Here is a 56,489-nt window from a genome sequence, read left to right as displayed (position 1 = left end):
GAGTGGTCGCCGCCGTCGTGCACCGCCCAGTTGCGGCACTCCAGGGTCGCCAGCGCCTGGTCGAACAGGGTGACGCCGGTGTCGCCGTGGTGGTGCGGCCAGCGGTCGTGACGCGACGCCACCGGCCGTCCCGGCTCGGAGAAGTAGCGCGAGGCGTCCTCCATCGAGGCGGGCAGCACCGACACGCCCCAGATCCCCGACTCCAGGACCAGATCGTGGAACCGGGCGCCGCGGTCGGCGCAGAACAGCACCAGCAGGGGGTCGAGGGACACCGACGTGAACGAGTTGACCGTCATCGCGTGGTCGACGTCGCCCAGCCGTGTGGTCACGACGACCACGCCGGTGGCGAATCGGCCGACGACACGGCGGTAGGCCCGGGAGTCGACGATCGAACGCACGCGGGTTACTGTATGCCGCTTCCTCGCAAAAGCCATGATCCGCCCGTTGAAGGCGAACACAGGAAAGCGACTACTACTGCCCCCATACCTCCGTAGAGGTAGATGAGACCGGCCGTACCGGAAAAAACGAAGTCTCCGGCCGAGGGCTGAAGTGACAACGCCATCGACACGATCAGCCAGCCCAGGCCCACCGAGGCCGCGCCCATCTTGCCGCGCATCATGCGCCCGGCCGCGAAGGTGACCGCGAACACCACGATCACCCACAGGCACGCCGCCACCGGCACCTCGCTCAGGGGGCCGAGCTGGATCGTCCAGGCCTGGTTGAACGCACCGACCAGGCCCACGACGGCGCCCAGCACGAACAGCATGCCGTACGCCATCCCGGCCATCGCGGACTCCATCTGCCCGAGGTTAGTGGATGCCCGCGAAAAGATCGTTCTCGCGGGTGTACGGCTCGCCGATCCCGCCCGCCTCGATCGGCGCCCCGGGGCCCGCCGGACCGGGCACGCCTCGCCTGAGGACGAAGTGCTCGACCCCGAACGCCTCCTGCCCGATGTTGTTCGACAACGCGAACCACGGCGCGTCGACGCTGATCTGCGTCGCGTGCGCGCGCATCGCGTCGAGCTTGTGCTTCACGTACGGCCTGGCGTCGATCTCGGTGGTGACCACGTCGTCAGGGCAGCCGAACGGCATGTCGTCGACGTCCTCGACGGCGAACTCGGTCTCCGCCTCCTTCAGCGCCTCCGACTGTCGGCGCATCACCGACTTGGGCAGGGCCGTGAAGTAGAACTTGGCGATCTGCCAGGGCTCGCCCGACCCGAACGCCGGATCGGCGGCCAGCTCCGAAGCTCGCCAGGCCACCCGGTGCGCCTGGATGTGGTCGGGGTGGCCGTAGAAGCCGTTCTCGTCGTAGGTGACCAGGACCTGGGGGCGGACCTCGCGGATGATCGCCACCAGCTCGGCGGCGGCCTCGTCGAGGTCGGCCTGCCAGAAGGCCTCCGTGCGGTCGTTGGAGGCCACGCCCATCATGCCGGAGTCGCGCCAGCGCCCCGGACCCCCCAGGAAGCGGTGGTCGCTGACCCCGAGGGCCTCGCAGGCCCGCTCCAGCTCCCCGATGCGGTGCCGGCCGAGCGTGTCGTCGCGGTCGGCGGCCAGGTGGGCCAGCTCGGCCGGGATCACCTCGCCCTCCTCCCCGAGCGTGCAGGTGACGAGCGTGACGTGGGCGCCCTCGTTGGCGTACTTGGCCATCGTGGCGCCGGTGCCGATCGACTCGTCGTCGGGATGCGCGTGCACGAGCAACAAGCGTCGATCACTCATGGGGTCAATCCTGCCAGCAAGGCGAATGCTGGCAGGATTGACCCCATGAGCTTTCCGCGTCTGCATGCCAGGACCCGCCGCTTCACCCTCGGGGTGCCGCGCGGCTTCACCATCGCCCCCGACGGCAGCCGGGTGCTGTTCCTGCGCACCCAGTCCGGCACCGACGCGGTGACCTGCCTGTGGGAGCTCGACACCACCAACCACGTGGAGCGCCTGGTCGTCGACCCGCGCAAGCTCGGCGCCGACGAGGAGAACCTCCCGCCGGAGGAGCGCGCGCGGCGCGAGCGCAGCCGCGAGCAGGCCGGAGGCGTGGTCGGCTACGCGGTCGACCGGCAGGCGGTCAAGGCCGTGTTCGCGCTGTCGGGCGAGCTGTACCTCACCACGCTGGCCTCCGGCGAGACCGTCCAGCTCGAGACCCCGGGCGGCGTCATCGACCCGCGCCTGTCCCCCGACGGCCGCTACGTCTCCTACGTCTCCGGCGGCGCCCTGCGGCTGCACGACACCACCACTTTCGAGGACCGCGCGCTGGCCGAGCCGGAGAGCGAGACCGTCGCCTACGGCGTGGCCGAGTTCATCGCCGCCGAGGAGATGGACCGCATGCGCGGCTACTGGTGGTCGCCCGGCTCCGACCGGCTGCTGGTCGCCCGCGTCGACGAGGCGCCGGTGCGGCTCTGGCACATCGCCGACCCGGCCAACCCCGACCGTCCCGCCGTCGAGCAGCGCTATCCCGCCGCCGGCACCCCCAACGCGATCGTCGAGCTGTTCGTCTACGCCCTCGACGGCTCCCGCGTCGCCGTACCCTTCGAGCAGGAGTACCTGGCCAACGCCTCCTGGGACTCCCACGCCCTCTCGATCGTCACCCTCGCGCGCGACCAGAAGTCGCTGCGCCTGTTCACCGTCGACCCGGCGAGCGGATCGTCGGAGCAACTGGTCGAGGAGACCTCACCCGCCTGGGTCGAGATCGGCCAGGGCGTGCCCGCCCACCTCGACGACGGCAGCCTGGTATGGCTGTCCGGCACCCAGCTGATCGTCGGCGGCAAGCCGGTGACGCCGCCGACGATGATCGTGCGCTCGGTGCTCGACGTCGACCGCGACAGCGTGCTCTTCCGCGCCTCCGGCACCGACTCCACCGAGATCCAGCTGTGGACCTGGGACGGCCACTCCCTGCTGCCCGTCTCCACCAGCTCGGGCGTCTTCTCCGGCCGCCTGGCGGGCGGCGTCGGGGTCCTCACCGAGCAGACCCTGGAGAACGAAGGCGTCTCCGTCACGGTCGTCCTGCCCAGCGGCATGACCATCCCCATCCCGTCGCTCGCCGAACGGCCCGGCCTCGACCTGCGGGTCTCGATCGGCCGCTCGGGCTCGCGCGAGCTGGCCACCGCCGTCATCCTGCCGTCGTGGTACGAGTCGGGCTCCGGGCCGCTCCCGGTCCTCCTCGACCCGTACGGCGGGCCGCACGCCCAGCGGGTGCTCGCCGCGCACTCCATGTTCCTGACCAGCCAGTGGTTCGCCGAGCAGGGCTTCGCCGTCGTCGTCACCGACGGCCGCGGCACCCCCGGGCGCGGACGCGCCTTCGAGCACGAGGTGCTCGACGACCTCGCGGGGCCGGTGCTGGAGGACCAGATCGACGCGCTCCACGGCGTGGCCGAGCAGTACCCCCAGGACCTCGACCTGACCCGCGTCGGCATCCGCGGCTGGTCGTTCGGCGGCTACCTCGCCGCGCTGGCCGTGATGCGCCGCCCCGACGTCTTCCACGCCGGCATCGCGGGCGCCCCCGTCACGGACTGGCGCCTGTACGACACGTGCTACACCGAGCGCTACCTGGGCGACCCCAACACCCAGCCCGAGGTGTACGACCAGTCGTCGCTGTTCGCCGACGCCGCCAAGCTGGAACGGCCGCTGCTGCTGGTGCACGGGCTGGCGGACGACAACGTCGTCGCGGCCCACACCCTCCGCCTGTCGTCCGCCCTCCTCGCCGCGGGGCGCCAGCACTCGGTGCTGCCGCTGTCGGGCGTCACCCACATGACGCCGCAGGAGGTCGTGGCGGAGAACCTGCTGCTGCTGCAGGTGGACTTCCTCAAGCAGTCGCTGGGGGTCGCTCAGAGCGGCTGATGACTCAAGTCGTCCCGTTACTCGACCCGAGCCTCGTCGAGGGCGGCGCCGAGGCGGCGCATGCCCTCGGCGATCTGCTCCGGCAGGTAGGTGCTGAACGACAGCCGCAGCGTCGACGGGTCCGGCTCCCCCGGGTAGAACGGCGCCCCGGGGACGAACGCCACGTCGTGGGTGAGCGCCACCTTGAGCAGGTGCGCCGTGTCGATCCCCCCGGGAAGGCGTGCCCAGATGAACATGCCACCGTCAGGGTCGCTCCACGTGCTGCCCTCGGGGGCCACGGAGGCGAGGGCGTCGATCATGGCGTCGCGGCGCGGGCGGTAGGCCTCGGCCAGGGTGCGCACCCGGGCGTCGAGGTCGACGGTGGCCAGGTAGCGGGCGGCCGCCGCCTGGTCGAGGGTGGAGGTGTGCAGGTCGGTCGACTGTTTGGCGATCGTCAGTGCACGCAGCAGGGTGGCCGGGGCGCGCAGCCAGCCGATGCGCAGCCCCGGCGCGCCGATCTTCGACAGGCTCCCCAGGTACACGGACGACTGCTCGGCGCCCGGGTAGGAACTGAGCGGAGCCAGCGGGGTGCCGCGGTAGCGCAGCTCGCCGTACGGGTCGTCCTCGAGGATCCAGAAGCCGTGCGAGGCCGAGAGCGCGGCGACGGCGCGGCGGCGTTCGTCGGTGAGGGTGCGCCCGGTCGGGTTGGCGAAGGTGGGCACGAGGTAGAGCAGGACGGGCCGCTCGCGCTCGACGGCTTCGCGCAGGGCTTCGGGGTCGAGGCCGGACTCGTCGCTGCGCACCGGGACGATGCGGGCGCCGGTCAGGCGGAAGCACTGCAGTGCGGCCAGGTAGGTGGGCTCCTCGACGAGGACGACGTCGCCTGGTTCGAGCAGGGCGGTGGCCACGAGTGAGACTCCCTGCTGGGAGCCGGTCGTCACGAGCAGGGAGTCGCCGGTGGTGGGCAGGCCGCGGCCGGTGAGCCGGGCGGCGATGAGCTCCCGCAGGTCGGGGTCGCCTTCCGTGGAGGAGTACTGCAGGGCGCGGCGGATCCGGCCGGAGGAGAACACGTCGTCGAAGGCCTGGCGCAGGCCGTCGACGTCGAAGAGGGTCGGGCAGGGCAGCCCGCCGGCGAAGGAGATGATCTCGGGTCTGTCGATGAGCGCCAGCAGGTCGCGAACCGGTGAGCTGTCGACCCGGCCCATCCGGCCGTCGGAGGGGTTCTTGAGTGGCATGGTGGTAACTTCCGGGACTCGGCGTCGGTGGGGCGGCGGGTGGGGTCGCGCTTGTGGCCGCGGGTCACTCGCGTGGGACGGTTCGCCGGTCGGGCGTTCGAGGCATCCTATCGCCGCTCCGGGGAAGTGCTTCATGATCCCGACACGAATGTACATAGGGTGTGAACATGGACGTCCTGCGCAGGAACCACGTCACGGTCACCGGAAACCCGGCCGGCCGTACGGTGGTGCTCGCCCACGGGTTCGGCTGCGACCAGAACATGTGGCGCCTGACGCTGCCTGCGTTGACCGCTTCCTACCGCGTGGTCCTGTTCGACTACGTCGGCTGCGGCCGGTCGGAGTTGTCGGCCTTCGACGAGGAGCGCTACAGCACCCTCGACGGCTACGCGCGCGACGTGACGGAGGTGTGCGAGGCGCTCGACCTGCGTGACGCGGTGTTCGTCGGACACTCGGTGAGCGCCATGGTCGGGGTGCTGGCCGCACGGCTGGCTCCCGAGCGGATCGGCGCGCTGATCATGGTCGCCCCCTCCCCCCGCTACATCGACGACGAGGGTTACCGGGGCGGCTTCAGCGCCGACGACATCGACGAGCTGCTCGTCTCCCTGGAGTCCAACTACCTGGGCTGGTCGGCCACGATGGCCCCGGCGATCATGGGCAATCCCGATCGCCCCGAGCTCGGCAAGGAGCTCACCAACAGCTTCTGCGCCACCGATCCCGCGATGGCCAGGGTCTTCGCCCGCACCACGTTCCTGTCCGACTCCCGCGACGACCTCAAGTCGGTCTCGGTGCCCACGCTGGTGCTGGAGTGCACCAACGACGTGATCGCCCCGCGCGAGGTGGGCGCCTTCGTGCACGCCTGCATCCCCGGCTCGACGCTGGTCACCCTGGACGCCACCGGGCACTGCCCGCACCTGTCGGCGCCCGAGGCCACCAATGAGGCGATCGTCGCGTTCCTGGAGCAGCCGCGGTGACGGGCCCGGTGACGGATCCGGCCTTCGTCGCGCTGCTCGAGGACAGCGCGGAGGAGCTCTACGAGAACGCTCCGTGCGGCTACCTGTCGACGATGATGGACGGCACGATCGCCAAGATCAACGCGACGCTGCTCGGCTGGCTCGGGCTGGAGCGCGAGGCGGTGGTGGGCCGCATGCGCTTCTCCGACCTGCTCACCGTCGGCGGCCGGCTCTACCACGAGACGCATTTCGCGCCGCTGCTGCGCATGCAGGGCACGATCAACGGCATCGCGCTGGAGCTGAGGGCCGCGGGAGGCGAGCGCATGCCCGTGCTGGCCTCCTCGGCCCTCAGGTACGGCGAGGCGGGCGAGCCGCTGCTCGTCCGCACGACGGTCTTCGACGCCCGCGAGCGCCGCGCCTACGAGGAGGAGCTGCTGCGCGCCCGCAGGGACGCCGAGGAGTCGGCCAGGCACGCCATCGCCGACCGGGCCAGGCTCCAGGACGCCCTCGCGGTGCTGCAGCGCAGCCTTCTGCCCGACTCGCTGCCCGGGGTGCCGGGCATGGAGTCGGCCGCTTACTACCACGCCGCCTCTCCCGACCAGCTGGGCGGTGACTTCTACGACGTGTTCGGCATCGACGGCAAACGCTGGGCGTTCTTCCTCGGCGACGTGTGCGGCAAGGGCCCGCAGGCGGCCGCGTTGACGTCGCTGACCCGCTACACCCTGCGCGCCGCGGCGCTGCACGACCCGGACCCCCTGTCCGCCCTGGCCACGCTGAACACCGCGCTTCTCGAGCGCTACACCCACGACGACCCGCGCTACTGCACGGCCGTCTTCGGCGTGCTCGAACCGGATCCCGACGCCGGGGTCGTGACCGTTCACCTGGCGGCGGGCGGTCATCCGCCGGCGCTCGTGGCACGCGCCGACGGCACGTGCGACTGCCTGCCGACCCCGGGCGGGATGCTGGTCGGCCTGCTGCCCGAGCCCCGGTTCACGGCGGCCACCACGGTTCTCGGCCCCGGCGACAGCCTGGTGCTCTACACCGACGGCATCACCGAGGCCCGTACCGGCTCCGACCGCACCACGCTCTACGGCGACGAGGCGCTGCGCACGTTCGTGGCCAGGCGGGCGGGCGCGTCGCCGCGAAGTCTGGTCGAGGCGATGACCGGGTTGCTGAGGAGCTTCGGCGCCGGTCTCGACGACGACACCGCCCTGCTCGTCCTGGGGGCTACCGCCAAATAGCACGAAATCGTATAATGCGATATCGTGACAACTGCCCGCTGGTCAGCCCTGCTCGCCCTGCAGCAGGCCACCCATGCCACCCTCCTGGCCATCACCGCCGACCTGGCCGGGCTCGGCCTCACCGCGGCCGAGATCAACGTGCTCGCCAACCTCGCCGACGGCCGCAGCCGTACGGTCTCGCAACTCGGCGCGGACGTGGGCACCAAGCCCAGCACGCTCACCAGCGTGCTGGACCGGCTGGAAAGGCGCGGCCACATCGCCAGGGTCCGCCAGGAGGGCGACCGCAGGGCGGTGGCCATCACGCTCACCGGCGACGGTGAGCGGGCGGCGGCCAGGATCGCGCGCGCCTTCGCCGACCTGGAGGAACGGGCCCTGGCCGGGCTCGACGGCGAGCAGATCGAGGGCCTGAGAGCGGGCCTGAACGCACTGACGGAGGTGTCGAGGTGAGATTCGAGGACCTGCTGGCCGAGGCCATGTCCGGCACGGACCGGTTCGGCCATCGTGAGCACGTGCACGTGACCTGGCTGGCCGTACGGCACAGCGGCGTCGACCAGGCGGTCACCCTGATCAGCGACGGCATCAGGCGCACCGCGAGATACGCGGGCAGGCCGCAGAAGTACCACGCGACGATGAGCAGGGCCTGGGTGGAGCTGGTGGGCCACCACACGATCCCCGACGACGACTTCCCGGCGTTCATCGCCAGGAACCCCGCCCTGCTCGACAAGCGCCTCCTGTCGAGGTTCTACACCAGCGGCACCCTGGCCGGGGCCTCGGCGAGGCAGGGCTGGGTGGAGCCGGACCTGCGCCCGTTCCCGTGGACGGTTCAGGCGGCCGAGTAGACGACGAAGGAGATCGCCACGTACTGCACGACGTAGGCGGCCACGGTGAACGCGTGGAACACCTCGTGGAAGCCGAACCACTTGGGCGACGGGTCGGGCCTGCGCACCCCGTAGACGATGCCGCCCGCCGTGTAGAGCACCCCGCCCACGATGACGAGCACCAGTGCCGCCACCCCCGCGCCGTCCATGAGCTGCGGCAGCACGAAGACCGCCACCCAGCCGAGCGCGATGTAGAGCACGGTCGACAACCATCGCGGCGCGCCCGTCCAGCAGACCTTGAACAGCACGCCCGCCAGCGCGCCGGTCCAGATCACCGCGAGCACCAGCACCCGCGGCAGCCCGTCGAGGGCGAGCAGCGCGAACGGGGTGTAGGTGCCCGCGATGATGAGGTAGATGTTGGCGTGGTCGAACCGCCGCAGGATCTCGGCCACGCGGGGCGACAGCCGGCCGCGATGGTAGGTGGCCGAGACGCCGAAGAGCAGGCCGGAGGTGATCGCGTAGACGGTGGCCGCGAGCCGCGCTTCCACGGTGGGCCCCAGGGCGACCAGCACGAATCCCGCCACCAGCGCCGCGGGCAGGGCTCCGGCGTGCAACCAGCCGCGCAGCCGCGGCTTCTCCAGGACCGTCATGCAACCTACGCTACCGTAACTTACGTTCGCGTAGGTTGTTGGACTCGTCACACCGCGACGAGGATCTTCCCGCGCGTGAGCCCCGCCTCGCTGCGACGGTGCAGATCGGCCAGCCCTTCCAGCGGCACGGTCTCCGTCACGTCGACCAGCAATGTGCCCGCGGCCGCCAGAGCGTCCATTTCCGCCACCTGACCGGGATCGTTGCGCGCGGTGAAGGAGAAGAACCCCCGGATGGGCGCGGCGACGGACACCCCGGCACCACCCGGCCTCACCAGCGTGGCCAGGACGGAGGCCTGCTCGGGGCCGACGGGAGCGAGGTTGATCACCACGTCCATTCCTTCCGGAAGCGGCGAACGGGTGTAATCGATCACCTCGTCCGCGCCCAGGCCGGCGACGGTGGCCGCGCTGCGTGGCGACGCCGTGGCGATCACCGTGGCCCCGGCGAGCTTGGCGAGCTGCACCGCGAACCCGCCGACCCCGCCGCCCGCGCCGTTGATGAGCACACGCTGCCCCGCCGCCACCTTCCCGTGCTCGAAGACCGCCTGCCAGGCTGTGAGCCCGGCCACCGGGACGGCAGCCGCGGCAGCCAGCTCGGCGAAACCCGTCACCCCGACCAGTACGGACGCCGGCACGGCGGCGAACTCGGCCGCCGCGCCACCCGCGTCGGTGCGCCCCATCACCCGATCGCCGGCCTTCCAGCGCCCGGCAGCGGTCACGACCGTGCCCGCGACGTCCCAGCCCGGGACGTAGGGCAGGGCCAGGGGAAGCACCTCACGCAGCCGCCCGGCCCGCAGAGCGGTGTCGGAAGGGTTGAACGAGGTGGCCGCGATCCGGACCAGGACCTCACCGGCGCCGGGCTCGGGCACCGGGACCCGCTCGACCCTGATCACGTCGGCCCCGCCGTACTCATGGAAACGCGCTGCTTTCATCATGTGACCCAACCTACGAGCCGGGATCAAGACGATGAATGCGTGAGAGTATGGCATTCATACGCCATAGTCTTGGGTCATGGACATCCTCAGCGACGTGCTCGCCAGCGTGCGCTCCGGCCGGCCGAGCTCGGCCACGGTGACCTGGTACGCCCCCTGGGGCCAGCGTTTCCCCGAGGTCAGGGGGAGCGCCGGATTCCAGATCATCCTCCAGGGCTCCTGCTGGCTGATCAGGCCGGACCACGAGCCGGTGGCGCTGAACGTCGGTGACGTGCTGTTCTTGCCGCACGGCCACTCCTACGCGCTGGCCGACTCCCCCGACCGCGACCTGGACGAGCCGCGCTGCGATCCGCTCCAGGACAGCAGGCTGCTCGTGCGCGACTCCGTCGGCGCCACCGGCCAGGCGACCGTCACCCTGTGCGGCGGCTACGGGCTGGATCCCGGCCGCGCCCACCCGCTGCTGCGCGACCTGCCGAACCACATCCACCTGCCCGCCAGGCTCGGCCACCATCCCCGGCTCAGGGCCGCGATCGAGCTGCTCGCCGCGGAGGCCGACAGCCCGGGGCCGGGAGCCGACACCGTCGTCCTCGCCCTGCTCGACACGATGCTGGTGTATCTGCTGCGGGCCTGGCTCACCGAGCCGGCCGGCTCCACCTGGGCCAGGGCGCTCGGCGACCCGGCGGTGGGCGCCGCCCTGCAGGCCGTCCACGACGCGCCCGAGCACCCGTGGACGGTGCGGACGCTCGCCGATCGCGCCAGGCTGTCCAGGGCGGCCTTCGCCCAGCGTTTCACCGCCCTGGTCGGCCGCCCGCCCCTCGGCTACCTGACCTGGTGGCGGATGACCACCGCGGCGCGGCTGCTGCGCGAGTCGGACGCGCCGCTGAGCGAGATCTCCGCCCGCGTCGGCTACGGCTCGGAGTTCGCCTTCGCCAACGCCTTCAAGCGGGAGTACGGCCAGGCGCCCGGCCGCTATCGCCGCTCAGCAATTCCTCGTCCTCGGCCGGAAGCCACGAGCCAGGAGGGCGCCGCAGGTCCGGCGTAGCGACGGCGAGCAGGGCGTCGAGGCCGGGGTGCCGCAGTTCCTTCAGGTGGACGAGACTGATCAGGGCCAGCGGCACCGGGTCGACCAGCGGGCGCGTGACCGCGCCTGGCACGCCGTCGAGATCGACGCCCGCCAGGACGGCCTCGCGATGGCGGCGGAGGTAGAGGCCCATCTCGTCGGGCCCGATGGCGGGCACGTGCGGCCGCGACAACCGCAGCCCGAACGCGGCCGCGAGCCGCCGCCCGAGCTCGGTCCACTCCGAGGTGGCGGGGTTGCCCTCCAGCACGTCGAGCTCGTGGGAGGCGAGCACCGACAGCGGAATCTCGGGCAGCGCGGCCAGCGGGTGGTCGTCGGCGATCAGCACGGCGAGCGGGTGGAATCGCACGGGGCGGTGGGAGACCCTGGCGCGCAGCTCGTGGGTCAGGCCGGCGAAGCGCCCGAAGGAGACGTCGAGCCGTCCCGCCACCATCGCGGTGACGGCCGAGGCCAGGCCGTTGTGGTAGCGCGCCAGGAACTCGGTTCGCGGGGCCAGCTCCCTGGCCCTGGCCAGGATCGGGTGCTCGCCCGGCCCGTTGACGTCGACCAGGAGCGGCGGCGGGGCGGTGAGCGAGGAGACCAGCTCGTCGTGGGCGGCCAGCAGCCCGCGGGCGCCGTCGAGCAGCCGCGCACCGGCAGGGGTCAGCGAGACCCTGCGCGTCGAGCGTACGAGCAGCGCGACGCCGAGTTGCTCCTCCAGGCGCCTGATGTCGCGGCTGAGCGCCTGCTGCGCGATGAACAACCGCGCGGCCGCCCGGCCGAAGTGGAGTTCGTCCGCGACCGCGACGAACGCACGGAGCAACCGTGGATGGAGATCGAGCACATTGACAACATATCTGAGTTAATTCCGAAAAATCAGGTGTTGGACCTGGTCAGGCGACTGACGAGACCCTGGAGAAATGATCCTCCGAGTGAAACCGTCAGTCGCCCGACTCTTCCTTGGCATCCCCAAACGGGGAGACTGCCCCTGCCTGCTCAGGATTCCGCACGACCGGCGGGCACACCCGCGTTAGCGGTGCCGTGCCAGCTGTCCCACAACGCGGCGTAGGAGCCGCCCGCGGCGACCAGCTCGTCGTGCGAGCCGAGCTCGCTGATGCGCCCGCCCTCGACCACGGCCACCCGGTCGGCGTCGTGCGCGGTGTACAGCCGGTGCGCGATGGCGATCACGGTCCGGCCCTCCAGCACGGCCGCCAGGGAACGCTCCAGGTTGCGCGCCGCCCGCGGGTCGATGAGCGAGGTCGCCTCGTCGAGGACCAGGGTGTGCGGGTCGGCCAGGACCAGCCTGGCCAGGGCGAGCTGCTGGGCGTGGGCGGGCGAGATGGTCGTGCCGCCCGAGCCCACCTCGGTCTCCAGCCCGTCGGGCAGGGCCATCACCCAGTCGAGCGCGTCGACGGCGCGAAGGGCGTCGAGCACCTCGTCGGCGTCGGCGCCCGGCCGGGCGATGACCAGGTTGTCGCGCAGCGTGCCCTTGAACACGTGGTGCTCCTGGGTGACCAGCGCGACGTGGCCGCGCAGGTCGTCGAGGGGCAGCTCGACCAGCGGCACCCCGCCCACGGTGACCTCGCCGGAGCGCGGGCCGTGGATACCGGCCAGCAACCGGCCGAGCGTGGACTTGCCCGCGCCCGAGGGCCCGACCATGGCCAGGCGCTCGCCCGGCGCGACCGTGAGCGACACGTCGTGCAGGACGTCGCGGCCCTCGCGGTAGGCGTAGCGCACGTTCGAGGCGGCCAGCATCTCGTCGGACGGCTGGGCCGTACCGGGAGCGCGGTCGTCGGGCACCGAGGAGACGCCGAGCAGGCGCGCCATCGCGGCGGCTCCCACCTGGAGCTCGTCGATCCACATCAGGAACCGGTCGAGGGGGTCGACGAGCTGCTGGGCCAGCAGCGTCGCGACGGTGACCTGCTCGATCGTGGCCATGCCGTTGACGTAGAGCAGGCCGCCGACGAACAACGTCGAGACCACCGGGATCACGTAGCCCAGGTCGACGCAGGGGAACCAGACCGTGCGCAGGCCGAGCGTGTAGCGCTCGGCCGCCCACGAGCGGCTGATGTCGTCGTCGGTGCGGCGGTGCCTGCGCTCCTGGAGCCTCAGCGCCTCGACGGCGCGGGCGCCCTCGACCGTCTCGGCCAGGCCGGCGGTCATCTGCGCGTAGGCGGCTCCCTCGCGCAGGTAGCCGTCGCGTGCCCGCTTCAGGTACCAGCGGGTGGAGAACCACAACAGCGGCGCGGCCAGCAGCATGGGAGCCGCCAGCAGCGGCCCGACCAGGACCACGCCGCCCAGGCTGATGGCGAACGTGACGACGGCGATCAGCGTTTCCGGCACCGCGTGACGCACGGTGCGCGACAGCGAGTCGACGTCACGCGAGGTGCGCGTGATGAGGTCGCCGGAGCCCGCCCGCTCCACCGTCGACAGCGGCAGGGACAGCACCCGGTCGACGAACTCCTCGCGGAGTTCGGCCAGCACCTTCTCACCGAGCTTGGCCGAGGCCAGCGTGGCGAAGCGCACCAGGACGGCCTGGAGCGCCAGGAAGGCGCCGATGGCCACCGCGACGACGGCGACGTTGATGTCGGCGCCGTCCTGGACGGCCCCGACCAGCCGGCCGAGCTGCCACGGCACGGCCAGGCCCGCGACGGCGGCCAGGCCGTGCAGGAGGAGGGCGCCGCTGAGCTCGCGCGGGTACTTCAGCGTCAGCCGCCGCGCGTACGCGCGTACCTGGGCCCGGTCGGCGACCGGAAGGATGGTGGTGCTCATCTCAGTCCTCCCCTCTCGTGACGGTCATGGCGTATTCCCTGGAGCCGGCCAGCAGCGACCGGTGGGTGCCCTCGGCCAGCACGCTGCCGTCCTCGACGTAGATGACGTGGTCGGTGCGGTCGAGCACCAGCGGGCTGGTGGTGCAGATCAGCGTGGTCTTGCCCGCCCGAGCCTTGACCAGCCGCTCGGCGATGCGGGCCTCGCTGTGGGCGTCGACCGCGCTGGTCGGCTCGACCAGGATCAGCACCTCCGGGTCGGCGATCAGCGCACGCGCCAGCCGCAGGCGCTGCTGCTGGCCGCCGGAGAACTCGCGGCCCGACTCCGCCACGTGCGCCTCCAGGCCCTCGGGCAGCGCCTCCACGATGTCGTCGGCGCAGGCGGCGTGCAGCGCCTGACTGATCAGGGAGTCGTCGACGTCGCGTACGCCCAGCTCGTCGCGCAGCCGCCCGGTGAACAGGCGGGCGCCGTTGTCGGCGACCAGGATGCGCGAGCGCACCTCGTCGATCGGCAGCGTGGCCAGGTCGGTGTCGCCGAACAACACGCGGCCGTCGCTGTAGCGCCCCAGCCGGTCGGCGATCTCGATCGCCTGCTCGGTGGTCGAGGCGGCCAGCGCGGTCAGCTCGCCCTCGCGCACGCGCACGCCGCTGGCCAGGTCGCGCAGCTCGCCGCCGAGCGAACCGGCGGTGCCGCCGCTGACCTCGGGCTCGATCGACAGGATGCGGATCACCCGCTTGGCCGCGACGGCTCCCTTGGTGAGCTTGTCGGCGGCCTCGATGAGGGTGCGCATCGGAGCGATCAGGAAGACCGAGTAGGCGTAGTAGGCGACCAGCTGGCCGACGGTGATCTGGCCGCCGACGGCGAAGGTGGCGCCGACCATGGTGACCGTGGCGATCAGCAGGCCGGGCAGCAGGATCTGGGCGCCTTCGAGCAGTGACTCGACGCGGACCACGCGCACGCCCGCGTGCCGTACGGACTGGGACTCCTCGCGGTAGCGGTCGGCGAAGACCTTCTCGCCGCCAACGCCGCGCAGCACCCGCAGGCCCGCCACGATGTCGGCGGCCCTGGTCGACAGCTCACCCTGCAGGTCGCGCTGGTGCTTCTGGCGCTTGTGCAGCGGTTTGAGCAGAGGTCCGACGGCCGCGGCCATGAGTGGCACGCCGATCAGCACCATCAGGCCGAGCTCCACCGAGGTGGAGAGCATGATGATGGTGATCGTGGCGATAGCGACGACCGCGCCGGTGCCGCGCAGGAGGATGTCCATCGCGTTGCCGATGTGGGCGATGTCGGAGTTGCCGACGCTGACGACCTCGCCGGTCGACAGCCGCTTGGGCAGCGTCGCACCGAGGCGGGTGGCCTGCCGCGTGGTCACCTGGACGGTGCGGTAGGCGGCGGCCAGCCAGTTGTAGACGGCGTAGCGGTGGCGCATGACGCCCGCGAAGGCCTGCAGCAGGCCCAGCCCGAGCAGCACCGCCGACCAGGTCATGAGCGCCCCGGTGTCCTTGCCCGTCACCGCGTCGACGCCCTTGCCCAGGATGTACGGAACGAACGCCTGCGCCAGCCACCACAACACGGCGAAGGCGATGCCCGTCAGGAGCGGGGTCGCCTGGCGGCGTGCGTTCCACCACAGGTATCGGAGCGCGCCGCGGATGTCAGGGGTGCCGGGATCGGCTTCTGGGAGGGTTCGCATAGCCCGTCAAGGTTGCCAAATGGCCCCTTGACCAGGCAAATCATTTTCTCAGCATCCGGGTGTAGACGAGCGCGGCCAGCGCGGTGGCGGCCAGGAGCAGGTAGCCGATCGTGTAGGAGCCGGTCGTCTCGTAGACCGCTCCCATGACCAGCGGCGGGAAGTAGCCGCCGAGCCCGCCCGCCGCGCCGACGAGTCCGGTGACGGTGCCCACGCGCTGCGGCTCGACCAGTTTGGCCACCAGGGCGAAGACGCCGCCGGTGCCCAGGCCCAGGAAGAAGGCCATCAGGACGAAGCTGGCGCCCGCGGCGAACTCCAGCGGCGGGTTGAAGCAGAGCACCACGGCCATGACCGCGGCCCCGGCGAAGGAGGCCATGAGGATCTTGACCGGGCCGACCCGGTCGCTCAGCACGCCGCCCAGCGGGCGGGCGATGACGGCCGCGATGGAGAAGCCCGCGGTCCGCAGCCCGGCCTCGGTCTGGGCGAACTCGTAGACGTTCTGGAGCAGGGTGGGCAGGTAGGTGGAGAAGGCCACGAAGCCACCGAAGGCGACGGCGTACAGGAACGCGCACTGCCAGGTCGCCTTGAGCTTGGCCGCCTCCTTCATCCTGGGCATGGCAGGCTGGGTCGACGGCTGCCATGACGGCGCGTTGCGGCTGGCCAGCAGCATGATGACGCCCATCGCGGCGAGCGCGATCGCGATCACGACGTGCGTGGTGCCCCGGCCCAGCGACTCGACCAGCCGCGGGGTGAAGAACGCCGACAGGGCCGTGCCGCCCATGCCGGCGCCGAACACGCCGGTCGCGAAGCCCCGCCTCGCCGGCTCGTACCAGGCGTTGACGAACGGGATGCCGACCGCGAACGAGGTGCCGCCGACGCCGAGCACGAAGCCCCAGAACAGCAGCGACCCGTAGGAGTCGGACCAGCCGACGAAGAGCACCGGGATGATCGTGACGAAGCAGATGACGGCGAACATCAGCCGCCCGCCGAACTTGTCGGCCAGGACGCCGACCGGGATGCGGCCGAGCGAGCCGACCAGCACGGGGATGGCCACGAGCATCGAGGTCTGCGTCGCCGAGAGCCCGAGCGCCTTGCTGTAGCTGCCCGACAGGGGCCCGATGAGGTTCCAGGCCCAGAAGGTGATCGCGAAGGCCAGCGTGGCCAGCGTCAAGTTACGCCCCTGCATACCACTCTGTGTAACAGATCACTACTTTAGGTGACTAGGCGGGGTCATGCTTTCTCGGCCCGATCTGTGTCGTGTTCGGCCCCGTCCCTCGTCTAGCGGAGCCCGACTGCGAGAGGATGTCTCCTCATGGGACACCTGCGGCACGGCTACACCAACAGCACTACGGGTGACGGCGTGTACGTGGTGAAGTGCTATCAGGGCCCCGACGCCGAGGAGCGGCTCAACACCGAGCGCACGATGCTCAGACGCTATCGGGGACGCCTGCCGGTGCCCGCGGTGGTCAAGGTCAGCGACACCAGCCTGACCACGCGGTGGGTGGCGGGCGAGCACGGACAGGACCTGCTCGACGACGGCCACGCGAAAGAGGTGCTGACGGCCTGCGGCACGCTGCTCCACCTGGTGCAGTCGATGCCGATCAGGAGCGGCAAGGTGCTGGTCCACGGCGATTTCGGGCCCAACAACATGCTCTTGGAGGATCTGGGGAGCGCCACGCTCGTCGACTGGGAGTGGGCCCACGCGGGCGAGCCGATCGAGGATCTGGCCTGGTGCGAGTGGATCGTACGGATGCATCACCCGGAGCACGTGGGCGCTCTGCCGTACTTCTTCGAGGCGTACGGCGGGCCGGTGCCCTCCTGGGCGGAACGCCAGGCGGCGATGCTCGCCCGGTGCCACCAGTTGCTGGAGTTCTGCAGCCGGTGGGAGCCGGGCGGCGAGGGCGAGAAGACGTGGCTGGAGCGCATCGAGGCCGTCACCGGATGGAGTGACCGACACTGAACAGGCCCCGCGGGTCCCACGCGCGCTTGGCCTCGGCCAGGCGCTCGTAGCCGGTGAAGGCGTCGGGCGTGCGGCCGGTGTCGGCCAGGAAGTTCAGGAACGACCCTCCGGTGGCGTGCGGGCCGAACGCCTCGGCCAGGCCGGGAAGCGCCTGGCTGACGATCACGGAGTAGGAGGCGTTCGCCGCGGCCACGGGCCCGCGGTGGCCGGCCATGGCGCCGCCCCAGTGGCGGATCTCCACGGTCGCCTCCTTGCCCGCCTCGACCGCCATCTCCATGACGTCGTCGTGCAGGTCGGTGAAGAAGTCGAGGTGCCTGGCGGGGGTGCCGCCCATGACCGCCTCGCGGAAGGGGATCGCCTCGAAGCCCTCGACGGGCACGGTCGACATGACCTTCAGCTTGGTGCCCTCGGGGCTGATGATCAGGGCCGTGCTCAGGGTGTCGGGCGCCTTCTCGGTGAGCGCGCGGTAGTCGCCCTGGAAGGGGATGATGCCCGCCCAGACCTGCTTGACCGGGTAGAGCCGGAACTCCAGCTCGGTGACCAGGCCGAAGCTGCCGCCGCCGCCCTTGAGCGCCCACAGCAGGTCGGGGTGCTCGTCGGTGCTGACCAGGCGGCCGTCGGCGGTGACGACCTGGGCGCGGATCACGCTGTCGGCCGCGAAGCCGTACCTCCTGGACAGCCAGCCCACGCCGCCGCCCAGGGTGAAGCCGGTGACGCCGACGTCGCGCGACGATCCGGCCAGCGGGACCAGCCCGTACGGCGCGGCGGCGTCGATGACCGCTCCCCAGCGGGCGCCTGGGCCCACCTTGGCGACGCGGCGGATGGGGTCGATCTCCACCTCGTCCATGGCGGTGGTGCGCAGCAGCAGCGCCCCGTTGGCCTCGGTGTGGGTGCCGTGGCCGGTGGCCTGCACCGCGAGCGGCAGGTTCCGCTCGGTGGCCATCAGCACCGCGGCCCTGACGTCGGCCACGCCGTAGGCCTCGACGACCATCGCGGGCCGCGGGTCCAGAGCGGCGTTCAGCGGCTTGCGCAGAGCCTCGTAGGCCTCGGAACCGGGCAGGTGGACGGTCTGGCGCTGGGTGGTGAGCATCTCTTCTGTCTCCTTGGTGGGTCTGTCTGGTAGACCGTCGCCGGGTGGCGAACTCATCGCTCATAGCGTCTCTTTCTGGGTGGGTGCCGGACATCCGTGGTCACCACGGAACGACCACGGAAGTACGGTGGTCCGTGTGATTTCCGAACGTGAGGCAGAGGTGCTGTCCGCCCTCGGGCAGCGGTTGACGAACGCCGAGATCGCCCGGAAGTTCCACATCTCCGTGCGTACCGTCGAGAGCCACGTCTCCTCGCTGCTGCGCAAGTACGGCGTGGCCGACCGCCGCGCGCTGGCGGCGCTGGCCGGGGAGGCCGGCACGGTGGCGCCCGGCAACGAGCAGGTGGTGGGACTGCCCGCGGCGCGCAGCACCTTCATCGGCCGCCTGCACGAGCAGGCCGCCGTCGCCGAGGCCTGCAAGGAGTCGCGGCTGGTCACCCTTCTGGGCCCCGGCGGGGTGGGCAAGACCAGGCTGGCCACTGTCGTCGCCGGCTCCCTGGGGTACGGCGGGGCGTTCGTCGACCTGGTGCCGGTGCGCCCCGAGTTCGTGGTGCAGGCCGTCGCCGCCGCCCTGGGCGTCATCGAGCGCTCCGAGCAGCCACTCGCCGACGCCGTGGCCGAGCGGCTCGGCTCGCGCGGCTCCGTGCTGGTGCTCGACAACTGCGAGCACGTGCTCGACTCGGTGGCCGGCTTCGCCGACCGGATCCTGTCGTCGTGCCCCGGCACCCGCGTGCTGGCCACCAGCCGGGAGCGGCTCGGCGTACCGGGCGAGCGGGTCGTCCCCGTCGCCCCGCTCCCCCTGGGCGGAGAGGCGTCCGACGCGGAGCTGCTCTTCCTCGACCGGGCCCGCGCCGCCGACCCCGCCTTCGACGCCGGCCCGACCGTGATCGCCGAGATCTGCGCCCGCCTCGACGGCGTGCCGCTGGCCATCGAGCTGGCCGCCGCCCGCAGCGCCGCGCTCGGCCCCGACGGGCTGCTGGCCGCGCTCGACGACTCCCTGCGCCTGCTGTCCGGCGGGCGCGGCGGCGACGAGCGGCACCGGTCGCTGCGCGCCGTGCTCGCCTGGAGCCACGAGTTGCTCGACGACGAGGAGCGCGCGCTGTTCCACCGGCTGTCGGTCTTCGCCGGCGCCTTCGACCTCGATGCCGTCACCGCGCTGACCGGCGACCGGCTGGGAGCCGTCGACGGGCTGGCCAGGCTGGCCGACAAGAGCCTGGTGGCGCGCGACGGCCAGCGCTGGCGGCTGCTGGAGACCGTGCGGGCCTTCGCCTGGGAGCAGCTCGGCGACGAACGCTCCGCCGTACGCGAACGGCATCTCGAGTGGGCGGCCGGCCGGGCTTCCGCGCTGGAGTCGTGGCCCGAGGGGTGGCGGGCGGGCTTCGACGACGTCGCCGCCGACCTGCGGGCGGCGCTGGAGGTCGAGGGACACGAGCCGGCCAGGCACCGGCTGGCCCGCTCGCTCGGCCACCTCGCCTACGCGCGGCGTTTCCTGCGCGAAGCGCGCGACCGCTACCGTCAGGCGTCCGAGCTGGCGCCCTCACCAGAGGAGGCCGCCCGCGACCTGGCGAGCGCGGCCGACATCGCGCTCGCCACGGCCGCCGCGGGGGACGCCTTCACGCTCTACCTGGCCGCCGCCGACCTGACCGGCGGCCGGGATCGCACGATCGCCCGGAGCCGCGCCGTGACCACCGCTCTGCGGCACGGAGGCTTCGGCTTCGCCCCCGGCACGACGAGCGACGACCTGCCCGCCATCGACCCGGCGCCGCAGGACGACCCGGCCGTCGAGGCCCACGTGGCCGCCGCTCTGGCCTGGAGGTCGGGCCCCGAGAACGCCACCGCCAAGCTGGAGCACGCCGAGCGCGCGATCACCGCCGCCCTCGTCGCCGACGACCCGGTGCTGCTGAGCGGCGCGCTCGACGCCCTCCTCTCGGCCCGCGCCAGGCTCGGCGAGGTACGGCAGGCGTACACGATCTCCGAGGAGCGCGTCGACCTGATCGAACGGCTGGACCGCCACGACCCCCGCGCGGGCATCGAGATCGTCGACGCCTACCACTCGGCCTCCTCCTACGCCCTGGCCACCGGCGACCTGCCGGGAGCGCTCTCGATCGCCCACCGCAGCAGCGACGACGACCTCGTCGGCAGCCACCAGGCGATCCTGCTGACCAAGCTGGTGCCGCCGCTGGTGCTGATGGGCGAGTTCGAGCAGGCGCTCAGGCACGGCACGGTCATGTGGGACAGCAGGGCCGCGGCGGGCAGCACACCCGGACACTGGCTGTCGATGGCCGTCTACGCCGTCGCCCTCGGGTGCAGCCTCAACGACGACCACGAGCTGGCGCGCACGTGGTTCGACCGCGCCAGGTCGCTCACTCCCTCGCGCGACCTGGTGGCCTTCTCGGCCTTCGCCGACGCCCGCATCGCCGTGCACACCCGGCGGTTCGACCAGGCGCAGGAGCTGGTGGAGCGCGGCCTGGCCGAGATGGTGCCGGGGCGCTTCGAACGGTACGCCAGGGCCGCGGCGGCCGAGCTGGCGGTGGCCGCGGGCCTCCCGGGCGCGGGCGGGATGCTCGACCAGGCGACCGGCGCGGGCGAGGGCAACGACTGGGCCGCGGCCTGCCTGCTGCGAGCCCGTGGCCGGCTCACCGGCGACCGCGACGTGCTGGAGGCCTCCGCGGCCGCCTGGGAGCGCATCGCGGCCCACTTCGAGCGCGAGCGCACGCTGGAGCTGCTCAGGACATGAAGATGACGCGGTCGATGGCGCCCTCGGCGACGTGGTAGGCGACCAGCAGCTTGACCTCACCGCGTGCCGTGCCGAAGGCGTGCTCGTGGTCGACCACCCACTCACCCTGCTCGACACGGTTCAGCAGGTCGGCGCGGCAGGACCTGGCGGTGAACTGCGGCGTGTAGCGCTCGCGCAGGTAGTCGTGCCCCTTGCCCTGGACCTGGTCGCCCGCGAGCACGACGACGTCCTCGGCGTAGCAGGCGACGAACGCCTCGAGGTCGTGGGCGTTGTAGGCGTCGAGCTGGCGCTGGGCGAGATCACTGGCTGTCATGGCGCCATGGTGGCAGAACCGCTCACGACGAGCTGATGTTGACCATCCACTGGACACCGAAGCGGTCGGTGCAGGAGCCGTACTCGTCGCCCCACATCTGCTTCTCCAGCTCCGTCTCGACGTGGCCGCCCTCCTTGAGCTTGGCGAAGTACTCGCGCAGCACGTCGTCGTCGCCGCTGAGGCAGATCACGATCGAGTGGCCGGGGGTGTGCTCCATGCCCTGGGGCAGGTCGGCTCCCATGATCGTGTAGCCGGAGGGGGTCTCGAGCTGACCGTGCATGATCTTGTCGGACTCCGGGCCGTCGGGCATGCCGGTCTGGCCGAAGGTGTTCATGGTCAGCTCGCCGCCGAAGACGTCCCGGTAGAACTCCATGGCCTGGCGGGCGTCACCGTTGGTGAAGGTGATGTACGGGTTGAGGCGAGAAGTCATGCCTTCACCATTCACCTGGACATCTCGGCCTACCACCCGTTTGGCGTCAAAGGTCGTTAGATCTCCTCAGCAGGGCCTCGCGTTCGGCCTCCGACGAGCTCAGCGCGGCGGCCCGGCGGAACAGCGCCGCGGCCCGCACCCGGTCGCCGGACCTGGCGACCATGTCCGCCTCGGCTGCCACGGCCAGCGAGTAGTCGCCGAGATCCACCTTCTCCAGCAGCGCGAGCCCCTCCTGCGGGCCGAACGCGTAGCTGTGCGCCACCGCGCGGTTGAGCTCCACCACGGGCGAGGGCTGCAGCTCCGCCAGCCGGTCGTAGCAGGCGGCGACGAACGGCCAGTCCGTCGCGGTGGCGTGCGAAGCGGCGATGCGGGCCTGCAACGTGTAGGGGCCGTCGCCGTCTATCGCGCCTAGCAGGTCGAGGCCCTCGGCGATCATCTCCTGGTCCCAGCGACCGCGGTCCTGCCGGTCGAACGTGAGCAGGTTGCCCTCGTCGTCGACGCGGGCCTCGCGGCGCGAGTGCTGGAACAGGAAGAGAGCCAGCAGGCCGCCCGCCTCCGGCTGTCCAGGCATCAGCTCGCGCAGCAGGCGCGCCAGCCGGATCGCCTCCTCCGCGAAGGCCGGGTAGCCGTTGTAGCCGTGGGTGAACAGCAGGTAGAGCACCGCCAGCACCCCGGGCAGCCGCTCGGTCAGCGACCTGCCCGTCGGCACCCTGTACGGGATGCGGGCATCGGCGATCTTCGCCTTGGCCCTGGTCAGACGCCTGGTCATGGTCGAATCGGTGACCAGGAACGCGCGGGCGATGTCCGGGGTCGGCACCGCGCAGATCGTACGCAGCGTCAGCGCCACCCTGGCCTCCAGCGACAACGCCGGATGGCAGCAGGTGAAGATCAGCCTCAGCCGGTCGTCGACCACCGGTTCCTCCACGGGCGCGGGCTCCTGCGGGATCAGCTCGGCCAGCTTCCTGCGCTCCACCGCCGCCCGCCTGAGCTGGTCGATCGCCCGGTTCCTGGCCACCGTCATCAGCCAGCCGCCCGGGTTGGCGGGCACGCCGTCGGACGGCCAGCGCTGCAACGCCAGCGCCAGCGCCTCCTGGGCGCAGTCCTCGGCCAGGCTCCACTCGCCCGTGACGCGGATCAGGGTGGCCACGATCCTGGGATAGGCGTCACGGGCGGCGGCCTCGACCGTGTCATGCACGGTCATGCGATTACAGGTCGACCAGGGGGCGCAGCTCGAGCCTGCCGCCTCGGGCCATCGGGTGCGCCCTGGCGACCTCGATCGCCTCGTCCAGGTCGGCGCACTCCAGCAGGTCGTAGCCGACGATGAACTCCTTGGTCTCGGCGAAGGGCCCGTCGGAGACGAGCAGTTGCCCGTTGCGGACGCGGACCGTCGTCGCCGACGACCTCGACCCCAGCACGCTGCCGTCGAGGCGGCGTCCCCTGGTGTCGTTCTCCTCGACCCAGACCTCGATGTCGGCCTCGGGCGACGGGTCGGTGTCGGGCTCGGTGTCGGTGCAGACGAACATCATGTATTTCATGGTCACTCCTTTCACCTGGATGACGTACGGGGCGCTGCCTTCCGGACAAAGGTGGCGAGAAAAAGTTCGGCCATGTGCGTGCCGTACTTCTCGGCGGGCCAGCCCTTGTCCACGGTGAGCCGTTCGAGCAGGTCCCACGACATCAGCCCCCACAGCATGTCGGCCGCCGACCCGGCCGTCCACGGGGGCGCCAGGGCGCCCTCGTCGGCCAGCCAGGTCATCAGCCGGGTGGAGCCCAGGTGCCAGCCGCGCATCGCGGCCTCGTGCATGGCCGCGGCGTCGGGGTCGGTACGGCAGGCGGCCTGCACCGCCCGGGAGACGGCCATGATGCGCGGATGCACCCTGGCCAGGTGGTGTGCCCACTCCTCGACGGCGCTCACCGCGTCGGGGCTGTTCCACACCCTGTCGAGCGAGGCCTGGATGTCCTCGGTCGCGCCCAGGTGCCGGTAGAGGGTGGTCAGCAGGTCGCCGCGCGAGGAGAAGTGCAGGTAGAGCGCGCGCGTGGAGACCCCGGCCCGCTCGGCCACCGCGGCCATGGTGGTCGCCTCGAAGCCCTCCTCCTCGATCAGCCTGCGCGCGGCGTTCAGCAGCGCCTCGCGGGTGCGGCGGCTGCGCGCGTTCTGCGGCTCCCTGATCGTCGTCATCCGTCCTCTCCTCCTGGCGAGAACTTCATGCTATATGTAGTTTAAGAACTACACGCGATGTGAAGTTCTCTGAGATCTTGAGGAGCCCCCATGACCACCGCCGCATCGTCCCCGACCCCACCGCTCGCCACCCGCCGCCGCGATCGCGCGCTCGCCGTCGCCGCCGCGACCGTCGCCGCGTCGATCGTCTCGCTGCTCGCCCCCGCCCCCGTCGTCGTCATGGGCGGGCAGCCGCCCATGACGATCGGCCTGCCGATGGTGGCCGGCTTCACCCTCGTCCTGTCGCTCCTCGGCTGGGCCGCGCTGGCCCTGCTGGAGCGCTTCACCGCCCGCGCCCGCACCGCCTGGACGTCGCTCTCGGTCGTCGTCCTGGCCCTGTCGCTCGTCCCGCCCCTGTCGGCCACGGCGACCACGGGAGCCAAGCTCGTCCTGTGCGCCATGCATGTGGTGGCGGGCGCGGCGCTGATCCCCCTGCTCCGCCGTACGGCACGCCGCTGAGGTTCCCGGAGCCCTCGTCGGCGTGGTTCACCGGTTCAGGGCCGCGCGGGAGGCTGCGGGCGCAGGTCAGCCGTCGGACCAGGTGAGCCAGCCGCTCGTGGGGATGCTCACGCCGAACTGGGTGGGGAGCACGATCGTCTGGCCGAACTCCCACTCCTCCTGGTGCAGATAGGCCCCGGTCTTGGCGTCGGGGACGGAGTAGAGGGTCGCCTTGGCGATCTTCGGGTCACGGTCGACCAGCAGGTAGTAGGGGATCTCGACCTTGGCGTAGCTCGCCCACTTGCCCTTGGGCTGCCCGCCTCGATCGATGGCGGCGTTGCCGGGGGAGGTCACCTCGACGCACATCTCGATCTCGTCGGAGGACGGCCGCCGGACCCGTGCCGCCACCATGGACCGGTGGATCTCACGGTCGAAGACGAGGAGATCGGGGATGAACCCGCAGCCGAGCTCCGCCAGGACGAGGCCGTTGCCTGCCCGGCACGTCCACCCTTGCTCTCCCTCGGTGAGGGCGGCCGCGAAGAACGCTTCGTGAATGTGTTCCTTGATGTCGTTTTGCCAGAAGTGGGGGACGGTGCTCGCGACAACCTGCCCGTCGAGGATCTCGACCCGGATATCCGCCGACAGGTGCAGGAAATCATGCAGATCACCCCGGTCCCACATCACCAGGGGTGAGTCGGGGAGGTTCACCGTCACCGGCGGCAAGACGACGCGGTGCATCGCGGCCAAGCCTCCTTTTCGCTGGTCATCCCCATCCTAGAAAAACGGCGAAAGCCGCACCCCCCGAAAGGGGAGATGCGGCTTTCGCGGAAAAGACGGCTAGTTGGCCTTGAGGAAGTCCGCGTTCATCTTGGCGATCGTGTCCAGCGGGATGCCCTTCGGGCAGACCGCTGTGCACTCCCCGGTGTTCGTGCATCCGCCGAAGCCCTCGGCGTCCATCTGCTCCACCATCGCCTTGGCGCGCGACAGGCGCTCCGGCTGACCCTGGGGCAGCAGCGACAGGTGGGTGATCTTGGCGGCGGTGAACAGCGAGGCCGAGCCGTTCGGGCACGCCGCGACGCAGGCGCCGCAGCCGATGCAGGTGGCCGCGTCGAACGCCGCGTCGGCGTCGTCCTTGCGCACCGGCACCGAGTGGGCGTCGGGGGCCGAGCCCGCGGGCACGGAGATGAAGCCGCCCGCCTGGATGATGCGGTCGAAGGCCGAGCGGTCCACGACCAGGTCCTTGACGACCGGGAAGGGGGCCGCGCGCCACGGCTCGATGGTGATCGTGGCGCCGTCCTCGAAGTGGCGCATGTGCAACTGGCAGGTGGTGGTGGCCACCTGCTCGCCGTGGGCGACGCCGTTGATGACCATGCCGCACATGCCGCAGATGCCCTCGCGGCAGTCGTGGTCGAAGGCGATCGGGTCGTCGCCGTCGAGGATGAGGCGCTCGTTGAGGACGTCGAGCATCTCCAGGAAGGACATGTCAGGGGAGACGTCCTTGACCTTGTACTTCACCATCCGGCCGGCGTCCTCGGGGCCCTTCTGGCGCCAGACGTTGAGTGTCAGGTTCACTTGTAGCTCCGCTGGCTCATCTTGACGTAGTCGTACTCGAGCGCTTCCTTGTGCAGCACCGGCCCGTCGGGGGTGCGCTCCCAGGCGGCGACGTAGGCGAAGTTCTCGTCGTCGCGCAGCGCCTCACCGTCGGCGTCCTGCGACTCGGCACGGAAGTGGCCGCCGCACGACTCGGTGCGCACCAGGGCATCCAGGCACATCAGCTCGGCCAGGTCGAAGAAGTCGGCGACGCGGCCGGCCTTCTCCAGCACCTGGTTGAGCTCCTCGGCGGTGCCGGACACCTTGACGTTGCGCCAGAACTCCTCGCGCAGCGAGGGGATGAGCTCCAGTGCCTTGCGCAGCGACTCGTCGGTGCGCTCCATGCCGCAGTAGTCCCACATGATCTTGCCCAGCTCCCGGTGGAAGGAGTCGGGCGTGCGCTCGCCGTTGACCGACAGGAGCCGGTCGATCTTCTTGCGGACGGCGATCTCGGCCTCGGCCACGACCTGGTCGTCGACCTCGCCGAAGGGACCGTCCGCCAGGTAGTCGCCCAGCGTGGTCGGCAGGACGAAGTAGCCGTCGGCCAGGCCCTGCATCAGCGCCGAGGCGCCGAGGCGGTTGGCGCCGTGGTCGGAGAAGTTGGCCTCGCCGATCACGAACAGGCCGGGGATCGACGACTGCAGGTCGTAGTCGACCCACAGCCCGCCCATCGTGTAGTGCACGGCCGGGTAGATGCGCATCGGCACGTCGTAGGGGTTCTCGCCGGTGATGCGCTCGTACATCTCGAAGAGGTTGCCGTACTTCTTCTCGACGGCGTCGCGCCCGAGGCGCTTGATCGCGTCGGCGAAGTCCAGGTAGACGCCGAGCCCGCCGGGGCCGACGCCGCGGCCCTCGTCGCAGACGTTCTTTGCGGCGCGGGAGGCGATGTCACGCGGGACCAGGTTGCCGAAGGAGGGGTAGATGCGCTCCAGGTAGTAGTCGCGCTCCTCCTCCGGGATGTCGCCGGGGGCCCGGGTGTCGCCCTTGGCGAGGGGCACCCACACCCGTCCGTCGTTGCGCAGCGACTCCGACATCAGGGTCAGCTTCGACTGGTACTCGCCGGAGACCGGGATGCAGGTGGGGTGAATCTGCGTGTAGCAGGGGTTGGCGAAGTAGGCGCCCTTCTCGTGCGCCCGCCAGATCGCCGTGGTGTTGCAGCCCTTGGCGTTGGTCGACAGGAAGAAGACGTTGCCGTAGCCGCCGGTCGCCAGCACGACCGCGTCGGCCAGGTGACGCTCGATCTCCCCGGTGACCATGTCGCGCACGATGATGCCGCGTGCCCGGCCGTCGAACATGATCAGCTCCAGCATCTCGTGCCGGGTGAACATCTCCACGGTCCCGGCCGCGATCTGCCGCTCCAGCGCCTGGTAGGCGCCCAGCAGCAACTGCTGGCCCGTCTGGCCGCGCGCGTAGAAGGTCCGCGAGACCTGGGCGCCGCCGAAGGAGCGGGTGTCGAGCAGGCCGCCGTACTCACGTGCGAACGGCACGCCCTGCGCCACGGCCTGGTCGATGATGTTCACCGAGACCTGGGCCAGGCGGTAGACGTTCGACTCGCGGGCGCGGAAGTCGCCGCCCTTGACCGTGTCGTAGAACAGCCGGTAGATCGAGTCGCCGTCGCCGCGGTAGTTCTTGGCCGCGTTGATGCCGCCCTGCGCGGCGATGGAGTGCGCGCGCCTGGGCGAGTCCTGGTAGCAGAAGGACTTGACGTTGTAGCCCAGCTCGCCCAGGGTCGCGGCGGCCGAGCCTCCGGCCAGGCCGGTGCCGACCACGATGACGTTGAGCTTGCGCTTGTTGGCCGGGTTGACCAGGCGGGCCTTGAACTTGCGCGTGTCCCACCGCTCCTCGATCGGCCCCTCGGGAGCCTTCGTGTCGCGGATCGCGGAGCCTTCGGTGTAGTCGATCACTTGACGATTCCGATCATGATGGCGAGCGGCGGCGCGAGGAAGCCCACGACGAGCACCGCGGACAGCAGCGCGGCGGCGGGCTTCAGCACCTGGTAGCGCTTGGCCGCCCAGCCGAGGGTCTGGAACATGCTCCAGAGGCCGTGTCGCAGGTGGAGGCCGACCATGACGACCGCCACGACATAGAAGAGGGTTACCCACCAGCGTGTGGGGTCGAACCCGGCGATCATGCGGTCGGCGGGGAGTGAGTCGAAGCCCTTCGGGTTGACCACACCGAAGGTCAGGTCGAGCAGGTGCCAGACCAGGAAGATCACGATGGTGACGCCGCCCCAGCGCATGATGTGCGTCGCGTAGCCGGTGGCCTGCGACTTCTTGGCGACGTACTTGACCGGGCGGGCCTTGTGAGCGCGGCGGGCCAGCGAGATCGCGGCCCACATGTGCAGCACGACCGCGGCGACCAGGCCGATCTCCAGCAGCGTCAGCACCGTGCGGTACGGCACGAACGGCTCAAGGAGCGTGCGCAGCCAGTGCGCGTACTCGTTGAAGGACTCGCGGCCGGCGAAGATCTTCAGGTTCCCGAGCATGTGCAGCACCAGGAAGCTGACCATGATCGCGCCCGTGACGGCCATGACGACCTTCTTGCCGTTCGAGGACCCCAGGAACGACGTGGGCTTCTTGCCCGGCTTGCGCACGGGAGTGGGCGGCGGGGTGGCGGGGGTCACCGGGGCGGTGGCGGAACCGCGCTCTATCGTGGCTGTCACGTTTTCGAAGGCTAGATATCCAGCAATGATCCGTCCAAGTCATCACATCTCTCGTTTCGATAGCCATAGGCTATGATGCGTTGTTTGTACGGCAGGCATAAGGAAGCCGCCCCGGTGAATGCGACTAATCTCACATGCAGCTACAGCAGCTCGCTTACTTCGTAGCAGTGGCAGAAACCCGACATTTCACCCAAGCCGCGGAACGTATGCGCGTCGCCCAGCCATCGCTCAGCAAGCAGATCAAGGCACTCGAAGACGACCTCGGCGCCCCCCTGTTCTCCCGCGCCCGCGGCAATGTCACCCTCACCCCCGCGGGCGAGGCCCTGCTCCCCCTGGCCAGGCGCATGCTCGCCGACGCCGACACCGCCAGGCGCGAGGTGGCCGAACTGGCCGGGCTGCGCAGAGGCAGGGTACGGCTCGGCGCCACACCCAGCCTGTGCGCCGGGCTCCTGGCCGACGCGCTGGCGCGCTTCCACCTGACCTACCCCGGCATCGAGCTCCTCGTCGAGGAGGGCGGCTCCCGCGACCTGGTCCGCACACTCGCCCGGGGCCAGCTCGACCTGGCGTTGATCATCATGCCCCTGCAGAGCGACGACCCCGCCCTCGTCACCGAGGAGATCCTGCGCGAGAACCTGGTCGTCGCCACGCCCTCCTCCCAGGCTCCGCGCAAGCCGTACCTGAGGATCGAGGACCTGCGCGGCACCCCGCTCGTCATGTTCCGGCGCGGGTACGACCTGCGCGAGGCGACGCTCAGCGCCTGCCGCCAGGCCGGGTTCGAACCCCGGTACGCTGTTGAGGGCGGCGAGATGGACGCCGTGCTGCGTTTCGTCGAATCGGGATTGGGGGTCGCCGTGGTTCCGTCCATGGTGCTCGACGGCCGCCCAGGGCTGGCCGGCACCCCGCTGGCACCACCCGGGCTCCGCCGTACGATCGCCCTGGCCCACCGCAAGGACGTCGAGCCCACCAGGGCCGCGCGGGCCTTCCGTGACACCCTCCTGTTCTTCCTCGCGGAAGCCTCACACGAGAGCACTCTTCCGCAGGGGCTCGAGCTCATCGCAAAATGAGTGTCGATGACACAGACCCTGGATGTGCCGCTCACTCTCCTGCTCATCGAAGACGATGCCGGAGACGCCTTCCTCGTGGAAGAGCTGCTGCAGCAGGCCGAGGTGCCGCCCAAGCTGATCTGGGTGCGCAGCCTCGAGGAGAGCCGCGCGCGGCTGACCTCCGACATCCACTGCGTGCTCGTCGACCTGTCGCTGCCTGACGCCCACGGCCTGGAGGCCCTCGAAGAGGTGCTGAGAATGGCGCCGCACGCGGCCGTGCTGGTGCTGACCGGCACCCGCGACGTGCACATGGGGGTGGCCGCCGTGCAGGCGGGCGCCCAGGACTACCTGGTCAAACAGGACGTCGACGCCCGGCTGCTGGCCCGCGCCGTGCGCTACTCCATGGAACGCAAGCGCGCCGACATCGCCCAGATCAACCTGGTCCAGGCGCAGCTGACCGCCAAGGAGAACGCGCGCCTCGAACGCGGCCTGCTGCCCAACCCGATCCTGCGCACCACGACGCTCGAACACACCTCGCGCTACCGCCCCGGCCGCGAGCGCGCGCTGCTCGCGGGCGACTTCTTCGACACGGTCGAGACCGCCGACGGCGCGGTCCACATGGTCGTGGGCGACGTGTGCGGGCACGGACCCGACGAGGCCGCGCTCGGCGTCGCCCTGCGCATCGCCTGGCGCACCCTCGTGCTCGCGGGCCAGAGCGACAACACCCTGCTCACGGTCATGGACACGCTCTTGAAAACGGAGCGCAAGTCTCCTGAGATCTTCACGACGCTCTGCACCGTGACGATCTCCCCCGACCAGTGCCAGGCACGCATGTACGTCGTCGGCCACCCCCCTCCCCTGCTGCTGTGCGGCGACGGCGACCCGATCTCGGTCTCCGCCGCCCCCTCGGGGCCGCCGCTGGGCATCTTCTCCGGCATCGAGTGGACCCCCATCGACGTCCGGCTCGGCGAGGACTGGTCGCTGCTCGTCTACACCGACGGGCTCATCGAGGCCACCGTCGGCGACGGCAGCGACCTGCTGGGCACCGAAGGACTCATCAAGATCATCAAAGAGCACGGCCAGATCGACCTCGACCGGATCATCCAGGGGGTCACCGAGATCAACGACGACGTGGCCGCCGTCCTGGTCTCCCGGAAGGGATGATCATGACCGACCGGCTGCGCACCCTGCCCGTGGGTCGCTGGTTCCTCTACGCGAGCATCGTCGGCGCCCTCGTCCTCGTCGCCGGCACCGCGGCGACACTGAACAGCCTGCACCAGCTCGACGACGCACGCAGCGACATCATCGACGTCATCGACCCGGCCACCATGCGCACCCTCGACCTCACCCTCGCCCTGTCGACACAGGAAGGCTCGGCCCGCAGCTTCGGCCTCACCAAAGACCCGCAGTTCGCCGCCAACTACCAGCGCGCCGTGATCGCCGAGGAACTGGCCCTGCGCGAACTGAACCGGCTGGTGCCAGGAGACCGCGCAGAACTACAGGAGATCGCCCGCACGGCGCAGGCCTGGCGCACCGCGTACGCCGAGAAGATGCTCGCCGGCACCCCGCCCAACACCGACCTGGCCCGCGTCGGCTCCGGACTCATGACCACCGCCCGCGACGCCATGAGCCGCGAACGCAACACCCTCGAACAGCGGCACGCCGCCGCCAAGATCACCATCGAGGAACGTGCCCGCGAGGTCTACCTCGCCATCGGCGTGGTCCTCGCCGTCATCATCGCCCTGCTCGTCGTCCTCGGCCTCATCGTGCGCAACTTCGTCGTCCGCCCCATCTCCGAGCTGGCCCGCCAGGTCGACGGCGTGGCCAAAGGCGACTTCGACCGCACGATCCACGTCGACCGGCCCGCCGAGCTCGAAACCCTCTCCGGCCACATCGACGGCATGCGCCGCGAGATCGTCCAGCAACTGCAGCTGTCGGAGGACCAGGCCACCGAACTACGCCGCTCCAACAGCGACCTGGAGCAGTTCGCCTACGTGGCCAGCCACGACCTCCAGGAACCACTACGAAAGGTCGCCAGCTTCACCCAGCTGCTCGAACAGAGGTACGGCGAGCAACTCGACGAACGAGCCAAGCAGTACATCACCTTCACCGTCGACGGCGCCAAGCGCATGCAACTGCTCATCAACGACCTGCTCGACTTCTCCCGCGTCGGCCGCATGGGCGGCGAGATCGCCACCCTCGACAGCGCCGTCCCCCTCCGCGCCGCCTTGCACAACCTCGAAGCCCAGATCGACCACACCGACGCCGTCATCAGCCACGACCCGATGCCCAAGGTGCGCGGCAACCGTACCCACCTCACGCAGCTCTTCCAGAACCTCATCGGCAACGCGCTCAAGTTCCGCACCGACGCCACCCCCGCCGTCCACATCGGCGCCCGCCACAACGACGACGGCACCTGGGAGTTCTCCTGCGCCGACAACGGCATCGGCATCGACGCCAAGTACGCCGAGCGCATCTTCATCATCTTCCAGCGGCTGCACCCGCGAGAGGCCTACCCGGGCACGGGCATCGGCCTCGCGCTCTGCCGTAAGATCGTCGAAAATCACGGCGGCACCATCTGGGTGGACACCTCGGCCTCCCCCGGCACCACCGTACGCTGGACGCTGCGAGGAGCGGACGATGCCTGACATGCATGCCATCGAGGTGCTCCTCGTCGAGGACGACGCCGGAGACGTGCTGCTCACCCAGGAGGCGTTCGAGCTCAACAAGGTGCAGAACCGGCTGCACGTGGTGGGCGACGGCGAGCAGGCCATGTCGTTCCTGCGCCAGGACGAACCCTACGCCGGAGTACCGCGGCCGGACCTGATCCTGCTCGACCTCAACCTTCCGCGCAAGGACGGGCACGAGGTGCTCAGGGAGATCAAGGCCGACGCCTCGCTGCGAACCATCCCGGTGGTCGTGCTGACGACGTCGGAGGCGGAGGAGGACATTCTGCGCAGCTATCAGCTGCACGCGAATGCGTACGTGACGAAGCCGGTGGATTTCTCGCAGTTCATTCGGGTGGTGCGGCAGATCGACGACTTCTTCGTCACCGTGGTCAAGCTCCCGAGCAACCCGTAACTCCCAGCATTCCCCTCCCCATACCGCATTGCCCTCCCTCACGGCAATGGCCTCGCCGGTCGTGCGCCTTCGGCGCTGGTCGAGCTCGGGCTCCCCTCATTGGGGGGCCCAGCCCCCCAAGACCCCCTGCCGGTGGCCTTCCGGCCCCCGGGCCCCCGGTCGTTGCCGTGGTAGGGCCGCGAGATTCCTGGATCGTTCACCCCGCGTGGATTCGTGTGCCCTGGTTGAGCGGGCTGCACCTCAAGAACATCTTGCGGCTGCCTATCGCGCGACGACGTGCGCTGGGCATAAGAAAACCCGGCCCACAAGGAGCCGGGTGGTATGTGCGTTCAGACTAGCAGATTCGGTCCCCGCCGCAGGCTTCCGATTCCACATCACCAGCCCGGAGGCCGTGTGTACGCGCCGACAGTCACCGGAAGCTGACATTTCGCCAAGTCAGCCGCCGACAATTGATACCACCAGTGCCGGCCCACGCCATCAGAGGGCTGTCCGCGTAGTGCGCCCGCCAAATAGTTGCGACTCGGATTAACCAGTCCGACCGGGACCCGTTGCCGCGTTTGCTCGATGGGGAAGCGAAGGTCGCTGTCGTTGGAGACGACCACTGCGGCGTCGATCGCACCGGCAAAGACGTCGAGCAGGAGATGCGACGCCACATTGACGTCAGAGCCCTTCTCCTCACGATAGGCATAGGAGACCATGAAACTCGCGTCCGCCACGGAGGCCCCGGACGAAGTACAGACTTGCACGGGCCAGGCGGAACGCGCGATCACCGGCCGCCCCGCACGGTCTCTGACAGCCAGAGGCGCATGCTTCACACGCGAGACGTAGTAGCCGAACTCGATGTGGTCAACGCTTCCACCGGCCAGCAGGGCGTTGAGATAGATGCTTTGGTCACGTTGCCCGCCGGGGTTGTCAGCCCCATCGATGCGAGCAGTGCAGTAGACGACCCGGTGCACCTGCGCGCCTGGCCAACCGACCATTCGACCGATGAGATCGGCTGCCAGCGCTCGCAGGTCCAGCCAGCGCCAGCCAGGCGTGCCGCGACCGCACAGGCCGCGAGCGCCGTAGTAGAGGTTGTATCCGTCTACGTAGATCCCGACACGCATGTCGGCGACCGTACCGACAAAGGGCGCCCTCCGTGAGCGAATGCTCACAATGAGCCCCCGGCACACTCTTCGGGCCTGGGGGCCTGAGTTGAGCGCTCAGAATAGGCCTGGACCGGGCTTTGGCGAGCAAGGGCGAGGTGAAGGCCCGAACGCCCGTGTCGGGGGATGGGCGCCCTAGGTCATCGCCGGGGCCTCTAGCTGGTTGTGGCTAATCCGGGTCACCACCGGAACATTAGCCCCGGCAATGCTCCGCCACTCGCCCAAGCAACCCCACCAGCACGCGGCGCTCCTCCTCCGGCAGCAGTGTCAGCACCTCCCCCTGCAGCCGCTCCAGAATCCCCTCCAACCGCTCCAGCCACCGCCGCCCGGTGCCTGTCACCGTGACCACGTTGCGCCGCCGGTCGGCCGAGTCCGGCGCGCGTTCCACGAGGTCGCTGCGGTGGATCCCCGTCCGATCGCTGAGCGCGGCTTGGCTGGCGGGGCCGCCGTCGGTCAGGGCGACGAGGACGGCGTCGTGCCACTTCCGCGCGCCCTCTGCCCCCAGGCCCGCTGTGACGAGGCGGTCGGCGTGGGCTGCGGCGATGTCGAGCAGCCGGCTGGGCAGCTGGCGCAGGCGGGCGGGTGTGGCGGGGCTGTCGCCGAGGTGGTTCACGGGTAGCGAGTCTAGCGGTTGCGTTAGTGGGACTAACGATGTACGGTCGTTAGTGCTGTAAACGTTAGTGTAACTAACCACTAAGGAAAGGGCCGTGACATGCCTTCGATCAGGGTGCTCGATTCGACGATCTACTACGAGGACCACGGCGCGGGTGGCACGCCGGTGGTGTTCCTGCACGGCAACCCGTCCTCCTCGCACACCTGGCGCAAGGTGCTCCCCCGCATCCCGGGCCGGAGGTTGCTGGCTCCCGATCTGATCGGGATGGGACGCTCGGGCAAGCCGGAGATCGCCTACACCTTCGATGACCACAGCCGCTACCTCGACGCCTGGTTCGACGCGCTGGGGCTGGACGAGGTGATCCTGGTGGGTCATGACTGGGGCGGGGCGCTGGCGTTCGACTGGGCGGCGCGGCATCCGGGGAGGGTGCGCGGGGTGGCGTTCTTCGAGGCCATCGTGCGAGGGATGTCGTGGAGCCAGCTGGGCGAGGCGCCTCGCAAGCGCGGGGAGTTGATCCGCTCCGAGCAGGGCGAGGAGCTGGTGCTCGGGGGGAACTTCCTGGTTGATACCGCTTACACCGGCGGGGTGCTGACGCCGGTCAGCGAGGAGGAGAAGGCGGCCTACCTGGCGCCGTACCCGACGCCGGAGAGCCGGCGGCCGTTGTTGCGGTGGGCTCGGTCGATTCCGCTCGACGGGGAGCCGGCGGATGTGGCGGCCCGGGTGGACGCGTATGGGGAGTGGCTGGCGGGGTCGGAGACGGTTCCGAAGTTGTTGCTGACCTTCGAGGCGTCGCCGACGTTGATGATCACGCCGGAGCTGGCGGAGTGGTGTGGGGCGAACATCGCGGCGCTGGAGACGGTGCATGTGGGGGCCGCTGGGCACCATGCCACCGAGGATCGGCCCGCGGAGATCGCCTCGGAGGTTGGGAAGTGGATCGAGGGGCTCTGAGGGCGACCGGCCCCTGAGAGCGGGCGATCCCTGACGACAGGCGATCCCTGGCGGCGAGCACGGTCGCCTGGAGTGCGGACCGCAGCTCCGGGGTGAGCCTGGCCAGTGCCGTGCCGAGGTCGCCGTGCTCGATGCCGAGCAGGACGGCGTCCTCGGCCGATGCGGTGATCGGTTCCTCGTAGGTCAGCGCGGGCAGGCGGCGGCGCCGCAGGGCGGAGACGAGCCGGCGGATCGCGATGGTCCAGATCCAGGCCTGGGCGGCGCCGCGTTCCGCGCGGAAGCGGCGGGCGTCGCGCCACACCGCCAGGAAGGTGTCCTGGATGGCGTCGTCGACCAGGTCCTCGTCCGCGCACCTGCGGGACAGGCGGGCTCGCAGCCAGGGCGCGTAGCGTTCGTGGAGGAGTCTCAGCGCCTCCACGCGCTCCGCCGCCACCGCTTCGATCAGTTCCGCGTCGGTGCTGCGGGCGTCGATGGGCGGGGCGTCACGGTGTTTTCGGAAGAATGGCCGCACATCTGGATATTCGCGGAATCTCCCGCCGGGAGTTCTATCCCTTCACCGATCCCCGTAGCAGCCCGGAAACGATGTACCTCTGCAGGAACCTGAACAGCAGCACGCTGGGAAGCGCCCCCAGCAGCGCCCCTGCCGAGAAGGCCCCCCAGTTGGCCGAGAGCTGCTCAGACACCAGCCCGTACAACCCGACCGCGAGCGTCTTACGCTCCGGATCCTGCAACATGATGCTGGCGATCATGAACTCGTTGACCGTCGCGATGAACGACAACAACGCGATGACCGCCAGCACCGGCGCCCCGAGCCGCAGGATGATCGTGAAGAACACCCGAGCGTGGGAGGCCCCGTCGACCTTGGCCGCGTCGTCCAGCTCGCGCGGGATCGAGTCGAAGAAGCCCTTGATGAGGAAGATGTTCACCCCCATCGCCCCGCCCAGGTAGACCATGACGAGGCCCCACTGCGTGCCCAGCCCGATGCCGGGCAGCGCCCCCTTGATCTGCGCCATCAGCAGGAAGATCGCCACGGCGGCCAGGATCTGCGGGAACATCTGCACCAGCAGCAGCCCGAGCATGCCCAGCCTGCGCCCGCGGAAGCGGAACCGCGAGAACGCGTAGGCGCCGCTCGCCGCCAGCAGCACGGTGGCGACGGCGGTGGCGCCCGCGATCCACAGGGTGTTGACGAACCAGAACGTGTAGGGGATGTCGCCCAGCGCCCGGTAGTTGTCGAGCGAGGCGTCGGCGAACAGCCGGACGGAGGCGGTCAGGGTGCCGCGCGGGTTGAGCGAGGCGCTGATCACGAAGACGAGCGGGAAGAGGGCGAACACCAGCGCCGCGAACCCGACCACGTGCCGCCATCCGAAGTCCCTGAACCACCTGGTCATGCGTAGGTCTCCTCCAGCGCTCTGGTCCGCCGGAACGACGCCGCCGAGATCGCGGCGACGATGAGGAAGATGATCGTCGACATGGCGCACGCGAAGCCCCATTCGCGCCCCGCGCCGCCGAAGGCGACCTTGTAGACCATCGAGATCAGCAGGTCGGTGCTGCCCAGCGTGATCGGCGCCTCCGGCACGTTCGGCCCGCCGCCGGTGACGAAGTAGATGACCGTGAAGTTGTTGAAGTTGAACGCGAACGACGCCACCAGCAGCGGACCTGTCGAGACCAGCAGCAGCGGCAGCGTCACCCGGCGGAACAGCTGCCAGGCGCCCGCCCCGTCGATGCGGGCCGCCTCGACCACCTCGCCGGGGATGGCCTGCAACGCCCCGGTGCAGATCAGGAACATGTACGGGAAGCCGAGCCACAGGTTGACCAGCAGCACGCTGACCTTGGCGAGTGTGGGGTCGTTGAGCCATGGGACGTCGGCGCCGCCGAGCAGCCCCTGGTTGATGAAGCCGAAGCTCTGGTTGAGCATGCCCGTCCAGACCAGCGCCGACAGGAACGACGGCACGGCGTAGGGAAGCACCAGCAGCGACCGGTAGACCCCTCGCCCTCTCAGCCCCTCCTTGTTCAGCGCCAGCGCCAGCACCAGCCCCAGGAGGAAGGTGGTCAGCACCGACAGCAGGGCGAAGGCGAAGGTCCAGGCGAAGACCGACAGCAGCGGAGCCCGCAGCCGCTCGTCGCTGAAGGCCCTGACGTAGTTGTCGAACCCGACGAACTCCCGCCAGCCGGGCGTCAGCGCCCTGCCGTCGTCCGATTCGAAGAACCCGCGCTCCGTGGCCCGGTAGACGGTCCCGGTGGTGGCGTCGGTCAGCTGCCCGCCGGCGTAGCGCAGGGTCGGCCGGGCGATGTAGCCGGTCGAGCCGTCCTCGGTGCGGATGGACCCGCCCTCCACGGGCACGCGCAGGGCCAGCACCTCCTGCTGCCGGCTGACCAGGTCGCGCAGCTGCAGCACCCGGTGATCGGCGGGCGCCCCGGCGACCGGCTCGCCGTCGAGGGTCGTCGTTCCTCGCGGGTCGGTGGCCAGCAGGTGCAGCCGGCCGTCCGGCCCGGCCAGGACCTGGACCCTGTACGGCGGGCTGCCTGGCACCCGTTTCTCCGACACCGCGAGGATGTGGCTCAGCGCCTGCTCGCGGGTCAGGTTGTGTCCGTCTCCCACGTTGGTGAACCCGGCGTAGGCCGTGTAGACCACGACGTAGATCTGGAAGACCACCAGGAAGAGCATCCCGGGCAGCAGGTAGCGCGTGGCCAGGGTGCGGCGGCCGAAGTAGACGTAGTCGACCGCCGCGGTGGCGACCAGGAGGACCACGAAGATCCCCCAGTCGCGCACCGCGTAGGTGGCCACGAGGCCGTAGACGGCCAGCGCGTTGACCACGCCCACCAGGAGCAGCTTCGCCCCCAGCGATCGCAGATCATTCACTGATCTTGGCGCGGATCTTGGCGGCCGCCTGCTGCATCAGCTTGGCCGGGTCGCCCTTGCCCAGCAGGATGTCGCGCTCGGCGTGGCCGTACTCCGTCCACACCGCGTCCATCGCCGGGATGCTGGGCAGCGGCTGGCCGATGTCGCCCACGGCGGCGAAGCCGGCGATGATCGGGTCGCCCTTGACCTGGCCGTAGACCGCGGTCATGGCCGGGGGCCGCTTGCCGGTGTCGTAGAGCTCCTTGCTGACCTCGGGCGTGCCCAGGTAGTTCAGGACGAAGTCGTTGGCGACCAGCTTGTTCTTGGCGTTGGCCGAGATCATGAAGCCCTGCACGCCGACGAACGGCGCAGCGGCCTGGCCGCCCGCCGGCGGGATCGGGTCGACGGCCAGTTTGATGCCCGCCTTGACCGCGTCGTCGGTGTTCCACGGCCCGGTGATCTGGAAGGGCGCCTTGCCGGTGTTGAACGCCTCCTTGGCGATGTCGTAGGTGATGTCGGCCGACAGCGCCTTGGCCTTGCGCCAGCGGTCGAGCGCCTTGGCGAAGGCGAGCCCGCCGTCGTTGTCGATGAGCAGCTGGGCCGGGTCGTAGCCGCCGTCGGGCTTGACGCCGAAGATGCCGCTGCCGAAGGAGGTGGCCAGCGGATAGAAGTGGTACGGGTCGCCTTCCGGGCCGACCTGCAGCGCGATCGGGAGCTCCGCCTTCTTGGCCTTCACGAGGTCCTGGCCGACCCTGAGCAGCTCGTCGAAGGTCTTGGGCGCCTCGGGCGCGAGGTCGGTGTTGCGGAAGAGCGCGATGTTCTCGATGGCGTACGGCAGGCCGTACACCTGCCCGTCGTAGCTGAAGGCCTTGACGGCCACGTCCTTGAACTGCCCGAGCTTGTCGCCGAGTTCCAGGGGAGCCACCGCGCCGTTGGTGACGAGCTTGCCGAGCCAGTCGTGGGCTCCGATGATCACGTCGGGGCCCTCACCTGCCGGGCCCTGGGTGACGAGGTTGTCACGGATGTCGCCGAACTCCAGCTGCTGGACGGCGACCTTGACACCCTTTTCCGCGGCGAACCGCTCGGCGATCTTCAGGACGATCGGGCTTCTGGTGTCGTCGGCCCAGATGACGAGGTCGGCGGCGGCTCGTTTGATCGGGCCCTCCGTGGGCTCGACGATCGTGGTGGCCTGGCCTGAGGCGGAGGGAGCGGCCGCGGAGGAGCTGGGAGCGGGATCCGCCTGCTGGGCGGGCTGGCCGCCACAGGCGGCTAAGAGCAACGTGAGACCGAGGACCAGTGCGTGACGGCGCATGGTGACTCCATTGGGATGAGTCGCACTTTCAGCAAGAAAACCACGGATTTCGGCAAGTTTCTAGATCGTTACAAACTTGTGCCGCGAGGCTCTCCAGAGTGACGACAATCACACAGGGTCTTGGGAATTGTGGCGTGACTGTTCTCACACTGACCGGGGTAGTCAGGCGTAACGTATCCCCACCGATAGACGCGCCAACACTTGGTGGAGAGGTCTGTGATGACCCAAACGACGCCAGAGAGTCCGGTCCGTAGACAGCGTGCCCAGGTCACGGTGCGCACTCTCCGCACGGATCGCTGGTGGCTTCAGCCGCTGTTGACCTTCCTGGGGCTTGCCTCATTCCTGGTTTACAGCTTCTGGGCGATTTTCAACAACGACTACTTCGTCGATCCCTACATCGCGCCCTTCAGCTCGCCCTGCCTTGCGGAGTCGTGCCCTGAGGGAGCGAGGTTCCTGGGGTTCGCCCCGTTCGGCGATTGGTACGCCCTGCCGCCCGCCCTGTTGATCCTGGCCTTCCCCGCCGGGTTCCGCTTCACCTGCTACTACTACCGCAAGAGCTACTACCGCTCCTTCTGGCTGTCCCCGGCGGCCTGCGCGGTGCAGGAGCCGCACGGGAAGTACACGGGCGAGACCCGCTTCCCGCTGATCCTGCAGAACCTCCACCGCTACTTCTTCTACGCGGCCATCGCGGTCGGCGCGATCCTCACCTACGACGCGATCCTGGCGCTGATCCACAAGCCCGCGGGCCTGGGCACCTACATCCTGCTCGCCAACGCGGTGCTGATCTGGTGCTACACGCTGGGCTGCCACTCCTGCCGCAGCATCACCGGCGGCCGACTCAACCACTTCTCCCGGCACCCGGTGCGCTACAAGATGTGGCAGCTGGTCTCCAAGCTCAACGCCAAGCACCAGCCGTTCGCCTGGGCCTCCATGTTCTCCGTGATGATCGCCGACTTCTACGTCCGGCTGGTCGCCATGGGGGTCATCTCCTTCTCGTTCGCCTAAGGACTGTCTGCAGTGGAAATCGAACGTCACGACTACGACGTCGTCGTCATCGGCGCCGGCGGAGCAGGACTCCGGGCCGCCATCGAGGCCCGGCAGCAGGGCAAGCGCACCGCGATCGTCTGCAAGTCGCTCTTCGGCAAGGCGCACACGGTCATGGCCGAGGGCGGCGCCGCCGCGGCCATGGGCAACGTCAACTCCGACGACAACTGGATGGTGCACTTCCGCGACACCATGCGCGGAGGCAAGTTCCTCAACAACTGGCGCATGGCCGAGCTGCACGCCAAGGAGGCGCCCGACCGGGTCTGGGAGCTGGAGGCCTGGGGCGCGCTGTTCGACCGCACCAAGGACGGCAAGATCTCGCAGCGCAACTTCGGCGGCCATGAGTACCCCCGCCTGGCGCACGTCGGCGACCGCACCGGCCTGGAGCTGATCCGCACGCTGCAGCAGCGTGTCGTCGCGCTCCAGCAGGAAGACTACGAGACGCACGGCGACTACGAGGCCTACATCAAGGTCTTCGCCGAGTGCACGGTCACCCGGCTGCTGAAGGACGGCGACGCCATCTCCGGCGCGTTCGGCTACTGGCGCGAGACCGGCAACCTGATCGTCTTCGACGCCCCCACGGTCGTGCTGGCCACCGGCGGCATCGGCAAGTCCTACGTCGTCACCTCCAACTCCTGGGAGTACACCGGTGACGGCCACGCCCTGGCCCTGCTGGCCGGCGCGAAGCTGATCAACATGGAGTTCATCCAGTTCCATCCCACGGGCATGGTCTGGCCCCCGTCGGTGCGCGGCATCCTGGTCACCGAGTCCGTCCGAGGCGACGGCGGCGTGCTGCGCAACTCCGAAGGCAAGCGCTTCATGTTCGACTACATCCCCGAGGTCTTCAAGGACAAGTACGCCACCTCCGAGGAGGAGGCCGACCGCTGGTACACCGACCAGGCCAACAACCGCCGCCCTCCGGAGCTGCTGCCGCGTGACGAGGTCGCCCGCGCCATCAACTCCGAGGTGAAGGCGGGACGCGGATCACCCCAGGGCGGCGTCTTCCTCGACGTGTCCACCCGGCTGCCCGCCGAGGAGATCAAGCGGCGCCTGCCGTCGATGCACCACCAGTTCAAGGAGCTGGCCGACGTCGACATCACGACCGAGCCCATGCAGGTCGGCCCGACGTGCCACTACATCATGGGCGGCGTGGAGGTCGACGCCGACACCGGCGCGGCGGCCGTCCCCGGCCTGTTCGCCGCCGGCGAGGTGTCGGGCGGCATGCACGGCTCCAACAGGCTCGGCGGCAACTCCCTCTCCGACCTGCTGGTCTTCGGCCGCAGGGCGGGCCTGGGCGCCTCCGACTACATCAACGGGCTCAAGGTGCGCCCGAAGGTGAGCGAGGCGTCGGTCGAGAGCGCCCGCAAGGAGGCGCTGGCTCCCCTGGAGCGCACCGGCGAGAACCCCTACGAGGTGCACCAGGAGCTCCAGCGTTCGATGAACGACCTGGTGGGCATCATCCGCAAGGCCGGCGAGATCTCGGAGGCCCTCGAGGTCATCGAGAAGCTCAAGGAGCGGGTGCAGCTGGTCGGAGCGGCAGGAAACCGGATCTACAACCCCGGCTGGCACCTGGCCCTCGACCTGCGCAACATGCTGCTGGTCTCCGAGTGCGTGGCCAAGGCGGCCCTGCTGCGCGAGGAGTCGCGCGGCGGCCACACCCGCGACGACTTCCCGGTCATGGCCGCCGACTGGCGGCGCAAGCTGCTGGTCTGCTCCACGACCGACGGCTCCGGCGTCACCGTCGTGGAGCAGGCGCAGCCCGAGATGCGCCAGGACCTGTTCGACCTGTTCGACCGGGGAGAGCTGAAGAAGTACCTCACCGAGGAAGAGATGGATCGATGAGCTACAAGGCGAAGTTCCGCGTCTGGCGCGGTGAGGGCGGCGAAGGCAAGCTCGAAGACTTCACCGTCGAGGTCAACGAGGGCGAGGTCGTCCTCGACATCATCCACCGACTCCAGGCGACGCAGGCGCCCGACCTGGCCGTGCGCTGGAACTGCAAGGCTGGCAAGTGCGGCTCCTGCTCGATGGAGATCAACGGCAAGCCGCGGCTGGGCTGCATGACCCGCATGTCCACCTTCACCGAGGAAGAGGTCATCACGGTCACGCCGATGCGGACCTTCCCGGTGATCAAGGACCTGGTCTGCGACGTCTCGTTCAACTACCAGAAGGCCCGCGAGGTGCCGTCCTTCACCCCGCCGAAGGACGTGCGGCCGGGCGAGTACCGCATGAAGCAGGTCGACGTCGAGCGCTCGCAGGAGTTCCGCAAGTGCATCGAGTGCTTCATGTGCAACAACGTCTGCCACGTCATCCGTGACCACGAGGAGAACAAGGCCGCCTTCTCAGGGCCGCGTTTCCTCATGCGGATCGCCGAGCTCGACATGCACCCCTACGACGTGGCCGACCGCCAGGTCTCGGCCCAGGAGGACCACGGCCTGGGCTACTGCAACATCACCAAGTGCTGCACCGAGGTGTGCCCCGAGCACATCAAGATCACCGACAACGCGCTCATCCCGATGAAGGAGCGCGTGGTCGACCGCAAGTACGACCCGCTGGTCTGGCTGGGCAACAAGATCTTCAAGCGGAGCAGCAGCTAGAAAACCCCTTGCGCCTGCCGTACCCAGGGATCGATCATGGGTCGGCAGGCGCACGCATGTCGAGAGGAGACGCCAGTGAGGGCAACACCCGCCGCCGTTCACTCCTCTGGCGTCGTGGTGTCCATGTCCTAAAAGGCGCCGGAGGGTCCCTTCCCGACCCCTGGAGCCTTTCCTTGCATGCTCGTCCGCTCTACCTCCTCATCTGCGGCGCCACCGCTTTCGCGGGAAGCACCGCCTTCACCCTCAACCTCGTCTACCAGGCGACCGTGGCCGGGCTCAGCCCGCTGCAGATGATCCTGGTCGGCACCGTCCTCGAGACGGTGTGCTTCCTCGCCCAGATCCCCACCGGAGTCCTCGCCGACCTGCGTTCGCGGCGGCTGTCGGTGATCGTCGGGTATCTGCTCTTCGGCGCCGGCATCATGATCGAGGGCCTGGTGCCCGCCTTCGCCGCCATCATCGTCGCCAACATCGTCTGGGGCATCGGCTTCACCTTCGTCGACGGCGCCCAGGAAGCCTGGCTCGCCGACGAGGTCGGCCCGGAGGCCGCCGGCGAGGTGATGCTCAGGGGCGGCCAGGTCGCCCAGGCGGCCTCCGTCGCCGGCATCGGCGCCGCCGTGGGCCTGGCCGCGTTCGGCCTGAACGTGCCGATCGTGGCCGCCGCCTGCGTCTGGATCGCGCTCGGGCTCCTGCTGATCGCCGTCATGAAGGAGGACGGCTTCACTCCCCCAGTACGGCAGGCGGGAGCGGCCATGCGCGACGCGTGGCGCTCCATGGCCGGCCACACCCGCACCGCCGCCTCGTCCGTGCGCCGCGACCGCGCCCTGCTGCTGGTGCTCGGCGCCACGCTCTGCACCGCCTTCGCCAGTGAGGGCCTCGACCGGCTCACGCAGCCCTTCCTCATCGAACTGGGCCTGCCGGGCCCTGTGTGGTTCGGCGCGATCGCCGTGTGCGGTTCGCTGGGAGCCATCGCCGTCACCGAGGTGATCAGGCGGCGGATGCGCGATGCCTCACCCGACCGGGTGCTGCGCGCGGTCGCGCTGCTGCGGGCCGGGTACGCGGTCGCGACCGTGGTTCTGGCGATGACGGGGGCGTTCTGGCAGGCGGCGGGTGTCGCGGTGGTCATCACGCTGCTGCGGGCCGCCACCGGGCCGCTGATGGGCGGCTGGCTGGCCGTCCAGACCGAGTCGGCCACCAGGGCCACGGTCTACTCGCTGTTCAGCCAGGTCGACTCGGGCGGCCAGGTCGTCGGCGGCCCGCCGCTGGGGCTGATCGCCGAGCGGTTCGGCATCCGTGCCGTGCTGGTCACCGCGGCCGGGGTCGTGGTGCCCGCGATCGCGCTGCTGGCCGCCGCTAGCGGTCGTGTCCGGGGCGGGGTTCCTCGATAGTGCGATCGGGGACCTGGTAGGTGATGGTGCTGTCGTCGGAGTCGTCCCACGGCAGCCCATCACCGTGCTCGGCCGCGGAGGCCGCCGCGTGCCGGTCGTCGTAGGGGGCGTCGCCGCCCGGCGGGATGTCGTGCGCCGGCACCGCGGGCTCGAACGGGTCGCGGTACTCGGCCACCGGCTCGGGCTCGTAGTACGGCTCCGGCTCGTAGTGCGGCTCGGGCACGGGCTCGTAGTACGCGGGAGCCGGCTGCGGCTGGTGCAGGCCCGGGTCCTGGTACCCCTGGTGGCCGTAGGCGGCCGGGTCGGGGTAGCCGCCCTGGGGACCGTACGGGCCGTACGGCATGTGCACCGTCGGGTAGGTCTGCACCGGCACGAGGCTGATGATCGGCGCGTAGGCCATGCCCGGATTGCCCTGGTAGGGACCGGTGAAGCCGGGCCCAGCCGGATAACCGTCGCCCGGCTGCGGCTGCGGTCCCGCCTTCCGTACGGCCGCGGCGTGCGCCATCTTGCGCAGCCGTCCCTCGAAGATGAGCACCGCGAACAGGGCCAGCAGCACCAGCACGAGCGCCGGGATGGCCAGCTTCTGCGTCAGCCCGGTCTGGTCGAACTCCGGCTGGGCGTTGCGCGCCTCGAGCTGGACCTGGTCGCTGACCGTGGAAGGGGTCGCATTGGTGCTCGGCGCCGGCGTCTCGGGCTCCGCGGAAGGCAGCTGGAGCACCGGCTCGGGCGCCTCGGAGGTCGTCGGCACGATCGGCGCCTGCGTCGGCTGCTGCGCGGGCGGCTGGGTCGGCTGCTGGATCTGCGGCTGAGGCGTCGGGGTCTTGCTGGCCTTGGGCGACTTGCTCTTGCTCGGGCTCGCGGTGACCGTCTGGGTCACCGTCACCTCGGTGGGCGTGATCGTCGGCGTGGGGAGCGTGGTGGTGACCGTGATGGTCACCTCGGGGTTCTCGCACACCCCGGACTCGTTACACGGCGGCTCCATGCCGGGATCCAGCCGGAACACGGCCGCGTTCGCTCCCTGCGCGATGAACGGAGTCGCTGCGGCCGCACTCAACCCCATGGCCAGGAGCAGCGCGGATGCGGCCGTCAGTCGCCTGGACGCCACCTGTATCCCTCCGCACACCCGAATCCAAGGTCAAGGGAATCCTAGCCGGGTAAAAGTAACAGTAAAGTGCGAATTACGATACAGCTTGCGTCCTGCGGCGAATCCGCAGCAGCTCGCGGCGCGAGATCGCCCCGCAGCCCGCCCACAGGGCGACGACGCCGCCCAGCACCAGGGGCCAGCCCGTCCAGCCGTCGGCGAAGCTGATCGGCGCCGCCTCCGCGGCGTTCTTGCCCGCCACGTTCACCTCGCGCGGCAGCGGGGCCGCCTGGATCTGCGGCGCCGGGATCGGCACGCCCGCCGACGGCGCGGCCAACGGCAACCTCAGGCCGGGGTCGTTCCACAGACCCTCGGCACGGGAGGGCTCGGCCAGGCCAGAGGTGGCCGGGTTCACGCCCACGCCGGGGCCCGCGGCCGCGGCACCGGGGGCCGCCTGGAGCGGCTCGGCGGCGAGGTCTCGGGCGCCCTTACCGGGCCGGTCGAGGCCCCGCGGGTGGCCGCCGAGGCCACCGGGCCTGCCCCCGGGGTCACTGGGCCTGCCCCCGAGCTCGCCCGCCTGACCGAGAGCACCCTGCCCGAGATCCTGGCCGTCGTCCGCCTGCCCGCTCGTCTCGCCGCTCGCCTCGCCGCTCGCCTCGCCGCTCGTCTGCCCGCCGAGGTCCTGAGCGCTGGAGGGCGGCTCGGGCACCTGCCCACCGAACTCGGCGGGCGGGTCCGCCGCAGCTTCCATCCCGTCGCGCCCCACGGTCATCGTCGTGGTCTTGGTGACCATCTCCGGCCGCTCGGCCTCGCCGCCCTGCCGCTGCGCCACCGCCGCGAGGGTGACCACGTCCGCCCCCTCCGGCACGGTGAGCCGCACGTCCATCGCCCGCTCCCCCGCGGACTCGCGCAGGGTGCACACCCCGGCCGCGCCCGCCTGCCGTACCTCGGCCGGAGGTTCGGGCGACGGCGTCACCGGCACCTGGCTCCAGTTCCCCAGGACCACGTCCGGCGACGACTGCCGCACCTCCTGGGTCGCGACGGCGGCCGCCGCCGGGGCACACGTCACCCCCGACAACGCCGCAGCGGGATTGGTGGCCACCGCGAGCCTCGTGTCGTGGGCCGTGCCCTCCAGCCGGATACGGAAGCGCAGCACGTCGCCGGTGCGCACCCACTGCGCGCCCTCCGGCGAAGGCTCGTCGATCCGGTCGACGGCGAGCCGCATCGCGGCGTCGTCACCGGCCATGGCGGCGCTGGAGGTGAAAACGGCCCCGAGCATCAGCGCCCCGGCCACGGCCCACCCCTGCTGTCCCCACTGGTGCATGTCGTTTTACCCCCGAAACATCACACCCAGTAGTGGTTATGTCACTTAGGGGAGGATCCTAACCCTGTCTTCGACAGCTTTCATGACGGGTAGGTCGGCGGCGAGCCACGGCACCGCGTAGTACTCCTGCGGCGCCAGCCAGCGCAGGGCCATGTGCTCCTTGGGCACGGGCACCCCGGACAACAACGTCGACAGGTACACCCGCATCACGTAGTCGCGGGTCAGCGGCCAGTCGCCGCCCACCTGCTCCCCCACCGCGATCTCGACGCCGAGCTCCTCGCGGCACTCGCGCACCAGCGCCTCGACGTCGCTCTCGCCGGGATCGACCTTGCCGCCGGGGAACTCCCAGCCGCCGGCCAGCTCGGGCGGCTCGGCACGCTGGGCGGCCAGCACCCGGCCATCAGAGATGATCGCCGCGGCGACCACGACCACAGTCATGGGACTAGAGCGTATTCTGCAGCTTCTTGAGCTGCTCCAGGACGTCGGGATTCATCAGCGGCCGGGTGAAGCCCACGAGGCTGGTGCGGTCGTCGTAGGTGGTCACCTTGATCGGCCCGCACAGCCGGCAGCGTGCCTCGACCATCTTGCCCTTGGAGACCACCAGCCCGACGTGCCCCGGATTGTCGGGGCCGGTGCCGGGACCGGCGTTGAAGAAGACGAGGTCGCCCGGCTGCTCCTGGCCCGGATTGATCCGCACGCCGAAGGGCCACTGGGTGAAGGTCGTTCGCGGGATCGACAGGCCCACGCTCTGGTAGGCCATGTAGATGATGCCCGAGCAGTCGAAGGCGTCGGGGCCGGTGCCGCCCCACAGGTACGGCTTGCCCCGCTGCGCCAGGGCGTAGGCCAGGATGCGCTTGACCAGGTCGTTGGGGGCCCCGGCGACGATCGGCTCGTCGCACAGCGGGTCCGCCTCCGGCGGCACCTTGACCTCGCCGCTCTTGGCGTACTTCCCGGCGATCTCCATGACCTGGTCGACGTACCACCAGGCGCGGTTGTAGACGAACAGCGCCCGCCGGACGTTCTCCGGCGCGCCGTTGCGCTTGAGCATCTTGGCCGCGCCCAGGATCGCGTCGGCGGGGTTGTAGACGTCGCCGATGCCGTCGCCGTCACCGTCGGAGGCGTAGCCGTTGAACTCCTCGCTCATCGACAACTGCGCCTTGCCGCCCCAGGTGCTGATCAGGAACTGCATCGGCCCGGCGGCGCCCGCGTAGTTCGTCCCGCTCTTGACGCCCGGCAGGTCGGAGCGCCCGTGGTCGGTCTCGCGCTTGCCCACCGCGGCCAGCACGTTCCACTGCACGCCGATCTTCTCGCCGTGCTTCTTGTACAGCTCCAGCATGCGCTCGGGGATGTCGGAGACGCCGGTGTCGGAGACCTCCTCGCCCTGCACCGCACCGGGCTTGCAGTCGGCGGGGTCACCGCCTCCGCTGCCGATGAAGGAGGGGATCGAGGTCATCAGCATCGGCGACATGACGATGACGAGGAGGAGCACCGCGGCGACGCCGATCGCCACGGCGATGCGAGAAGGCGACGCTTTCACCCTTGGGCGTCCCCGTCCTGTCCCTCGGTGGCCGGCTGCAGGTCGAAGACCCTCCAGTCGGAGCCGACCCTGGTCACCGTGACCGCGTAGTCGTCGGCGTGCGCGGAGGCGCCGTTCTTGGTCGTGCGCTGCTGGGTGCCGTTGATGACGAAGACGATCGAGTTGCGCTCGACCGTGCGGATGCCCTTCAGCTTGCCGGTGCCCTGCGAGACGACCTGGTCGTCGCGGTTGCGCTCGACGGTGCCCGGCGAGGTGAGGGTGCGGGTCAGCACGTCACCCAGGCCGCCGGTGGTGAACGTCTTGACCCGCGCCGCGTACGCCGCGGGGTCCTCGTCGTAGCGGAACGTGCCGTAGGCGGCGGTGAACCGCTCGGCCAGGTCGGCCGCCGCGGCCAGCTGGTCCTTGGCGACCGGCAGGTAGTCGTAGATCTCGAAGGGCCTGTCGGTGGCCGTCGCCAGCGGACGGCTCGGCTCCCCGGCCACCACCGCGGTCGGTTGCCCGGTACGGCCGGCGGCCGGCTCCTCCGGTCCTGAGGTTCCCTGGACGGTCAGATAGACACCCACGGCGACCATGACGGCCACGACCCCCGAGAACAGCAGGACCCTTCTGTCGGCCATTTACTCCTTCTCCGGCTTGTTGGGCTTGAGCCAGAACGGCACCGGCGGTTCCTCACCGCCCCGGCCGCCGCCTTCCCTGCCGTGCAGCCAGAGAGGTGGCGGCTCGGACGAGCGCGCCCTGGGCACGTCGGCGCTGCGCGAGCCTCCGAAGATGCTGCCGCCTGACGAGGCGCGCTCGGGCGGCCGGGTGTTCCCCGACGACCTGGAGCCACCGCCGAACAGGCCGCCGCCCGAGGACCGGCCTCCCGACGAGCGCGAACCTCCGCTGGAGCGCGAACCGCCGCCGAACAGGCCGCCAGAGGAGCCGCGGTTGCCCGAGGAGCGGCTGCTGCCACCGCTGCGGGATGCCCAGCCGCCCGCCCTGCCGCTGAACCAGCCACCGCCGGAACCGCTCGAAGAGCCTGAGGAACCGCCTGAGCCGCCGCTGGACACCCGGGGACCGCCACCAGACGGCCGGGAGCCGCCTGCCGTACCAGGGCCTGCCGTACCGGGGCCGGACGTGCCTGGGGCGCCCACGCGGGGCCCGCTCGTCGCGGCGGAACGGGTCGGCGTGCCGCTCAGGTTCAGCGGCGGCGCGGAACCCGAGCGGGTGGCAGCGGCGGGACGCGTGCCCGCCTTGCCCGCCTGCTCGGGGTTGAGCGGTGCGGCGGCGGCGGGGATGCGCGTGCCGGACGGCGACGCGCCCTCCTCGCCGCGGGCGCGGCCCTGGGCGGTGGAGGCCGCCGCCGCCGCGGCGACACCCGCGGCGCCGCCCGTGGCGGTGGCCGCGATGATCGGCTCGGCCTTGCGCAGGCCCCACTTGCCGACGCGGGAGGCGGCGACCGGCGGCAGCGCGATCGCCGAGCGCTCCAGCACCGGCGAGCTGGCCGCCTCGCCGAGCATGCGGGTCGTGATCGTGTGCCCGCTCATCGACGAGAACAGGTGCTGGAACGGCCTGCGGTAGAAGAAGACGGCGATCGTCAGCAGCGCCATGAACAGGATCTGCAGACCCCACGACATGTTCGTCGACATGATCAGCGCGTAGCCGTACACCAGGACCGACAACACCAGCGCGAGCACGGCCTGGCGGAGCAGGGTGCCGACCAGCATCTCGACCCAGCGCATCGCGATGATGCGCCCGCTGCCCGGGTGCACGCCGATGAGCAGGAAGACCGGCCCGAGAATGAGCAGCAGCAGGAACCCGACCTTGAGCACGAGCAGCGAGACCGCGACCAGGAAGATCAGCAGACCCGCGACGAGCGCCGCCAGGAGCGCGCCGATGGCGACGCCGAGCCGGTTGGTCCAGTCCTTGCCCTGCACGATCTGGAAGCGCGGGTCGCTCTTGAGCGGATCGACGATCCCCACGTAGGCGGCCTGGTGGGCGCTGCTGTTGGAGGGCTGCCCGAGCTCGGCGGCCTCGATGGTCTGGATCTCGAGCATCTTCAGCCCGAAGTCGCGCACCACCGGCTGCTGCGGGTCCGAGGTGCCGAACTGGCCCATCAGCCACGGCTTGCAGACCAGGGTGGACCACAGCGCGTTGGCGTTCTGGTCGACGCCGGTCGCGCTGTTGCCGCCGAACGTGGTGCCGCCGCCCGGCGCGGGCAGGCAGTCGGTGCCCTGGGCGCCGGGCAGGCCGGAGAAGGCGGAGTTGATCACTTCGCCCGTCTTGTCGGTGACGAGCTTGCCCAGGCCGGTGAAGTCCTGCGGGCGGGCGAAGAACCAGGTCGCGACCGTCACCGCCAGGACCATCCAGACCACGCCCTCGACGCTCACCGAGGCCCGTTTGCGCAGCAGGCCGTACCAGGCCAGCCAGATCGCCGCGAGCAGGATGATCGGGGTCAGGTACGGCCAGTAGAGCGCGTCGGACAGGTTCTTGACGATGTCGTCGACGACGTCCTTGATCGACTGCAGCGGGCCCTCGCTGGCGGCCGCCTGGTAGGTGCTGATGGTCAGCTTGTCGATCGACTTGGCCCACAGGAAGATCGTGTTGGCCCACGAGTTGCCGAAGACCGCCGCGATGTCGGAACAGCCCAGCTCGTGGGTGTGCCAGAACTGCCCGGCCATGCCGAAGCGGTTGTAGTTCGTGGTGGCCGGAGTGCCCTCGGTGGCCGGCGGCTGCAGCAGGCCGTCGACGCTGGAGCCGACCACCTCGGGCGTGAGGTCCGGCGACAGGTCGCACGGGCCGTCGGCCACCGCCGATCCGGGCATGACGAAAAAGCCGACAAGCAGGAGCAGAACCACAGTCCACAACCTGCGTCGTCTCATGAGCGCACCTCCCGCATAACTCCCCCTTGAAGATCATGCCCGTTGTCTTCGGGTTTGTCGTGCGTAGGGTTCGTGTCGAGCCAACGAAGCAGCTCATCGGAGATCAGGTCTACTCCGATCCGCCCGGCCCTGCCATCCAGATCACGGAAAATGCATTCCCCGTTGCCCAGTGATCGCAGCACGGCCTTGTGCTCCTCCGAAGCGTCGACACCCAGGAGCGACATCACATGGTCGACCTCGGTGCGCTCGGTGGAGCGGAAGGCGAAGACGCTCGACAGGCAGTTGGTCACCTGCTCGTTGAGCAGGTCACCGGCGTTCTGTGAGACCAGCACCAGCGCGGTGTTACGGGACCGGCCCATCCGGCTGACCTCGGGCACCAGCTTGGCGCCCTCCGGCGTCGAGGTGATCGCCCACGCCTCGTCCAGGAAGATCGCCTTGGGCGCCCTGCGGTCGAGGCCGTTCATCAGCCTGCGCGCGAACTGGGAGACCAGGTAGAGCAGGGCGACGCTCAGCCGCTGCTCGTAGGAGTAGTCGTCGCGGCCCGTCGCCACGTCGGGCAGGGTCAGGCCCTGCAGCGTGAAGACCGTGGTCCAGCTCTCGGTGTCGATCTGCTCGCCGCCCGACGGGTCGAAGCAGAGCCTGGCCAGGTGCATCTCCGACATCGAGCGCAGCACCGCGCCCAGGTTCTTCGACGCGGCGTCGTCGGCCTGCTCCAGGAAGTCGACGACCTTGCCCAGGCTCGGAGCCTCGGCGTTCGACACCGCCGAGACCGCCTGGACCATCGCCGACTCGCGTTCCTCCGACATGCGAGGCAGCAGCAGCCGCAACGTCTCGGTGGCCATCATCTTCTTGGTGGCGATGTCGTCGCCGAACGAGAACGGGTCGAGCAGACCGGGCGAAGCGCTTCCGAGCGGGATGATGCGCGCCTTGCGCTCACGCTTCTGCAGCAGCTTGACCAGCGACGCGGCGTCGCCCTTCGGGTCGATCACCGCCACCGTGACCCCGCGCAACGCCATCTGGTAGATCATCAGCAGCGCCAGCGTCGTCTTGCCGCCGCCCGGCTCGCCGGTGATCGCGATCGCCGTCGGCCGGTTACGGCTCGCCGCCACCAGCGGGTCGAAGTGCACGATGCTGCGCGCCCTGCCGATGGTCTCGCCGATGTACGGCCCCAGCCACGCGCCGTCGTCCATCCGGTCGCCCAGGTCGACCGTGGCCGTGGCCATGCCACCCGCGATCGTGCGCAGCGGCTGGCGCTGGGCGTAGGCGTTGACCGTCACCTTCTCGCCCGGCAGCGACTCGCGGAACAGCGAGAACTGGTCACCGGTGGAGTTGACCACGTCGATGCCCATGTCGCGGTAGTGCTCCACGACCGCCTCGACCCGCTGCAGGCACATCGCCTCCGTCGGGCCCGACACGATCAGCCGGTGCCAGCCGTACACGAACGGCAGGCGCTCCTTGGTGATGCCGTGCTCCAGCATGCGCGCCGCGTCGATCTGCTCTGCCAGCGCGATCGGCGCCTCCGCGCCCGCCTCGCGGATGTGGATGTCCATGTCGCGGGCGTGCGCCAGCTTGCGCGCCACATCCCGGCTCGCCTTGACCGGCGGGATCAGCCGCATCCGGGAGGAGACCTCCACCGGGAACGGCAACTGGTCGGCGAAGTGCATCCACGGTTCCCCGTCGGGGAACGGCATCAGGTCGGGGAAACGCGCGAACGACAGATGAGCGACATACGCCTCACCCTGCGGCTGCACGAACCTCAGCAACGACCTGCCGTTGTGGATCTGCCCCTCGACCAGCGCCTCGATCTCACCCTTGCCCCAGCGCCGCTTCGAGCTCGCGCTGGCGGGCGGGTCGCCGACGCTGCCCGCCGCCGCGTGCTGGAACAGCCACGCCACCTCCGTCGACGCCGCGTGCCTGGCATACAGCGAGCTGGAGGCCAGCGCCCGGCCCAGCCGCTCCGCCTGCTCGGTCCACTTGGCGATCTCGCTGTCGGGCACATGATCGTCTTCCAGGCCGAGCGCCTTCTCCGAGCGCTGGTAGAAGCCGAACAACTGGCTCAGCACGCCCTGGCCGATCTGCCTGCCGCGCGGGCCCAGCCGTACGCCGAGATAGACCTCCTTGGTCCAGAAGTCCTTCGCCCAGACGTGGGAGTACATCTCCTCCAGGTAGTCGCGCCAGCCCGCGCCCTGGTCGGAGGTGGAGTTCAGCGCCAGCGCCCACTCCGCCGCCGGATAGGTGCGGTGCGCGACCCGCAGATGAACCTCGGCGTCCGGCATGCGGATCGCCGCCAGCGCGATCGTGACGTTCGTCGCCAGCGCCTCGCGCTCCTCCGGCGTCACGAACTCGTAGCTCACGGTCGGCAGCCGGAAGTAGGCCCACGCGCAGGTGTCCGTCAGCAGAATGCGGTCGTCGAAATACCGGACCGCAAGGCGGCTGTGCGCCTTGGAAGCCCTGCTCACCGGCCCTCCTTCATCGGGCCGATGAGGAACACACCCATGTTCATTCGTTCACCTGCAAGCTCGCTCACAGCTCACCGATTCTCGCACCCGGAGGGTCACCCGCCAGCTCCCTGTCCTTCACCGGTTGTGCCTGCGCCTTCGCGAAGGCGGCCACCACCACGCCCGCCAGGGCCAGATACGCCCTGCGACCGGCGTTGCGGAGCTGGTCCAGCTCCACCGGCTCGCCGGTGACCGCCAGTTCGTCCTCCCACGGGACCCGCACGATCGCCCGCACCCTGCCCCTGGCGACCGACTCGGCCTGCTCCACATCGCTCATCGTCCGCCTGCTGACCCCGTTGACCACCAGGACCGCACGCCTGCGCAGGTCGGAACAGCCATGCCCGTCGAGCCAGTCGAACGTCATCGCCACCGCGTCCGCGCCGTCCTCGCTCGCCGGCACCACCAGCACCAGCTGGTCCGCGTACGGCAGCAGCCTGGCCGCCAGCGCCGGAGCCGGATCCAGGACCGACAGCTTGTAATGGCGGTCGAGGACCTCCATGGCCTGGCCCAGGCGATGCTCCGAGAACAGCGTGCGATCGGCCAGCCGCTGCTCGGCACCCGTGCTCGTGTCGGCCGCCACCACCTCCAGGCCCGACGGGGTCCTGGTGGTGAAGGCCCGCATCGTCAGGTAACCGCTCACGCTGCCCAGACCGCTCAGCAGGCTCGTCAGGGTCTCCGGGGACTCCTCGATGATCCTGCTCGTCAGCGTGCTGTCACCGGTGCTCGCGTCAACGGCCAGCACCCGGTCGTCGCGGTGACCCGCCAGGGTGTGGCCGAGCATCAGCGCCGTCGTGCTCTGACCGGCGCCGCCCGTGCAGCCCAGGACGACGATCCGGCGGCTGCCGCTGAAGACGGCGCGCGTCCTGGCCTCGTCGATCTCGGAGCCGTCGGCGTGGACGCTGTTGTTGCCGACCACGACCTGCGCGATGCGCCGCCAGCCGCCCGAGGTGTCGCGCCCGACCACGGACTCGACGCGCCGCACCCTCTCGCCGGGACGAGGACCGGGCACCTTGCGCTCAGGAGGGACAACCTTGGGCGCGGCCGGGGGCGTGGCCGGGGTGGCGGCGACGGGCATGTCGACGGCGGGCTTGTCAGCGGTGGACATGTCAGCGGTGGGCATGTCGACGGAGGGCACGGAAGCAGCGGGCTTGGCAGCGTCTGGCTTCCCCGCCGCAGGCTTGTCGGCGGCGGGCTTCCCCGTCGCGGGCTTGTCGGCCGGCCACACGCGGTCGGCACCGAGCAGCGGCGTCACCGGCGGCGCCGTGGGCAACTGGCGCGGCGGCTGGCCCTTGCGGTGCTGGCTCCTGGCCCTGTCGTCGTCGGCCACCGGCTCCACGGGCGGCGGTCCCAGGCTCGGCCGCTGCTGCCCGAGCTCGGGCGCCCTCGCCGCCGGCGCCTCCGCACTCGCCGCCAGCTTCCGCAGCCTGCGCAACGCCTCGTTGTCGATCGGCTTGCTCGCCCCAGGCGCGTGAACCACGGGCGTCTCCAGCGCCGGAGGCACCTCGCGCACGGGGGTCGCCGCTTCCCGCGCGGCGACCTCACGTACGGCAGGCGTGTCGTCGGCAGCGGGCACATGCCGCACTGCGGGAGCTTCCCCCACCTCAGGCTCGTCCTGCGTGACCGGCACTCCCCGCGCCTCGGGCGCGTCCTGCGCGACGGGCAGGTCCCGCACGGCAGGCACATCACGCACGGCAGGCACATCACGCACGGCAGGCACGTCACGCTCGGGGGCCGTCTCCGGCGCCCGTGCGGCAGCCGCCTCGCGCTGCTCCGCCTCACGTGCAACCGCACCCTCGTCCCGCACCCGCTCCGGCCGAACGCCCTCCGCGGCCCGTGCGGGCAGCTCCTCGACGCGCCCCCGCGCCATCGCCTCGACCCCGCGAACGGCCTTGGCGATCGCCTCCGCCCCCCGCTTCTGCCCGGCCGTACCGGTGCCTGGCGCGGGCATCCCCAGCGCGGGCGCGGCGGCGCGGCGCTGGGCGGTGCCGCGGTCGGCGGCGACGCCGCGCACGGCCGGGGGCTGGGTGGAAGCGGGCGCCTGTCCTGAGGAGGCCTGCGCCGCAGCCTGGGCGACCGCCGGCCGTACGGCACGCGCCGTCGGGGCGGCACCGCTCCTGGAGCCCGCACCGGCCTCGGCCGCCCGAGTTCCGGCCATGCGTGTCTCTGCCGTACGCACCTCGGCGGCGCGGGCCTTCGCGGCGGCGCGGGCGCTCGCCTTGGCCGTGGCCTTCGCGCGGGCCTTGGACGGCGCGGCGGCGCGGGCCTTGCGGGTGGCACGCTCGGGCAGGGCACGCCACACGCGCCCCGTGAAGTAGACGGTCTCGGGCTCGCCCTCCGGCGCCATGCGGCACCACACGCGGGGTTCGCCCAGGTAGCGGGCCTGCGACTGCATCAGCTCGGTCAGGCGCTTGTTCTCGATGACGGGCCGGGTCGACAGCCAGGTGACGATGCCGGGCGGCACGAGGTAGAGCACGTGCCACGGCGCGTCGAAGGGCACGCCGACGATGGCGAGCAGGAACGACCACGGGGCGAGCACTCCGACGAACACGCCGATCCAGACGATCGGCAGCGGCATCGGCAGCCGTAGGTCGTACAGCTTGTAGAGCCGCT

General features: G+C 70.4%; 51 protein-coding genes and 1 pseudogene (2 of these 52 cut by a window edge). 18 read left to right on the top strand and 34 right to left on the bottom strand.

Annotated features, from left to right (window positions below; translation table 11 throughout):
• The 3 genes in view from HNR30_RS35550 to mshB are tightly spaced (at most 10 nt apart) and all read right to left on the bottom strand, a layout consistent with a single transcriptional unit that may run on beyond the window.
• A protein-coding gene (locus HNR30_RS35550; protein ID WP_312894865.1) for a flavin reductase family protein crosses the window boundary here: on the bottom strand, positions 1 to 398 show its 5' portion. Its footprint begins 88 nt before the window's first position; 398 of the gene's 486 nt are visible here — the first part of the coding sequence; it begins with the start codon at positions 396 to 398; the stop codon falls past the left edge of the window.
• A gap of 5 nt (positions 399 to 403) precedes the next feature.
• Positions 404 to 799: a DUF6113 family protein gene (locus HNR30_RS35545; RefSeq protein WP_181614472.1), complete on the bottom strand. Its 396-nt coding sequence runs from the start codon at positions 797 to 799 to the stop codon at positions 404 to 406.
• A gap of 10 nt (positions 800 to 809) precedes the next feature.
• Complete coding sequence (gene mshB / locus HNR30_RS35540; RefSeq protein ID WP_181614471.1) at positions 810 to 1,715, bottom strand: N-acetyl-1-D-myo-inositol-2-amino-2-deoxy-alpha-D-glucopyranoside deacetylase; 906 nt, start codon at positions 1,713 to 1,715, stop codon at positions 810 to 812.
• A gap of 45 nt (positions 1,716 to 1,760) precedes the next feature.
• Here mshB and HNR30_RS35535 point away from each other — a divergent pair, with 45 nt between their 5' ends.
• Complete coding sequence (locus HNR30_RS35535; protein ID WP_181614470.1) at positions 1,761 to 3,824, top strand: S9 family peptidase; 2,064 nt, start codon at positions 1,761 to 1,763, stop codon at positions 3,822 to 3,824.
• Positions 3,825 to 3,841: 17 nt separating this feature from the next.
• Here HNR30_RS35535 and HNR30_RS35530 read toward each other — a convergent pair whose 3' ends face one another.
• Entirely contained in the window at positions 3,842 to 5,038 is a 1,197-nt protein-coding gene (locus HNR30_RS35530) for an aminotransferase-like domain-containing protein (RefSeq protein ID WP_220134328.1), read from the bottom strand.
• Between the two features lie 167 nt (positions 5,039 to 5,205).
• Between HNR30_RS35530 and HNR30_RS35525 the strand changes: the two genes are divergently transcribed.
• The 4 genes from HNR30_RS35525 to HNR30_RS35510 are packed head-to-tail and all read left to right on the top strand — an operon-like array spanning position 5,206 to position 8,068.
• Positions 5,206 to 6,009, top strand: a complete 804-nt coding sequence (locus HNR30_RS35525; RefSeq protein ID WP_181614469.1) for an alpha/beta fold hydrolase — start codon at positions 5,206 to 5,208, stop codon at positions 6,007 to 6,009.
• On the top strand, positions 6,006 to 7,229 hold the full coding sequence (locus HNR30_RS35520; RefSeq protein WP_312894864.1) for a PP2C family protein-serine/threonine phosphatase: 1,224 nt from the start codon (positions 6,006 to 6,008) through the stop codon (positions 7,227 to 7,229). Before HNR30_RS35525 ends, HNR30_RS35520 begins: the two co-directional genes overlap by 4 nt.
• Before the next feature lie 24 nt (positions 7,230 to 7,253).
• A complete protein-coding gene (locus HNR30_RS35515; protein ID WP_220134327.1) occupies positions 7,254 to 7,676 on the top strand; it encodes a MarR family winged helix-turn-helix transcriptional regulator in 423 nt (140 codons plus the stop codon).
• Positions 7,673 to 8,068, top strand: a complete 396-nt coding sequence (locus HNR30_RS35510; protein WP_220134326.1) for a hypothetical protein — start codon at positions 7,673 to 7,675, stop codon at positions 8,066 to 8,068. Before HNR30_RS35515 ends, HNR30_RS35510 begins: the two co-directional genes overlap by 4 nt.
• Here the strand turns inward: HNR30_RS35510 and trhA are convergent.
• Both trhA and HNR30_RS35500 read right to left on the bottom strand, forming a co-directional pair.
• Positions 8,053 to 8,697: a PAQR family membrane homeostasis protein TrhA gene (gene trhA, locus HNR30_RS35505; protein ID WP_181614468.1), complete on the bottom strand. Its 645-nt coding sequence runs from the start codon at positions 8,695 to 8,697 to the stop codon at positions 8,053 to 8,055. The genes HNR30_RS35510 and trhA overlap by 16 nt on opposite strands.
• Positions 8,698 to 8,744: 47 nt before the next feature.
• Positions 8,745 to 9,629 carry an NADP-dependent oxidoreductase gene (locus HNR30_RS35500; RefSeq protein WP_220134325.1) on the bottom strand — a complete coding sequence of 295 codons (885 nt, stop codon included), beginning with the start codon at positions 9,627 to 9,629 and terminating at the stop codon, positions 8,745 to 8,747.
• Positions 9,630 to 9,705: 76 nt separating this feature from the next.
• Between HNR30_RS35500 and HNR30_RS35495 the strand changes: the two genes are divergently transcribed.
• Complete coding sequence (locus HNR30_RS35495) at positions 9,706 to 10,668, top strand: AraC family transcriptional regulator (protein ID WP_181614467.1); 963 nt, start codon at positions 9,706 to 9,708, stop codon at positions 10,666 to 10,668.
• Here the strand turns inward: HNR30_RS35495 and HNR30_RS49635 are convergent.
• The 4 genes from HNR30_RS49635 to HNR30_RS35475 form a co-directional block, all read right to left on the bottom strand.
• A complete protein-coding gene (locus HNR30_RS49635; protein WP_181614466.1) occupies positions 10,565 to 11,527 on the bottom strand; it encodes a LysR family transcriptional regulator in 963 nt (320 codons plus the stop codon). The two genes, HNR30_RS35495 and HNR30_RS49635, sit on opposite strands and share 104 nt — an antisense overlap.
• A gap of 152 nt (positions 11,528 to 11,679) precedes the next feature.
• On the bottom strand, positions 11,680 to 13,455 hold the full coding sequence (locus HNR30_RS35485) for an ABC transporter ATP-binding protein (RefSeq protein ID WP_181614465.1): 1,776 nt from the start codon (positions 13,453 to 13,455) through the stop codon (positions 11,680 to 11,682).
• A gap of 1 nt (position 13,456) precedes the next feature.
• Entirely contained in the window at positions 13,457 to 15,142 is a 1,686-nt protein-coding gene (locus HNR30_RS35480; RefSeq protein WP_181614464.1) for an ABC transporter ATP-binding protein, read from the bottom strand.
• Between the two features lie 40 nt (positions 15,143 to 15,182).
• Positions 15,183 to 16,325, bottom strand: a complete 1,143-nt coding sequence (locus tag HNR30_RS35475) for an MFS transporter (protein WP_181614463.1) — start codon at positions 16,323 to 16,325, stop codon at positions 15,183 to 15,185.
• 126 nt (positions 16,326 to 16,451) lie between these two features.
• Between HNR30_RS35475 and HNR30_RS35470 the strand changes: the two genes are divergently transcribed.
• Positions 16,452 to 17,099, top strand: a complete 648-nt coding sequence (locus HNR30_RS35470; protein WP_181614462.1) for a phosphotransferase — start codon at positions 16,452 to 16,454, stop codon at positions 17,097 to 17,099.
• Here HNR30_RS35470 and HNR30_RS35465 read toward each other — a convergent pair.
• The gene (locus HNR30_RS35465; protein ID WP_181614461.1) at positions 17,074 to 18,189 is read right to left on the bottom strand and encodes an FAD-binding oxidoreductase; all 1,116 of its coding nucleotides are present in this window, start codon (positions 18,187 to 18,189) and stop codon (positions 17,074 to 17,076) included. The genes HNR30_RS35470 and HNR30_RS35465 overlap by 26 nt on opposite strands.
• A gap of 136 nt (positions 18,190 to 18,325) precedes the next feature.
• Between HNR30_RS35465 and HNR30_RS35460 the strand changes: the two genes are divergently transcribed.
• Positions 18,326 to 20,923 (top strand): ATP-binding protein, encoded by a 2,598-nt coding sequence (locus HNR30_RS35460; protein WP_181614460.1) that lies wholly within the window; start codon positions 18,326 to 18,328, stop codon positions 20,921 to 20,923.
• On the opposite strand, the gene HNR30_RS35455 is transcribed toward HNR30_RS35460, so the two are convergent.
• Genes HNR30_RS35455 through HNR30_RS35435 form a run of 5 tightly spaced genes read right to left on the bottom strand, consistent with a single transcriptional unit; the run spans position 20,913 to position 23,845 of the window.
• A complete protein-coding gene (locus tag HNR30_RS35455; RefSeq protein WP_181614459.1) occupies positions 20,913 to 21,236 on the bottom strand; it encodes a nuclear transport factor 2 family protein in 324 nt (107 codons plus the stop codon). The genes HNR30_RS35460 and HNR30_RS35455 overlap by 11 nt on opposite strands.
• A 22-nt stretch (positions 21,237 to 21,258) precedes the next feature.
• Complete coding sequence (locus tag HNR30_RS35450) at positions 21,259 to 21,666, bottom strand: VOC family protein (protein ID WP_181614458.1); 408 nt, start codon at positions 21,664 to 21,666, stop codon at positions 21,259 to 21,261.
• A 46-nt stretch (positions 21,667 to 21,712) separates the two neighbouring features.
• The gene (locus HNR30_RS35445) at positions 21,713 to 22,867 is read right to left on the bottom strand and encodes an RNA polymerase sigma factor (RefSeq protein ID WP_181614457.1); all 1,155 of its coding nucleotides are present in this window, start codon (positions 22,865 to 22,867) and stop codon (positions 21,713 to 21,715) included.
• A 4-nt stretch (positions 22,868 to 22,871) separates the two neighbouring features.
• Entirely contained in the window at positions 22,872 to 23,201 is a 330-nt protein-coding gene (locus HNR30_RS35440) for a YciI family protein (protein ID WP_181614456.1), read from the bottom strand.
• A gap of 11 nt (positions 23,202 to 23,212) precedes the next feature.
• Positions 23,213 to 23,845, bottom strand: a complete 633-nt coding sequence (locus HNR30_RS35435; RefSeq protein ID WP_181614455.1) for a TetR/AcrR family transcriptional regulator — start codon at positions 23,843 to 23,845, stop codon at positions 23,213 to 23,215.
• A gap of 90 nt (positions 23,846 to 23,935) precedes the next feature.
• Here HNR30_RS35435 and HNR30_RS35430 point away from each other — a divergent pair, with 90 nt between their 5' ends.
• The gene (locus HNR30_RS35430; RefSeq protein ID WP_181614454.1) at positions 23,936 to 24,343 is read left to right on the top strand and encodes a DUF6069 family protein; all 408 of its coding nucleotides are present in this window, start codon (positions 23,936 to 23,938) and stop codon (positions 24,341 to 24,343) included.
• Positions 24,344 to 24,409: 66 nt separating this feature from the next.
• Here HNR30_RS35430 and HNR30_RS35425 read toward each other — a convergent pair whose 3' ends face one another.
• From HNR30_RS35425 to HNR30_RS35410, 4 genes are all read right to left on the bottom strand, one after another.
• Positions 24,410 to 25,060 carry a Uma2 family endonuclease gene (locus tag HNR30_RS35425; RefSeq protein ID WP_181614453.1) on the bottom strand — a complete coding sequence of 217 codons (651 nt, stop codon included), beginning with the start codon at positions 25,058 to 25,060 and terminating at the stop codon, positions 24,410 to 24,412.
• A 99-nt stretch (positions 25,061 to 25,159) separates the two neighbouring features.
• Positions 25,160 to 25,894 (bottom strand): succinate dehydrogenase/fumarate reductase iron-sulfur subunit, encoded by a 735-nt coding sequence (locus tag HNR30_RS35420; protein ID WP_181614452.1) that lies wholly within the window; start codon positions 25,892 to 25,894, stop codon positions 25,160 to 25,162.
• Positions 25,891 to 27,813, bottom strand: a complete 1,923-nt coding sequence (locus HNR30_RS35415; RefSeq protein ID WP_181614640.1) for a fumarate reductase/succinate dehydrogenase flavoprotein subunit — start codon at positions 27,811 to 27,813, stop codon at positions 25,891 to 25,893. The genes HNR30_RS35420 and HNR30_RS35415 overlap by 4 nt, the downstream gene beginning before the upstream one ends.
• Complete coding sequence (locus tag HNR30_RS35410) at positions 27,813 to 28,574, bottom strand: succinate dehydrogenase cytochrome b subunit (RefSeq protein WP_181614451.1); 762 nt, start codon at positions 28,572 to 28,574, stop codon at positions 27,813 to 27,815. Before HNR30_RS35410 ends, HNR30_RS35415 begins: the two co-directional genes overlap by 1 nt.
• Positions 28,575 to 28,708: 134 nt before the next feature.
• Between HNR30_RS35410 and HNR30_RS35405 the strand changes: the two genes are divergently transcribed.
• From HNR30_RS35405 to HNR30_RS35390, 4 genes are read left to right on the top strand one after another with little or no spacing between them, the layout of a single operon-like run.
• Positions 28,709 to 29,638, top strand: a complete 930-nt coding sequence (locus HNR30_RS35405; RefSeq protein ID WP_181614450.1) for a LysR family transcriptional regulator — start codon at positions 28,709 to 28,711, stop codon at positions 29,636 to 29,638.
• A gap of 6 nt (positions 29,639 to 29,644) precedes the next feature.
• The gene (locus HNR30_RS35400) at positions 29,645 to 30,781 is read left to right on the top strand and encodes a PP2C family protein-serine/threonine phosphatase (protein ID WP_181614449.1); all 1,137 of its coding nucleotides are present in this window, start codon (positions 29,645 to 29,647) and stop codon (positions 30,779 to 30,781) included.
• A 2-nt stretch (positions 30,782 to 30,783) separates the two neighbouring features.
• Positions 30,784 to 32,265: a sensor histidine kinase gene (locus HNR30_RS35395; protein ID WP_181614448.1), complete on the top strand. Its 1,482-nt coding sequence runs from the start codon at positions 30,784 to 30,786 to the stop codon at positions 32,263 to 32,265.
• Positions 32,258 to 32,698: a response regulator gene (locus tag HNR30_RS35390; protein WP_181614447.1), complete on the top strand. Its 441-nt coding sequence runs from the start codon at positions 32,258 to 32,260 to the stop codon at positions 32,696 to 32,698. The genes HNR30_RS35395 and HNR30_RS35390 overlap by 8 nt, the downstream gene beginning before the upstream one ends.
• A 374-nt stretch (positions 32,699 to 33,072) precedes the next feature.
• Here the strand turns inward: HNR30_RS35390 and HNR30_RS35385 are convergent, their stop codons facing one another.
• Both HNR30_RS35385 and HNR30_RS35380 read right to left on the bottom strand, forming a co-directional pair.
• Positions 33,073 to 33,804, bottom strand: coding sequence for an NYN domain-containing protein (locus HNR30_RS35385; protein ID WP_181614446.1), 732 nt, complete (start codon positions 33,802 to 33,804; stop codon positions 33,073 to 33,075).
• A 232-nt stretch (positions 33,805 to 34,036) separates the two neighbouring features.
• Positions 34,037 to 34,456: a MarR family winged helix-turn-helix transcriptional regulator gene (locus HNR30_RS35380; RefSeq protein ID WP_181614445.1), complete on the bottom strand. Its 420-nt coding sequence runs from the start codon at positions 34,454 to 34,456 to the stop codon at positions 34,037 to 34,039.
• Positions 34,457 to 34,555: 99 nt separating this feature from the next.
• Between HNR30_RS35380 and HNR30_RS35375 the strand changes: the two genes are divergently transcribed.
• A complete protein-coding gene (locus HNR30_RS35375) occupies positions 34,556 to 35,404 on the top strand; it encodes a haloalkane dehalogenase (protein ID WP_181614444.1) in 849 nt (282 codons plus the stop codon).
• A gap of 208 nt (positions 35,405 to 35,612) precedes the next feature.
• Here HNR30_RS35375 and HNR30_RS50690 read toward each other — a convergent pair.
• The 4 genes and pseudogenes from HNR30_RS50690 to HNR30_RS35355 form a co-directional block, all read right to left on the bottom strand.
• Positions 35,613 to 35,822, bottom strand: a pseudogene (locus HNR30_RS50690) (RNA polymerase sigma factor); the annotation flags it as partial.
• 127 nt (positions 35,823 to 35,949) lie between these two features.
• Positions 35,950 to 36,792, bottom strand: a complete 843-nt coding sequence (locus HNR30_RS35365) for a sugar ABC transporter permease (RefSeq protein ID WP_181614443.1) — start codon at positions 36,790 to 36,792, stop codon at positions 35,950 to 35,952.
• Positions 36,789 to 38,264: an ABC transporter permease subunit gene (locus HNR30_RS35360; protein ID WP_181614442.1), complete on the bottom strand. Its 1,476-nt coding sequence runs from the start codon at positions 38,262 to 38,264 to the stop codon at positions 36,789 to 36,791. Before HNR30_RS35360 ends, HNR30_RS35365 begins: the two co-directional genes overlap by 4 nt.
• Positions 38,257 to 39,555, bottom strand: coding sequence for a sugar ABC transporter substrate-binding protein (locus HNR30_RS35355; RefSeq protein WP_181614441.1), 1,299 nt, complete (start codon positions 39,553 to 39,555; stop codon positions 38,257 to 38,259). Before HNR30_RS35355 ends, HNR30_RS35360 begins: the two co-directional genes overlap by 8 nt.
• Positions 39,556 to 39,774: 219 nt before the next feature.
• Between HNR30_RS35355 and sdhC the strand changes: the two genes are divergently transcribed.
• The 4 genes from sdhC (at position 39,775) to HNR30_RS35335 (ending at position 44,578) form a co-directional block, all read left to right on the top strand.
• Complete coding sequence (gene sdhC / locus HNR30_RS35350; protein WP_181614440.1) at positions 39,775 to 40,560, top strand: succinate dehydrogenase subunit SdhC; 786 nt, start codon at positions 39,775 to 39,777, stop codon at positions 40,558 to 40,560.
• Positions 40,561 to 40,572: 12 nt separating this feature from the next.
• Positions 40,573 to 42,441, top strand: coding sequence for a fumarate reductase/succinate dehydrogenase flavoprotein subunit (locus HNR30_RS35345; protein ID WP_181614439.1), 1,869 nt, complete (start codon positions 40,573 to 40,575; stop codon positions 42,439 to 42,441).
• Complete coding sequence (locus HNR30_RS35340; protein WP_181614438.1) at positions 42,438 to 43,193, top strand: succinate dehydrogenase/fumarate reductase iron-sulfur subunit; 756 nt, start codon at positions 42,438 to 42,440, stop codon at positions 43,191 to 43,193. The genes HNR30_RS35345 and HNR30_RS35340 overlap by 4 nt, the downstream gene beginning before the upstream one ends.
• Positions 43,194 to 43,366: 173 nt before the next feature.
• Positions 43,367 to 44,578, top strand: coding sequence for an MFS transporter (locus HNR30_RS35335; RefSeq protein WP_181614437.1), 1,212 nt, complete (start codon positions 43,367 to 43,369; stop codon positions 44,576 to 44,578).
• Here the strand turns inward: HNR30_RS35335 and HNR30_RS35330 are convergent.
• From HNR30_RS35330 to HNR30_RS35295, 8 genes are all read right to left on the bottom strand, one after another.
• Entirely contained in the window at positions 44,544 to 45,683 is a 1,140-nt protein-coding gene (locus tag HNR30_RS35330; protein ID WP_181614436.1) for a hypothetical protein, read from the bottom strand. The two genes, HNR30_RS35335 and HNR30_RS35330, sit on opposite strands and share 35 nt — an antisense overlap.
• Positions 45,684 to 45,756: 73 nt before the next feature.
• On the bottom strand, positions 45,757 to 46,983 hold the full coding sequence (locus HNR30_RS35325) for a hypothetical protein (protein ID WP_181614435.1): 1,227 nt from the start codon (positions 46,981 to 46,983) through the stop codon (positions 45,757 to 45,759).
• A 45-nt stretch (positions 46,984 to 47,028) separates the two neighbouring features.
• Positions 47,029 to 47,421, bottom strand: coding sequence for a (deoxy)nucleoside triphosphate pyrophosphohydrolase (locus HNR30_RS35320; RefSeq protein ID WP_181614434.1), 393 nt, complete (start codon positions 47,419 to 47,421; stop codon positions 47,029 to 47,031).
• A 4-nt stretch (positions 47,422 to 47,425) separates the two neighbouring features.
• A complete protein-coding gene (locus HNR30_RS50420; protein WP_312894852.1) occupies positions 47,426 to 48,520 on the bottom strand; it encodes a C40 family peptidase in 1,095 nt (364 codons plus the stop codon).
• Entirely contained in the window at positions 48,517 to 49,137 is a 621-nt protein-coding gene (locus tag HNR30_RS35310; RefSeq protein ID WP_181614433.1) for a hypothetical protein, read from the bottom strand. The genes HNR30_RS50420 and HNR30_RS35310 overlap by 4 nt, the downstream gene beginning before the upstream one ends.
• Complete coding sequence (locus HNR30_RS35305; RefSeq protein ID WP_181614432.1) at positions 49,138 to 51,381, bottom strand: type IV secretion system protein; 2,244 nt, start codon at positions 51,379 to 51,381, stop codon at positions 49,138 to 49,140. It abuts the gene before it with no gap.
• Positions 51,378 to 53,840: an ATP-binding protein gene (locus HNR30_RS35300; protein WP_181614431.1), complete on the bottom strand. Its 2,463-nt coding sequence runs from the start codon at positions 53,838 to 53,840 to the stop codon at positions 51,378 to 51,380. The genes HNR30_RS35305 and HNR30_RS35300 overlap by 4 nt, the downstream gene beginning before the upstream one ends.
• A 64-nt stretch (positions 53,841 to 53,904) precedes the next feature.
• Positions 53,905 to 56,489, bottom strand: the 3' portion of a protein-coding gene (locus tag HNR30_RS35295; RefSeq protein WP_181614430.1) for a TcpE family conjugal transfer membrane protein. It continues 40 nt past the right edge of the window; 2,585 of the gene's 2,625 nt are visible here — the last part of the coding sequence; its start codon lies beyond the right edge, outside the window — the gene reads right to left on this strand; it ends in the stop codon at positions 53,905 to 53,907.

Source organism: Nonomuraea soli (assembly GCF_013761175.1).
In the GTDB taxonomy this organism is placed as follows: Bacteria; Actinomycetota; Actinomycetes; order Streptosporangiales; family Streptosporangiaceae; genus Nonomuraea; species Nonomuraea soli.
The sequence above is the reverse complement of the archived record's forward strand: the minus strand, read 5'-3'. Positions and strand labels throughout refer to the sequence as shown.

Bases quoted from the DNA above. Each gene is read 5' to 3' on its own strand.
- HNR30_RS35320 (WP_181614434.1), bottom strand. From the start codon at position 47,421: ATGACTGTGGTCGTGGTCGCCGCGGCGATCATCTCTGATGGCCGGGTG.
- HNR30_RS35325 (WP_181614435.1), bottom strand. From the start codon at position 46,983: ATGCACCAGTGGGGACAGCAGGGGTGGGCCGTGGCCGGGGCGCTGATG.
- HNR30_RS35355 (WP_181614441.1), bottom strand. From the start codon at position 39,555: ATGCGCCGTCACGCACTGGTCCTCGGTCTCACGTTGCTCTTAGCCGCC.
- mshB (WP_181614471.1), bottom strand. From the start codon at position 1,715: ATGAGTGATCGACGCTTGTTGCTCGTGCACGCGCATCCCGACGACGAG.
- HNR30_RS35305 (WP_181614432.1), bottom strand. From the start codon at position 51,381: ATGAGACGACGCAGGTTGTGGACTGTGGTTCTGCTCCTGCTTGTCGGC.
- HNR30_RS35500 (WP_220134325.1), bottom strand. From the start codon at position 9,629: ATGATGAAAGCAGCGCGTTTCCATGAGTACGGCGGGGCCGACGTGATC.
- HNR30_RS35470 (WP_181614462.1), top strand. From the start codon at position 16,452: ATGGGACACCTGCGGCACGGCTACACCAACAGCACTACGGGTGACGGC.
- HNR30_RS35340 (WP_181614438.1), top strand. From the start codon at position 42,438: ATGAGCTACAAGGCGAAGTTCCGCGTCTGGCGCGGTGAGGGCGGCGAA.
- HNR30_RS35530 (WP_220134328.1), bottom strand. From the start codon at position 5,038: ATGCCACTCAAGAACCCCTCCGACGGCCGGATGGGCCGGGTCGACAGC.
- HNR30_RS35545 (WP_181614472.1), bottom strand. From the start codon at position 799: ATGGAGTCCGCGATGGCCGGGATGGCGTACGGCATGCTGTTCGTGCTG.
- HNR30_RS35395 (WP_181614448.1), top strand. From the start codon at position 30,784: ATGACCGACCGGCTGCGCACCCTGCCCGTGGGTCGCTGGTTCCTCTAC.
- HNR30_RS35455 (WP_181614459.1), bottom strand. From the start codon at position 21,236: ATGACAGCCAGTGATCTCGCCCAGCGCCAGCTCGACGCCTACAACGCC.
- HNR30_RS35525 (WP_181614469.1), top strand. From the start codon at position 5,206: ATGGACGTCCTGCGCAGGAACCACGTCACGGTCACCGGAAACCCGGCC.
- HNR30_RS35450 (WP_181614458.1), bottom strand. From the start codon at position 21,666: ATGACTTCTCGCCTCAACCCGTACATCACCTTCACCAACGGTGACGCC.
- HNR30_RS35310 (WP_181614433.1), bottom strand. From the start codon at position 49,137: ATGGCCGACAGAAGGGTCCTGCTGTTCTCGGGGGTCGTGGCCGTCATG.
- HNR30_RS35365 (WP_181614443.1), bottom strand. From the start codon at position 36,792: ATGACCAGGTGGTTCAGGGACTTCGGATGGCGGCACGTGGTCGGGTTC.
- HNR30_RS35430 (WP_181614454.1), top strand. From the start codon at position 23,936: ATGACCACCGCCGCATCGTCCCCGACCCCACCGCTCGCCACCCGCCGC.
- HNR30_RS35480 (WP_181614464.1), bottom strand. From the start codon at position 15,142: ATGCGAACCCTCCCAGAAGCCGATCCCGGCACCCCTGACATCCGCGGC.
- HNR30_RS35390 (WP_181614447.1), top strand. From the start codon at position 32,258: ATGCCTGACATGCATGCCATCGAGGTGCTCCTCGTCGAGGACGACGCC.
- HNR30_RS35375 (WP_181614444.1), top strand. From the start codon at position 34,556: ATGCCTTCGATCAGGGTGCTCGATTCGACGATCTACTACGAGGACCAC.
- HNR30_RS35495 (WP_181614467.1), top strand. From the start codon at position 9,706: ATGGACATCCTCAGCGACGTGCTCGCCAGCGTGCGCTCCGGCCGGCCG.
- HNR30_RS35445 (WP_181614457.1), bottom strand. From the start codon at position 22,867: ATGACCGTGCATGACACGGTCGAGGCCGCCGCCCGTGACGCCTATCCC.
- trhA (WP_181614468.1), bottom strand. From the start codon at position 8,697: ATGACGGTCCTGGAGAAGCCGCGGCTGCGCGGCTGGTTGCACGCCGGA.
- HNR30_RS35475 (WP_181614463.1), bottom strand. From the start codon at position 16,325: ATGCAGGGGCGTAACTTGACGCTGGCCACGCTGGCCTTCGCGATCACC.
- HNR30_RS35485 (WP_181614465.1), bottom strand. From the start codon at position 13,455: ATGAGCACCACCATCCTTCCGGTCGCCGACCGGGCCCAGGTACGCGCG.
- HNR30_RS35400 (WP_181614449.1), top strand. From the start codon at position 29,645: ATGACACAGACCCTGGATGTGCCGCTCACTCTCCTGCTCATCGAAGAC.
- HNR30_RS35465 (WP_181614461.1), bottom strand. From the start codon at position 18,189: ATGCTCACCACCCAGCGCCAGACCGTCCACCTGCCCGGTTCCGAGGCC.
- HNR30_RS35435 (WP_181614455.1), bottom strand. From the start codon at position 23,845: ATGACGACGATCAGGGAGCCGCAGAACGCGCGCAGCCGCCGCACCCGC.
- sdhC (WP_181614440.1), top strand. From the start codon at position 39,775: ATGACCCAAACGACGCCAGAGAGTCCGGTCCGTAGACAGCGTGCCCAG.
- HNR30_RS35385 (WP_181614446.1), bottom strand. From the start codon at position 33,804: ATGCGTGTCGGGATCTACGTAGACGGATACAACCTCTACTACGGCGCT.
- HNR30_RS35405 (WP_181614450.1), top strand. From the start codon at position 28,709: ATGCAGCTACAGCAGCTCGCTTACTTCGTAGCAGTGGCAGAAACCCGA.
- HNR30_RS35535 (WP_181614470.1), top strand. From the start codon at position 1,761: ATGAGCTTTCCGCGTCTGCATGCCAGGACCCGCCGCTTCACCCTCGGG.
- HNR30_RS35425 (WP_181614453.1), bottom strand. From the start codon at position 25,060: ATGCACCGCGTCGTCTTGCCGCCGGTGACGGTGAACCTCCCCGACTCA.
- HNR30_RS35440 (WP_181614456.1), bottom strand. From the start codon at position 23,201: ATGAAATACATGATGTTCGTCTGCACCGACACCGAGCCCGACACCGAC.